Annotated in this window: 35 protein-coding genes and 3 tRNA genes (1 of these 38 running past the window's edge); 32 read left to right on the top strand and 6 right to left on the bottom strand. The window is 46.7% G+C overall.

Features of this window, described 5'->3' with window-relative positions:
* The first annotated feature begins 219 nt into the window (after nt 1–219).
* The 5 genes from DW096_RS15775 to der all read left to right on the top strand — a co-directional run bounded on the left by DW096_RS15775 (nt 220) and on the right by der (nt 4,454).
* Nucleotides 220–798: a DUF177 domain-containing protein gene (locus tag DW096_RS15775; protein WP_005829530.1), complete on the top strand. Its 579-nt coding sequence runs from the start codon at nt 220–222 to the stop codon at nt 796–798.
* 12 nt (nt 799–810) lie between these two features.
* Nucleotides 811–996 (top strand): 50S ribosomal protein L32, encoded by a 186-nt coding sequence (gene rpmF, locus DW096_RS15770; RefSeq protein ID WP_004288267.1) that lies wholly within the window; start codon nt 811–813, stop codon nt 994–996.
* Nucleotides 997–1,119: 123 nt separating this feature from the next.
* The gene (locus DW096_RS15765; RefSeq protein WP_005829534.1) at nt 1,120–2,124 is read left to right on the top strand and encodes a beta-ketoacyl-ACP synthase III; all 1,005 of its coding nucleotides are present in this window, start codon (nt 1,120–1,122) and stop codon (nt 2,122–2,124) included.
* 85 nt (nt 2,125–2,209) lie between these two features.
* Entirely contained in the window at nt 2,210–3,091 is an 882-nt protein-coding gene (era, locus tag DW096_RS15760) for a GTPase Era (RefSeq protein ID WP_016274452.1), read from the top strand.
* Nucleotides 3,092–3,140: 49 nt separating this feature from the next.
* Nucleotides 3,141–4,454: a ribosome biogenesis GTPase Der gene (gene der, locus DW096_RS15755; RefSeq protein WP_005829538.1), complete on the top strand. Its 1,314-nt coding sequence runs from the start codon at nt 3,141–3,143 to the stop codon at nt 4,452–4,454.
* 114 nt (nt 4,455–4,568) lie between these two features.
* Here der and DW096_RS15750 read toward each other — a convergent pair whose 3' ends face one another.
* Nucleotides 4,569–5,339, bottom strand: a complete 771-nt coding sequence (locus tag DW096_RS15750; RefSeq protein ID WP_005829539.1) for an ABC transporter ATP-binding protein — start codon at nt 5,337–5,339, stop codon at nt 4,569–4,571.
* The gene (locus DW096_RS15745; RefSeq protein WP_005829541.1) at nt 5,336–6,079 is read right to left on the bottom strand and encodes an ABC transporter permease; all 744 of its coding nucleotides are present in this window, start codon (nt 6,077–6,079) and stop codon (nt 5,336–5,338) included. The genes DW096_RS15750 and DW096_RS15745 overlap by 4 nt, the downstream gene beginning before the upstream one ends.
* Nucleotides 6,080–6,261: 182 nt before the next feature.
* On the opposite strand from DW096_RS15745, the gene lptB reads away from it, so the two are divergent.
* Nucleotides 6,262–7,002, top strand: a complete 741-nt coding sequence (lptB, locus tag DW096_RS15740) for an LPS export ABC transporter ATP-binding protein (RefSeq protein WP_034523256.1) — start codon at nt 6,262–6,264, stop codon at nt 7,000–7,002.
* Between the two features lie 82 nt (nt 7,003–7,084).
* Here lptB and DW096_RS15735 read toward each other — a convergent pair whose 3' ends face one another.
* Nucleotides 7,085–7,333: an RNA-binding protein gene (locus DW096_RS15735; RefSeq protein WP_005829545.1), complete on the bottom strand. Its 249-nt coding sequence runs from the start codon at nt 7,331–7,333 to the stop codon at nt 7,085–7,087.
* 474 nt (nt 7,334–7,807) lie between these two features.
* Here DW096_RS15735 and tig point away from each other — a divergent pair, with 474 nt between their 5' ends.
* The 12 genes from tig to DW096_RS15675 all read left to right on the top strand — a co-directional run bounded on the left by tig (nt 7,808) and on the right by DW096_RS15675 (nt 24,398).
* Entirely contained in the window at nt 7,808–9,163 is a 1,356-nt protein-coding gene (gene tig, locus DW096_RS15730; RefSeq protein ID WP_005829551.1) for a trigger factor, read from the top strand.
* Nucleotides 9,164–9,294: 131 nt separating this feature from the next.
* Entirely contained in the window at nt 9,295–9,957 is a 663-nt protein-coding gene (clpP, locus tag DW096_RS15725) for an ATP-dependent Clp endopeptidase proteolytic subunit ClpP (protein ID WP_005829555.1), read from the top strand.
* Between the two features lie 2 nt (nt 9,958–9,959).
* Entirely contained in the window at nt 9,960–11,204 is a 1,245-nt protein-coding gene (clpX, locus tag DW096_RS15720) for an ATP-dependent Clp protease ATP-binding subunit ClpX (protein WP_005829557.1), read from the top strand.
* A gap of 174 nt (nt 11,205–11,378) precedes the next feature.
* Complete coding sequence (recQ, locus tag DW096_RS15715) at nt 11,379–13,562, top strand: DNA helicase RecQ (protein ID WP_005829559.1); 2,184 nt, start codon at nt 11,379–11,381, stop codon at nt 13,560–13,562.
* A 103-nt stretch (nt 13,563–13,665) separates the two neighbouring features.
* On the top strand, nt 13,666–15,141 hold the full coding sequence (gene guaB / locus DW096_RS15710; protein ID WP_005829561.1) for an IMP dehydrogenase: 1,476 nt from the start codon (nt 13,666–13,668) through the stop codon (nt 15,139–15,141).
* 89 nt (nt 15,142–15,230) lie between these two features.
* On the top strand, nt 15,231–16,793 hold the full coding sequence (locus tag DW096_RS15705; protein WP_016274451.1) for a peptidylprolyl isomerase: 1,563 nt from the start codon (nt 15,231–15,233) through the stop codon (nt 16,791–16,793).
* Nucleotides 16,794–16,850: 57 nt separating this feature from the next.
* Nucleotides 16,851–17,699, top strand: a complete 849-nt coding sequence (locus DW096_RS15700) for a peptidylprolyl isomerase (protein WP_117703912.1) — start codon at nt 16,851–16,853, stop codon at nt 17,697–17,699.
* 10 nt (nt 17,700–17,709) lie between these two features.
* Nucleotides 17,710–19,077, top strand: a complete 1,368-nt coding sequence (locus DW096_RS15695; protein WP_005829568.1) for a peptidylprolyl isomerase — start codon at nt 17,710–17,712, stop codon at nt 19,075–19,077.
* Nucleotides 19,078–19,102: 25 nt separating this feature from the next.
* Nucleotides 19,103–20,824, top strand: a complete 1,722-nt coding sequence (locus DW096_RS15690) for an OstA-like protein (RefSeq protein ID WP_044468068.1) — start codon at nt 19,103–19,105, stop codon at nt 20,822–20,824.
* Nucleotides 20,825–20,828: 4 nt separating this feature from the next.
* Nucleotides 20,829–21,119 carry a hypothetical protein gene (locus tag DW096_RS15685; RefSeq protein WP_016274449.1) on the top strand — a complete coding sequence of 97 codons (291 nt, stop codon included), beginning with the start codon at nt 20,829–20,831 and terminating at the stop codon, nt 21,117–21,119.
* Between the two features lie 39 nt (nt 21,120–21,158).
* A complete protein-coding gene (gene mutL / locus DW096_RS15680) occupies nt 21,159–23,075 on the top strand; it encodes a DNA mismatch repair endonuclease MutL (protein ID WP_118931035.1) in 1,917 nt (638 codons plus the stop codon).
* Nucleotides 23,076–23,204: 129 nt separating this feature from the next.
* Nucleotides 23,205–24,398, top strand: a complete 1,194-nt coding sequence (locus DW096_RS15675; RefSeq protein WP_035458168.1) for an OmpA family protein — start codon at nt 23,205–23,207, stop codon at nt 24,396–24,398.
* Nucleotides 24,399–24,554: 156 nt separating this feature from the next.
* On the opposite strand, the gene trpS is transcribed toward DW096_RS15675, so the two are convergent.
* Nucleotides 24,555–25,649, bottom strand: a complete 1,095-nt coding sequence (gene trpS, locus DW096_RS15670; protein WP_005829577.1) for a tryptophan--tRNA ligase — start codon at nt 25,647–25,649, stop codon at nt 24,555–24,557.
* A gap of 74 nt (nt 25,650–25,723) precedes the next feature.
* Entirely contained in the window at nt 25,724–26,368 is a 645-nt protein-coding gene (locus DW096_RS15665) for an HU family DNA-binding protein (RefSeq protein ID WP_118931034.1), read from the bottom strand.
* A gap of 641 nt (nt 26,369–27,009) precedes the next feature.
* Between DW096_RS15665 and carB the strand changes: the two genes are divergently transcribed.
* The 13 genes from carB to tsf all read left to right on the top strand — a co-directional run bounded on the left by carB (nt 27,010) and on the right by tsf (nt 39,856).
* The gene (carB, locus tag DW096_RS15650) at nt 27,010–30,237 is read left to right on the top strand and encodes a carbamoyl-phosphate synthase (glutamine-hydrolyzing) large subunit (protein WP_005833447.1); all 3,228 of its coding nucleotides are present in this window, start codon (nt 27,010–27,012) and stop codon (nt 30,235–30,237) included.
* Between the two features lie 128 nt (nt 30,238–30,365).
* Nucleotides 30,366–30,926, top strand: a complete 561-nt coding sequence (locus DW096_RS15645) for a sugar O-acetyltransferase (RefSeq protein WP_016274434.1) — start codon at nt 30,366–30,368, stop codon at nt 30,924–30,926.
* A 130-nt stretch (nt 30,927–31,056) separates the two neighbouring features.
* Nucleotides 31,057–31,131 (top strand) — tRNA-Val (locus DW096_RS15640).
* Nucleotides 31,132–31,162: 31 nt separating this feature from the next.
* A tRNA-Val gene (locus tag DW096_RS15635) sits at nt 31,163–31,237 on the top strand.
* A gap of 31 nt (nt 31,238–31,268) precedes the next feature.
* A tRNA-Val gene (locus DW096_RS15630) sits at nt 31,269–31,343 on the top strand.
* Nucleotides 31,344–31,500: 157 nt separating this feature from the next.
* A complete protein-coding gene (gene purB, locus DW096_RS15625) occupies nt 31,501–32,847 on the top strand; it encodes an adenylosuccinate lyase (RefSeq protein ID WP_005829591.1) in 1,347 nt (448 codons plus the stop codon).
* Between the two features lie 136 nt (nt 32,848–32,983).
* Nucleotides 32,984–34,468: a pseudouridine synthase gene (locus tag DW096_RS15620; RefSeq protein ID WP_120028811.1), complete on the top strand. Its 1,485-nt coding sequence runs from the start codon at nt 32,984–32,986 to the stop codon at nt 34,466–34,468.
* A gap of 27 nt (nt 34,469–34,495) precedes the next feature.
* Nucleotides 34,496–35,899 (top strand): asparagine--tRNA ligase, encoded by a 1,404-nt coding sequence (gene asnS / locus DW096_RS15615; protein WP_005829597.1) that lies wholly within the window; start codon nt 34,496–34,498, stop codon nt 35,897–35,899.
* 151 nt (nt 35,900–36,050) lie between these two features.
* Nucleotides 36,051–36,542, top strand: coding sequence for a DUF4488 domain-containing protein (locus DW096_RS15610; protein WP_005829599.1), 492 nt, complete (start codon nt 36,051–36,053; stop codon nt 36,540–36,542).
* Nucleotides 36,543–36,880: 338 nt separating this feature from the next.
* On the top strand, nt 36,881–37,342 hold the full coding sequence (gene rplM, locus DW096_RS15605; RefSeq protein ID WP_005829602.1) for a 50S ribosomal protein L13: 462 nt from the start codon (nt 36,881–36,883) through the stop codon (nt 37,340–37,342).
* 6 nt (nt 37,343–37,348) lie between these two features.
* A complete protein-coding gene (gene rpsI / locus DW096_RS15600) occupies nt 37,349–37,735 on the top strand; it encodes a 30S ribosomal protein S9 (protein ID WP_005829603.1) in 387 nt (128 codons plus the stop codon).
* A 172-nt stretch (nt 37,736–37,907) separates the two neighbouring features.
* On the top strand, nt 37,908–38,741 hold the full coding sequence (rpsB, locus tag DW096_RS15595; RefSeq protein ID WP_005829604.1) for a 30S ribosomal protein S2: 834 nt from the start codon (nt 37,908–37,910) through the stop codon (nt 38,739–38,741).
* Nucleotides 38,742–38,863: 122 nt separating this feature from the next.
* Nucleotides 38,864–39,856, top strand: coding sequence for a translation elongation factor Ts (tsf, locus tag DW096_RS15590; RefSeq protein WP_005829605.1), 993 nt, complete (start codon nt 38,864–38,866; stop codon nt 39,854–39,856).
* Nucleotides 39,857–39,968: 112 nt separating this feature from the next.
* Here tsf and DW096_RS15585 read toward each other — a convergent pair whose 3' ends face one another.
* Nucleotides 39,969–40,316: a translation initiation factor gene (locus tag DW096_RS15585; RefSeq protein ID WP_057281546.1), complete on the bottom strand. Its 348-nt coding sequence runs from the start codon at nt 40,314–40,316 to the stop codon at nt 39,969–39,971.
* A 150-nt stretch (nt 40,317–40,466) separates the two neighbouring features.
* On the opposite strand from DW096_RS15585, the gene DW096_RS15580 reads away from it, so the two are divergent.
* On the top strand, nt 40,467–40,807 hold the 5' portion of the coding sequence (locus tag DW096_RS15580; RefSeq protein ID WP_057281547.1) for a redox-sensing transcriptional repressor Rex. 316 nt of this gene lie beyond the right edge of the window; 341 of the gene's 657 nt are visible here — the first part of the coding sequence; it begins with the start codon at nt 40,467–40,469; its stop codon lies off the right edge, out of view.

The raw sequence follows: 40,807 nt of genomic DNA, 5'->3' as shown, positions 1-40,807 counted from the left end.
CCGTGTCTGATAAGGATACGGAGGCTTTGTTCGTTTTATATCTTTACATATACTTGGATGCCGGCATGGATTGTTCTTGTGTTTTAGGCCATGAGTTTTCTGCTGATTTGTAGTGATATCAGGGTGAAATGAACATAAAAAAATGAATATTTTACTCTAAATACTACATAATGAGGATAATTATTCGTATCTTTGTCGCCCGAATAAACAAAAGAAGCTTTGGGAAAGTTTGATAAATACAAAATAGACCTGAAAGGTATGCAAGCAGATTCATGCAAATATGAGTTTGTGCTAGACAACCTTTTCTTTGCCAATATTGATGGACCGGAAGTGCAGAAGGGTAAAGTCAATGTGGTGTTAGTTGTAAAGAAAACATCTCGTGCTTTCGAATTGAACTTCCAGACAGACGGAATGGTGTGGGTGCCATGTGACCGTTGTTTGGACGATATGGAACAGCTTGTCAGCTCGACAGATAAGCTGCTGGTTAAGTTCGGTCATGAATATGCCGAAGAAGGTGACAATCTCATTGTAATTCCCGAAGAGGAAGGTGAGATTAATGTAGCATGGTTTATGTACGAGTTTGTAGCTTTGGCCATCCCCATGAAGCATGTGCATGCTCCGGGTAAGTGTAACAAGGCAATGACCAGCAAATTGAGTAAGCATATGCGCACTACTCCGGATGATGATATGGCTGAGGACACATTTGCTCCGGAAGAAGAGGTGGAGCTGATGAATGAAGAAGAAACGCAGGTAGACCCGCGTTGGGACGAATTAAAGAAAATATTAGATAACAATTAAAGATTAAAGAAAATGGCACATCCTAAGAGAAGACAGTCAAAAACAAGAACTGCGAAGAGAAGAACTCATGATAAAGCAGTAGCTCCTACACTGGCTATTTGCCCGAATTGTGGTGAGTGGCATGTATATCACACTGTATGTGGTGCATGTGGTTACTATAGAGGTAAGCTTGCAGTTGAAAAGGAAGCTGCCGTATAATTACGGTCAGTTTGACTAAAACTTATACTTGAATATCGGGCGTCTAAAAAGATTTGTAATTTAATAAGCAAACCTTTTTAGACTACCGTTGTTTCAGTAGTTCTATAAGTAAACAAGATTTTAATGGAAAAAATAAATGCAGTAATTACAGGAGTCGGCGGTTATGTACCTGATTACGTCTTGACAAACGACGAAATCTCAAGAATGGTGGATACCAATGACGAATGGATTATGACTCGTATCGGAGTAAAGGAAAGACGTATCCTGAATGAAGAAGGGTTAGGTAGTTCCTATATGGCGCGTAAAGCTGCCAAACAGCTGATGCAACGTACTGGCGCGGATCCGGATGATATAGATCTGGTGATTGTAGCTACTTCCACTCCGGATTATCATTTCCCTTCTACAGCTTCTATTTTATGTGATAAGCTAAGGCTGAAAAATGCATATGCTTTTGACTTGCAGGCAGCCTGCAGCGGATTTCTCTATCTGATGGAGACGGCGGCCAATTTCATCCGTTCTGGAAGATATAAGAAGGTTATCATTGTGGGAGCCGACAAGATGTCGTCAATGGTTGATTATACAGACCGTGCTACTTGTCCTATCTTTGGAGACGGCGCTGCAGCTTTCATGCTCGAGCCGACAACAGAAGATGTAGGTATTATGGATGCTATTCTGAGAACCGACGGCAAAGGTTTGCCTTTCCTGCATATGAAAGCGGGTGGGTCGGTTTGTCCTCCCTCTTATTTTACTGTAGACAACCACATGCATTACATTTATCAGGAAGGACGTACTGTGTTTAAGTATGCCGTATCCAATATGTCGGATGTTAGCGCGGCCATTGCCGAGAAAAACGGTCTGACAAAGGATAGCATTGACTGGGTGATTCCGCACCAGGCCAATCTTCGTATCATTGATGCTGTGGCACATCGTCTGGAAGTTCCTCGTGAGAAAGTACTGATTAATATCGAACGTTACGGCAATACCAGTGCTGCTACGTTGCCTCTTTGCATCTGGGACTTTGAAGATAAGCTGAAGAAAGGCGACAACCTTATTTTCACTGCATTCGGCGCAGGATTTACCTGGGGAGCCGTGTATGTGAAGTGGGGATACGACGGAAAGAAGCAGTAACATACTATTGCTAAATATAATATGATAAAAACGCATCCTATTTCGATTCGATGCGTTTTTTTGTCTCAATTCAAATACTGAAGTCATGCACAAAGCAGGTTTTGTAAATATCGTGGGAAATCCGAATGTGGGCAAATCCACATTGATGAACGTTTTGGTAGGTGAGCGCATTTCTATCGCCACTTTCAAGGCGCAGACCACCCGTCATCGGATTATGGGCATCTATAATACGGATGACATGCAAATTGTGTTTTCGGACACTCCGGGTGTATTGAAGCCAAACTATAAGTTACAGGAGTCCATGCTTAATTTCTCCACTTCGGCATTGGCGGATGCAGATGTGTTGCTGTATGTGACAGATGTGGTTGAGACTCCCGACAAGCATAATGATTTTGTGGAGAAAGTAGGACACTTGGACGTTCCGGTATTGCTGCTTATCAATAAGATTGATTTAAGCAACCAGGAAAAGCTGGTGGAACTGGTGGAAGCATGGAAGGAATTGCTGCCGAAGGCGGAAATTATTCCTATCTCTGCTACTTCGAAATTTAATGTGGATTATGTCATGAAGCGGGTGAAGGAGCTGTTGCCCGACTCACCTCCTTATTTCGACAAGGACCAGTGGACGGACAAGCCGGCGCGTTTCTTCGTGACCGAAATAATCCGTGAGAAAATTCTGTTGTACTACGATAAGGAAATCCCTTATTCGGTGGAGGTGATGGTAGAACAGTTTAAGGAGGAGGCAAAGAAGATTCATATCAGTGCCGTAATCTATGTGGAGCGTGATTCGCAAAAAGGTATTATCATAGGCAAGCAGGGGAAGGCTTTGAAGAAAGTGGCTACTGAAGCGCGCCGTGATTTGGAGAGGTTTTTCGGGAAAACGATATTCCTGGAGACGTTTGTGAAAGTTGATAAGGATTGGCGGAGTTCGGACAAGGAACTGCGTAATTTTGGTTATCAGCTGGATTAAGAGTTATTCATACGACTGTGACAGTCGCAAAAAACAAAGAGTGTGAACTATGGGAAATTTAGTTGCAATCGTAGGACGTCCCAATGTGGGAAAGTCTACATTATTTAACCGTCTGACCAAGACACGTCAGGCAATTGTGAATGAGGAAGCGGGAACCACCCGTGACCGCCAATATGGAAAGACCGAATGGTTGGGACGTGAGTTCTCCGTGGTAGATACCGGCGGTTGGGTAGTGAACTCTGATGATATTTTCGAAGAAGAGATTCGTAAGCAGGTATTGATGGCGGTGGACGAAGCCGACGTGATACTGTTTGTGGTGGATGTGATGAACGGGGTTACGGACCTCGACGAGCAGGTAGCTGCCATCTTGCGTCGTGCCAAGAAGCCTGTGTTGCTGGTTGCCAATAAGACTGATAATCATGAACTGCAATACAATGCTCCTGAGTTCTATAGCTTGGGTTTGGGTGACCCTTATTGTATTTCTGCTGTAACGGGTAGCGGTACGGGCGATATGATGGACCTTATCGTCAGCAAGTTCAAGAAGGAATCTGATGAAATTCTGGACGAGGATATTCCCCGCTTTGCAGTAGTGGGACGCCCTAATGCCGGAAAGTCTTCCATAGTCAATGCCTTTATTGGAGAAGACCGCAACATCGTGACGGAGATTGCCGGTACCACGCGCGATTCTATCTATACCCGCTACAATAAATTCGGTTTTGATTTCTACCTGGTAGATACGGCGGGTATCCGTAAGAAGAACAAGGTGAATGAGGATTTGGAGTACTACTCCGTAATCCGTTCCATTCGTTCCATTGAGAATGCAGATGTATGTATTTTGATGGTAGACGCTACGCGTGGCATCGAAAGCCAGGATTTGAATATCTTCTCCTTGATACAGAAGAATGCCAAGGGGCTGGTGGTTGTGGTGAACAAGTGGGACTTGGTGAAGGACAAGACTGTGAAGGTGATGAAGACTTTCGAAGATGCTATCCGCAACCGTTTCGCTCCGTTTGTGGATTTTCCTATCATCTTTGCTTCGGCACTGACCAAACAGCGTATTCTGAAGGTATTGGAAGAGGCGCGTGATGTGTACGAAAATCGTATGACGCGTATTCCGACAGCTCGTTTGAACGAGGAAATGCTGCCGCTTATCGAGGCGTATCCACCCCCTTCAATTAAGGGTAAGTATATCAAGATAAAGTATATTACGCAGTTGCCCAATACCCAGGTGCCGTCATTTGTTTATTTTGCAAATCTTCCACAATATGTGAAAGAGCCTTACAGACGATTCCTGGAAAATAAGATGCGTGAGAAATGGAAGTTGACCGGAACTCCGATAAATATCTATATCCGGCAGAAGTAAAATATATCGTGATGATATAGTCGATTCTATTAACTGGTTTTATGAAGAGAAAGCGTCCGGAACATAGCTTCCGGACGCTTTCTTATGTAATAGGTTAGAAAATGAGGTGTGGTTTTATCCTTCAAGGTTCTGTATCTCCACTTCTTTGACTTTCCGGAATAGGTCAGATGCAAATATGAAACTGTTCAACCGCTCGTTGGTGGAAGTGAAGATATCGTCTTTATTGCCTTCCCATTCTTTGTGTCCTTCGTAAATATAGATGATTTTTTCTCCGATACCCATTACAGAGTTCATGTCATGAGTGTTGATGAGAGTAGTCATATTGTATTCTCGGGTTATATCTTGTATCAGTTCGTCGATGACAAGCGAGGTCTTGGGGTCAAGTCCTGAATTCGGCTCGTCACAGAACAAGTATTGCGGGTTTAGGGCAATGGCACGGGCAATGGCTACGCGTTTCTGCATACCGCCGCTGATTTCTCCGGGAAATTTGTCTTTGGCTTCAATCAGGTTTACACGCTCCAAGCAGAACATGGCACGACGAGTCCGATCGCGCAGGGTATCGTTGCTGAACATGTTCAGTGGAAACATCACATTGTCCAGTACCGTCATGGAATCGAACAGCGCGGCACTTTGGAAAATCATTCCCATTTCCCGGCGGAGCGCTTTCTTTTCCTTCTTTCCCATGGCGAGGAAGTTGCGGTGGTCATACAACAATTCTCCTTTGTCCGGTGTCAGCAGACCCACGATACATTTCATGAGTACGGTTTTTCCCGAACCGCTCTGCCCTATGATTAGGTTGGTCTTTCCATTCTCGAAAGTGGCATTGATATCTTTCAGTACCTCTTTTTCTTCAAATGATTTGCAAAGTCCTTTCAGTTCAATCATCCCATTAAAAGTTGAGTTAATATTAGGTCGGCGAATAAGATAAGTACGCTGCTGCATACTACGGAGTCGGTGGACGCCTTGCCCACTTCGATGGAACCGCCTTCGACGGTGTAACCGAAGAATGCCGATACGCTGGCAATGATAAAGGCAAAGAACAGCGACTTGATGATGCCGCACCAAATAAACCATTCGACAAACATGTACTGCAAGCCGTATTCCAAATCTACTGCCGACATGATGCCGCCGAACCAGCAAGTACAGAAGGCACCTATGATACCGGCGAATATACTGAACGTCACCATCAGTGGAATGGTTGTCACCATAGCGGCAATTTTCGGTAGGATGAGATAGTTGGCAGAATTGACACCCATAATTTCAAGGGCGTCTATCTGCTGGGTGACTCGCATGGTGCCCAGCTCCGAGGCGATGTTTGACCCGACCTTTCCTGCCAGAATCAGACACATGATGGAGGAGGAGAATTCCAGCAGCATGATTTCTCGGGTTACATATCCCACTGTCCATCGAGGCATGAAAGGACTCTCGATGTTCAACTTTATCTGTATGGTGATTACAGCTCCGATGAAGAACGATATCAGCAATACGATGCCGATAGAGTTCACGCCGAGCTGTTCCAACTCGTTGACATATTGGCGGAAAAACATACGCATACGTTCGGGACGGGCAAATACGCGTCCCATCAGTATGATATATCGTCCCACTGTCTTAAGTGCTTTAAACATGACATATAAGTATTTGAATGCAAATGTACACTATTTCGGCTTATTTTTGCTACATTTGCGGCGAAAACCTTTAGAGTATGGAAGAAGAAAAAGGCATAAAGGACAATGTAGAGGAAGTTAAGGAAAATCTGCAGGCCGGACCAAGCTTGACTGCCGGGGCAGAGCCACGGGAGGAAGGTAGCATGGTGCTGCGTACGGAGGATTTGGTGAAAAAGTACGGAAAGCGTACGGTAGTGAGCCATGTGTCCATTGATGTGAAGCAAGGGGAGATTGTCGGTTTGCTGGGGCCGAATGGCGCCGGTAAGACAACTTCGTTTTATATGACCGTAGGGCTGATTACTCCCAATGAGGGACGTATCTTCTTGAATGATTTGGATATAACGAAATATCCGGTATACAAGCGTGCGCAGACGGGTATCGGTTATCTGGCTCAGGAGGCTTCTGTGTTCCGTCAAATGAGTGTGGAGGACAATATTGCATCTGTACTGGAAATGACCGACAAGCCTTTGGAGTATCAGAAAGACAAGCTGGAGAGCCTGATTGCAGAGTTCCGCTTGCAGAAGGTAAGGAAGAACAAGGGTAACCAGTTGTCAGGTGGCGAGCGGCGCCGTACAGAAATTGCCCGTTGTCTGGCCATTGACCCCAAATTTATTATGTTGGACGAGCCTTTTGCCGGTGTAGACCCGATTGCAGTGGAGGATATTCAGCAGATTGTGTGGAAGTTGAAAGATAGGAATATCGGCATTTTGATTACTGACCACAATGTGCAGGAGACGCTGAGCATTACCGATCGTGCTTATCTGCTATTTGAAGGAAAAATTTTGTTCCAGGGTACGCCGGAAGAGTTGGCCGAGAATAAGATTGTACGTGAAAAGTATCTGAGTAATAGCTTCGTACTTCGTCGCAAGGATTTTATGAAGTAATCCCGGATACTGTCGATTGATAGAAATAAAAAAAGACCACTCATTCAGTGGCCTTTTTTTATTTCTCCTTAAATCTCTATGATTAATATTTTGGAGGTCTTGCTTCTTTCACTACCATTTGGCGGCCGAAGAATTCAGCACCGTCTAGTTCGGCAATAGCTTTAGCTGCAGCAGCGTCATCTTCCATTTCTACAAAAGCGATGCCTCTGAAACGTCCGGTGGTGCGGTCATTGATAAATTTTACAGAAGATACTGTGCCGTAATCTTCCATTGCCTTCTGCAGGTCACTCTCCTTAACGCGGTAGTTAAGGTTTCCAACATAAATGTTCATAATGAAATTGATAAAATAAATATAATGAATAAAACTCTCTTGGAAGGAAGGCTGAATAATAAATGGATTACAACGACAGAGAGTTTACAAAAGCGTTCTTGAAAACGGAAGTAAAAACCATGTAATGGAAATCGAAAAACTAATGCGCCATCATTCCGCGACAAAGAAACGCATAAAATTCGGATAAACAATGTTTTTCCTTAATTATTTTTGTAGATTGTCGTGCCTTCGGGCAACTCCCATTTCTCTTCATAGAAACTGGACGGTTCGGTTTATCATCGTCTTTTCCCTGAGTATCTTTCCCATAAACGTCCTCCGTTGTCAGTCCGATGGTTGGGCTCTTCTACCGCTCTATCCAAGAATTAAACTGAAATAAATCGGCAATGTTCTTTTGATAATTGAAAGAATAACGCTAATTTTGCACGCCCATTTGAGATATGGAACAAAGTATAAATCAAATAAATAATTGTCAGAATGAACGTTTCATTACAAAACATTGACAAAGTAAGCGCACTGCTTACTGTAAAGCTTGAGAAAGCAGATTATCAGGAAAAAGTAGACAAATCATTGAAGAGCTTCCGTCAGAAGGCACAGATTCCCGGTTTCCGTAAGGGAATGGTTCCTATGAGCTTAGTTAAGAAAATGTATGGTAAGTCTGCATTGGCTGAAGAGGTGAACAAGCTGCTTTCAGAAACAGTATATAAGTATATCCAGGACAATAAGGTAAATATATTGGGCGAGCCTTTGCCCAACGAAGACAAGCAGCAGGAAATTGATTTCGATACTATGGAAGAGTTCGAATTCTTGTTTGATATTGCTTTGGCTCCGGAATTTAAAGCTGAAGTCAGTGCAAAAGATAAGGTAGATTACTATACTATTGAAGTTACAGACGAAATGGTGGATAACCAGGTCAAGGCTTACACTCAACGTAACGGCAAGTATGACAAGGTAGACGTTTACGAGGACAATGACATGCTGAAAGGTTTGCTTGCTGAACTGGATGAAGAAGGTAATACCAAAGAGGGTGGTATTCAGGTGGAAGGTGCTGTAATGATGCCTTCGTACATGAAAAATGATGAACAGAAAGCTATCTTTGCCGGTGCAAAAGTGAACGATGTGCTTGTATTCAATCCGAATACTGCTTGGGACGGAAATGCTGCCGAATTGTCTTCTTTATTGAAGATTGACAAGGAAGCTGCTCCCGAAGTAAAATCCAATTTCAGCTTCCAGGTAGAAGAAATCACACGTTTCGTTCCGGGTGACTTGACTCAGGAAATTTTCGACCAGGTATTTGGCGAAGGTAATGTGAAAACGGAAGAGGAATTCCGTGCCAAAGTGAAGGAAGTTATTGCCAACCAGTTCGTGGCAGACAGTGACTATAAGTTCTTGATTGACGCACGTAAGATGCTGACAGAGAAAGTAGGCAAGCTGGAATTCCCGGATGCATTACTGAAGCGCATTATGCGTCTGAACAATCCTGACAAGGAAGAAAGCTTTGTAGAGGACAACTATGACAAGAGCATCGAAGAGCTGACTTGGCACCTGATTAAAGAACAGCTGGTGAAAGCCAATGATATCAAGGTTGAGCAGGAAGACATCACAAACATGGCTAAGGAAGCTACCCGCGCACAGTTTGCACAATATGGTATGATGAGTGTGCCTGAAGAAATCCTGGAAAACTACTCAAAGGAAATGCTTAAGAAGAAAGAGAGCATAGAAGGCTTGGTTAATCGTGTGGTTGAATCTAAATTGGCTACAGCATTGAAGTCTCAGGTGGAACTGGAGCATAAGAACGTTTCTGCTGAAGAGTTCAATAAGATGTTTGCATAAGAGTAATGTGAGCCTACGGCTAAAATTTATAAAGAAACACAGAGTTTGACAAACTATAACTCTGTGTTTTTTTGTGTCTCTGTGTTCTTTTTTGTTTCTTTGTATCCTTATAAATTAAAAAATAGAAAGAAATGGATGATTTTAGAAAATACGCTACCAAGCATCTTGGTATGAACAGTTTGGTGCTGGACGATGTGATTAAATCACAAGCCGGCTATTTGAATCCCTATATCCTCGAGGAACGCCAGCTCAATGTAACGCAGTTGGACGTGTTTTCCCGTCTGATGATGGACCGCATCATTTTCCTCGGTACGCAGGTTGATGACTATACAGCCAATACTTTGCAGGCTCAGTTGCTTTATCTGGATTCGGTGGATCCGGGCAAGGATATTTCCATCTATATCAATTCGCCGGGCGGTTCGGTATATGCCGGTCTGGGTATTTATGATACCATGCAGTTCATCAGTAGTGATGTGGCTACCATCTGTACTGGAATGGCGGCAAGCATGGCAGCCGTATTGCTGGTTGCCGGTGCCGAAGGCAAACGCTCCGCATTGACCCACTCCCGCGTGATGATACACCAGCCGATGGGAGGTGCCCAGGGGCAGGCCTCAGATATTGAAATCACGGCACGTGAAATCCAGAAGTTGAAGAAAGAACTTTATACCATTATCGCCGACCACTCCCACACTCCCTTTGACAAGGTATGGGCAGATTCTGACCGTGACTACTGGATGACAGCCCAGGAAGCCAAAGAATATGGTATGGTAGATGAGGTTTTGATTAAAAAATAAATATGGCAGATTCAAGAAAGAATAAAAATAGATGCAGTTTTTGCGGTCGCACCGAAGATGAAGTCGGATTTCTCATAACGGGGATGAATGGCTATATCTGCGACAGTTGCGCCACCCAGGCTTATGAGATTACTCAGGAGGCTTTGGGGGCTGGCAAGAAGGCAAGTGCCACGAAGCTGAATCTGAAAGAACTTCCTAAACCCGTAGAAATAAAGAAGTTCCTCGATCAATATGTCATTGGTCAGGACGATGCCAAGCGTTTCTTGTCTGTGTCGGTGTACAACCATTACAAACGTCTGCTCCAGAAGGACGGCGGTGATGATGTGGAGATTGAAAAATCGAACATCATCATGGTAGGCAGTACCGGTACGGGAAAGACGTTATTGGCGCGTACTATCGCAAAGTTGCTGCATGTTCCTTTTACTATTGTAGATGCAACAGTTCTGACAGAGGCAGGTTATGTGGGTGAGGACATTGAAAGCATTTTGACACGTCTGCTCCAGGTGGCGGATTATAACGTGCCCGAGGCAGAGCAAGGTATCGTGTTTATTGATGAGATAGACAAAATAGCGCGCAAGGGTGATAATCCTTCCATAACCCGTGATGTGAGTGGTGAAGGCGTGCAGCAGGGATTGCTGAAACTGCTGGAAGGTTCTGTGGTGAATGTGCCTCCCCAGGGTGGGCGCAAGCATCCCGACCAGAAAATGATTCCGGTCAATACCAAGAATATTCTGTTCATTTGCGGTGGGGCTTTCGATGGCATTGAAAAGAAAATTGCCCAGCGGCTGAATACGCACGTTGTCGGGTATAGCGCTGTACGCAATACGGCAACCATTGATAAGAGCAACATGATGCAGTACATTGCTCCGCAGGATTTGAAGTCGTTCGGACTGATTCCCGAGATTATCGGCCGCCTTCCGGTGCTGACTTATCTGAATCCGTTGGACCGTGCGGCATTGCGCTCCATTCTTACGGAACCGAAGAATTCCATCATCAAGCAATACATCAAACTGTTTGAGATGGACAATGTGAAGCTGACGTTTGAAGATGCTGTATTTGAATATATCGTGGATAAAGCGGTAGAATATAAGTTGGGAGCCCGCGGCTTGCGTTCCATTGTGGAGACAATTATGATGGATGCCATGTTCGAAATTCCGTCAGAACAGAAGGACAATTTTGTTGTGACGTTGGACTACGCCAAGCGCCAGCTTGAAAAGGCAAATATAGCACGACTGCAAAGTGCTTAAGAATCAGATGGTAATACGGGGTAAAACCGACTATTTTACTTTTTATTGAAAAATATTCGATGGATTATGCTTGAAATTTAAGAAGTTGTTTATAACTTTGTTAGGGTTCTTTGTGAAAACAAGGCGGAGTACCACTATTAAAAGTTAACTCAATAAACAACAACCTAATGAATCATGGCAGGGAAGAAGATTAATTTGATAGACCAGCTGAAGAAATACTTCGGGTTCGATACATTTAAAGGAAATCAGGAAGCAATCATAGAGAATCTGTTGGCGGGTAATGATACATTCGTGTTGATGCCTACCGGTGGTGGAAAATCTTTGTGCTACCAACTGCCGTCCTTGTTGATGGAGGGCACGGGTATCGTGATTTCTCCTCTGATTGCCTTGATGAAGAATCAGGTCGATGCGATGCGTAACTTCAGCGAAGAGGATGGGATAGCCCACTTCATCAATTCTTCCCTAAACAAGAGCGCGATAGACCAGGTCCGGTCCGACATACTCAGTGGTAAGACAAAGCTGTTGTATGTAGCTCCGGAATCACTGACGAAGGAAGAGAATGTGGAGTTTCTGAAAACGGTGAAGATTTCGTTCTATGCCGTGGACGAAGCCCATTGTATTTCTGAATGGGGTCATGACTTCCGTCCTGAGTATCGCCGCATCCGTCCCATTATCAATGAAATAGGAAAAGCCCCTCTGATAGCGTTGACTGCGACGGCTACACCGAAAGTGCAGCATGACATCCAGAAGAATCTGGGTATGGTGGATGCGCAGGTGTTCAAGTCATCGTTCAACCGCCCGAATCTCTATTATGAGGTACGCCCCAAGACTGCAAATGTAGACCGGGACATCATCAAGTTCATTAAGAACAATCCCGAAAAGTCAGGCATTATCTATTGCCTGAGCCGGAAGAAAGTGGAGGAACTTGCTGAAATCCTGCAGGCAAACGGAATCAATGCCCGTGCCTATCATGCCGGAATGGATTCGGCTACACGAACACAGAACCAGGATGATTTCCTGATGGAAAAAATTGATGTGATTGTAGCTACCATTGCTTTTGGTATGGGTATTGACAAACCGGATGTGCGTTATGTTATCCATTATGATATTCCCAAAAGTCTGGAAGGATATTACCAGGAGACCGGACGTGCCGGAAGAGATGGAGGAGAAGGGCAGTGTATTACTTTCTATACCAATAAAGACTTGCAGAAGCTCGAGAAGTTTATGCAAGGCAAACCTGTAGCAGAGCAGGAAATTGGCAAGCAGCTTCTGCTGGAGACTGCTGCGTATGCCGAATCTTCCGTATGCCGCCGAAAAGCATTGCTTCATTACTTCGGCGAAGAATATATAGAAGAAAATTGTGGTAATTGTGACAATTGTTTAAATCCGAAAAAACAAGTGGAAGCTCAAGAATTATTGTGTACCGTGATTGAAGCTATTCTCGCGGTGAAAGAAAATTTTAAAGCGGACTATATTATAGACATAATACAAGGTAAGGAAACTTCAGAAGTGCAGGCGCATCTGCATGAAGATCTCGAAGTGTTCGGCTCTGGTATGGGCGAAGAAGACAAAACGTGGAATGCTGTGATCCGTCAGGCACTTATTGCCGGTTACCTGAGTAAGGATGTCGAAAACTATGGCTTGCTGAAAGTGACAGATGACGGTAAGAAGTTCCTTAAACATCCCAAATCATTCAAAATAGTGGAAGACAATGACTTTGAGGATGTGGAAGAGGAAGCACCTGCACGTGGAGGCGGTGCGTGTGCGGTAGACCCGGCATTGTACTCCATGTTGAAGGACTTACGAAAGAAGTTGTCCAAGAAGTTGGAAGTGCCTCCTTATGTCATTTTCCAAGACCCGTCTTTGGAAGCGATGGCGACCATATATCCGGTGACTTTGGACGAGTTGCAGAACATACCGGGTGTAGGAGCCGGAAAGGCAAAACGCTACGGCGAGGAATTCTGTAAACTCATTAAGCGGCACTGTGAGGAGAATGAGATTGAACGTCCCGAGGACTTGCGTGTGCGTACTGTGGCCAATAAGTCAAAAATGAAGGTGGCCATCATTCAGGCCATTGACCGTAAGGTGGCATTGGATGACATTGCCATGTCAAAGGGCATTGAGTTTGAAGAGCTGCTGGATGAGATAGAAGCTATCGTCTACTCCGGAACGAAATTGAATATCGACTATTTCTTGGAGGATATTATGGATGAAGACCACTTGCTGGATATCTATGATTATTTCAAGGAATCTACCACTGATAAGATTGACGATGCTCTGGATGAGTTGGGTGATGACTTTACGGAAGAAGAGGTACGTTTGGTACGCATCAAGTTTATTTCAGAGATGGCAAACTGATTGGTTTTAGTTGATAAAAAAGAAAAAAAATGTTGCGTGCAAGTATACGGAATGGAATAAAAACCGTATATTTGCACGCAATAAATTTTAAACGCATAGCCCTATGTCATTTATTGCTGATAAGATTGTAATGGATGGATTAACTTATGACGACGTACTGTTAATCCCCGCTTATTCTGAAGTCTTGCCCAAAACAGTCGAACTCTCGACTAAGTTTTCACGAAACATTGAGTTAAAAATCCCGTTTGTAACTGCTGCCATGGATACGGTTACCGAAGCGAAGATGGCTATTGCCATTGCCCGCGAAGGTGGTATCGGAGTTATTCATAAGAATATGTCCATTGAGGAGCAGGCACGTCAGGTAGCTATTGTGAAGCGTGCCGAAAACGGTATGATTTATGACCCGGTGACTATCAAGAGAGGTTCTACGGTAGCTGATGCGCTGGCTTTGATGGCTGAATACAAGATTGGTGGTATTCCGGTGGTAGATGATGAAAGATATTTGGTAGGCATTGTTACCAATCGTGACCTTCGTTTTGAGAAAGATATGAATAAGCGTATCGATGAGGTAATGACTAAGGAGAACATCATTACTACCAATCCTACGACGGATATGGAGGCTGTTTCTCAAATTCTGCAAGAACATAGAATCGAGAAGTTGCCGGTAGTAGATAAAGACAACAAATTGGTAGGTCTGATTACCTATAAGGATATTACCAAGGCAAAGGATAAACCTATGGCGTGCAAGGATAGCAAAGGTCGTCTGCGCGTTGCTGCCGGAGTGGGAGTGACGAATGACACTTTGGAGCGCATGCGGGCTTTGGTGGATGCAGGGGCGGATGCCATTGTCATTGATACGGCTCACGGACATTCCAAGGGGGTTATTGAAAAATTGAAAGAAGCCAAGGCTAACTTCCCTCATATTGATATTGTTGTTGGTAATATTGCTACCGGTGAAGCTGCGAAGGCATTGGTCGAGGCTGGTGCTGATGGAGTAAAGGTGGGCATCGGTCCGGGTTCCATCTGCACTACCCGTGTAGTTGCCGGTGTGGGTGTTCCTCAGTTGTCTGCGGTTTATGATGTGGCAAAGGCACTGAAGGGCACGGGTATTCCTTTGATTGCCGATGGCGGTTTGCGTTACTCGGGTGACGTAGTGAAGGCGTTGGCTGCCGGTGGTTACAGCGTGATGATCGGTTCGCTGGTTGCCGGAACGGAAGAGTCTCCGGGCGATACGATTATTTTCAACGGTCGTAAGTTCAAGTCCTATCGGGGTATGGGGTCGCTGGAAGCTATGGAAAATGGTTCCAAGGACCGCTACTTCCAAAGCGGTACCAGTGACGTGAAGAAATTGGTTCCAGAGGGCATTGCTGCCCGCGTTCCTTATAAAGGTACTTTGTATGAAGTTATTTATCAGTTGGTTGGCGGTCTGCGTGCCGGTATGGGCTATTGCGGTGCAGCCAATATAGAGAAACTGCACGATGCTAAGTTTACCCGCATTACTAATGCAGGTGTACTCGAAAGCCATCCGCATGATGTATCTATAACCAGTGAGGCACCGAACTATAGCCGTCCAGAGTAAGATAATAACAAAATAATAGTGAATGCCCGGAGAGAGATTGCCGCTTTCCGGGCATTTTGTTTATATTTGCAGCCGTATAAAAAGAACGGATGGTGCTTATGGTTAGATTGTTTTGGGTGTTTTTCTTCCTCGGGTTCGGATTGGCTGTTTCGGCCCAGGACGATCCGGTACTGATGCGTATCAATGGAAAGGAGGTCCTCCGTTCTGAATTCGAACGTAGCTATAATAAGGGCGGTACCTCTGTCGGTGCAGGCCGGAAGGCATTGGATGCATATGTGAATAAGTTTATAGACTTCAGGCTGAAAATAGAGGCTGCCGAAGTTGCGGGATTGGATACTTCCCGTGTCTTCCAGAAGGAGCAGGATGAGTATCGCCGCTGTCTGATTAAATCATACTTGACAGATGAGGAGACGGCAGAGCAGGAGGCACGGCAGTATTATGACAAGATGAAATCCGGCCGGCGTGCGGGCCGGGTATATGTGAAGCATATTTTTAAATATCTCCCCCAGAATATTTCCGGTCATACCTTACGTGAGATGGAGTCCAGGATGGATTCTATCTACAGGGCTCTTGCAAAGGAAGGGGGAGCTGTGCCGTCTTTCGATGCTTGCGTCGAGCAATTTTCCGATGAGAAGAAAGCATTTTGGGTGGGTTGGCTGCAGATGCCGGTGGAGTTTGAGGATATTGTATTCGGGTTGAATGCCGGAGAGATTTCCCGTCCGTTCCTCACTCCTCAAGGCATTCATATCGTGAAAGTACTCGAACAGCAGGAAATCCTTCCTTTTGAGAGGATGAAGGACAAGATAATCCGTTGTCAAACCCGTCGTCATGGAATGGATAAAGGAACGCGGGCTTTTGTGGATAAACTGAAGAAAGAATATCACTATATGCCGGATAAAGCCGGTATCGACGAACTGCTGGCCAAAGGAAGCACTTCTCGTGTATTGTTTACACTGGATGGCAAGGCATACGGTGGAAAAGAGTTTGCCGGATTTGCCGCTGTTTATCCGGCAGGGACGCGCAGACAGTTGGAGGCTTTTACAGTAAAAACGATTCTGGACTATGAAAACTCCCGTCTGGAATTGAAGCATCCCGAATTCTGTGCGTTGGTGCAGGGGCATCGTGACAGCATGTTGCTTGCCGAAATCACTGACCGTGAAGTGGGAAAGAGGAGTGTGGTGGATGAAGCGGGATTGAAAGCATATTTTGAGGCGCACCGTTCGGACTTCCATTGGGACGAACCGCGTTATAAGGGTATTGTGCTGCATTGTACTACCAAGCGGGTGGCGAAGCAAGTACGGAAATTTCTGAAACAGATTCCGGAAGAGGAGTGGATGGATGCCATCCGTCTCACCTTCAATGCCGGCGATACTCCCAAGGTGCAGGCAGAGCAAGGATTATTTGCCCCCGGTGATAATGCATATGTGGATGATTTGGTGTTCAAAGGGAAGGATGCAACCCCGGTTTTGTCATTTCCCTTTACTGCTGTACAAGGTCGTAAGCAGAAGGGACCGGATAGTTGGCAAGAGGTGCGAGAGCCGCTCGTAACCGCTTATCGGAACTATTTGGAAACGCATTGGGTGGCAAAGTTGCGTGCTGCCGGTAAGGTTGAAATTGACCAAGAGGTTTTAAAAACCGTTAATAATCACTGATGCAACCGATTAAAACACTATCTTCGTACCTCAAAACGAAGTAAATATCAGTTGGTGATGCGAACAACCTGCTTTGGGCTTTTAATTTTCCTTCTCTGTGCGGCGTGCAGCGAGCAGCACGACCATAAAGGGCGGACACCGTTAGTGGAGTTGGACGGCAATTTCCTTTACCGGGAAGATTTGCAATCGGTACTTCCTGCCGGTTTGTCCAAAGACGACAGTCTGTTGTTTGCAGAACATTATATCCGTAATTGGGTGGAAGATATTTTGCTGTACGATAAAGCGCAGAGCAATATTCCCAATAACGGTGAGATTGATAAACTTGTGGAGAATTATCGCAAAGCATTGATAATGCATACCTATCAGCAGGCTTTAATACATCAGCGGCTATCAGAGGAGATTTCAGAACAAGACTTGACGGAGTATTACGAGAAGAACCAGGCGCTCTTCAAGGTGGAACGTCCGTTGATGAAAGGCTTGTTCATCAAAGTTCCTTTGACAGCCCCGCAGCTGGGCAATGTCCGTCGCTGGTACAAGACGGAAACCCGTGAGGCGGTGGAACATCTGGAAAAGTACAGTCTGCAGAATGCTGTGAAGTATGAGTATTTTTATGATAAATGGGTGCCGGTATCGGAAGTGCTGGATATGCTGCCCTTGAAGGTTCCTAATGTGGACGAGTATCTGGACAAGAATCGCCATGTAGAGCTGAAGGATACGGCTTTCCATTATTTCCTGAATGTGAGCGATTATCGCCCGGTGGGAGAGCAGGAACCCTATGAGTTTGCCCGTAGGCAAGTGAAGGATATGCTGCTGAACGTGAAGCAGGTGGAATTCATGAAGCAAGTGAAGGATGATTTGTACCAACGGGCGGTGAAAAGAGACAAGATTAAATATTATTTAGAATAAGACACCAAGAATGAAACAGTGTATGAACTTTAAGTTTGTAATTTTATTTGCCTTGACGCTATTAGTCGGTTCTACCGTTTATGGACAAGACAACGTAATTGACGAGGTAGTGTGGGTAGTAGGTGACGAGGCTATACTGAAGTCCGAAGTGGAAGAAGCACGCATGAGTGCATTGTATGAAGGACGCAAATTTGACCGTGACCCTTATTGCGTGATACCGGAGGAGATAGCCGTGCAGAAGCTGTATCTTCACCAGGCTGCCCTCGACAGTATCGAAGTATCCGAGAGTGAGGTTATCCAGCGTGTGGACTATATGACGAACATGTACATCGCCAACATCGGTTCGCGCGAGAAAATGGAGGAATACTTCAACAAGACTTCCAGTCAGATTCGTGAAACGCTGCGCGAGAATGCCCGTGAAGGATTGAAGGTTCAGAAGATGCAGCAGAAACTGGTGGGTGAGATTAAGATAACTCCGGCTGAGGTGCGCCGTTACTTCAAGGATTTGCCGCAGGACAGCATTCCTTATATCCCTACCCAGGTGGAGGTGCAGATTATCACTCAGCAGCCTAAGGTTCCTTTGGAGGAAATAGAAGATGTAAAGAGGCGTCTGCGTGAGTATACCGACCGTGTCAATAAGGGCGAAAGCTTTTCCATGTTGGCTCGTCTGTACTCCGAGGACCGTGGCTCGGCCATGCGTGGCGGTGAAATAGAGTTTTCGGGACGCGGTATGCTGGACCCCGCTTATGCCAATGTAGCTTTCAACTTACAAGACCCCAGCAAGGTTTCCAAGATTGTAGAGTCTGAATATGGTTTCCATATCATTCAGTTGATAGAGAAGCGCGGTGACCGTATTAAAACGCGCCACATTCTGTTGAAACCGCATATTCCGGAAGAAGCTCTGGCTGCCGGTTGTGCCCGTTTGGATTCTATTGCCGATGATATCCGCAATAACAAGTTCTCTTTTGAAGAGGCTGCCTCAGTGCTTTCGCAGGATAAGGATACGCGTAACAATCATGGTTTGTTGCCGAATCCCAATACGAATACTTCCCGTTTTGAGATGCAGGAACTTCCCCCTGAAATAGCCAAGGTGGTGGATAAGATGAAAGTGGGCGAAATCTCCGAAGCCTTCACCATGATTCCGCAAAAGACCGGAAAAGAAGAGTGTGTGATTGTGAAACTGAAGAGCCGTACGACGGGACACAAGGCTACCATTGCCGATGACTATCAGAACTTGAAAGAGATTGTGTTGGAGAAACGCCGCGACGAAGTGCTGGACAAGTGGATTCGTGAGAAGCAGAAGCACACGTATGTCCGTATCAAGGATAATTGGAAGAATAACTGTACGTTCAAGTATCCGGGCTGGATCAAAGAATAATCCGGAAGGATTTACATGGATTTGTATGCAAAAGAAGAATACAAAAAATCATTTCCTGAACAAGCATAGATACCTCCTGGTAGGCATTCTATGCTTGTTTGGCATCTGTCTGCTGAGTGCGCAGGACAAAAAGAAGAGTACTGGTGCACCGGAGAAGAGGAAAGTGGACTCGATTGAACAGAAAAAGACGGAGACGTCGGAAAAGAAGAAGACGCGCGTCGATTTGTTGTACGCAGATGAGGCGCAGGCAGACAAACAGTTGCGTCCTGATGTGCAGGTACTCATCGGTTCGGTGAGGATGAAGCATGACAGTATGTACATGTTCTGTGATAGTGCGCTGATATTCGAAAAGATAAATTCTGTGGAGGCATTCGGCAATGTGCGTATGGAGCAGGGCGACACCTTGTTCATCTATGGAGACTATCTGTATTATGACGGCATGTCGCAGCTGGCCATGCTGCGTGAGAATGTACGTATGATAAATCGTAATACGGTGCTGACAACCGACAGTTTGAACTATGACCGTCTGTACGATTTGGGTTATTACTTCGAAGGCGGTACGCTGACCGACGAGGATAATGTGCTGACTTCCGAGTGGGGAGAATATAGCCCTGCCACCAAGTTGGCTGTCTTCAACCACGACGTGAAGCTGGTCAACCCGAAGTTTGTCTTGACTTCGGATACCTTGAAGTATAGTACAGCTACCAAGATTGCTACCATTCTAGGTCCCTCCGATATTGTGAGTGACCAGAATCATATCTATTCCGAACGTGGCGTGTACAATACGACTACTGAGCAGGCAGAGCTGCTCGACCGTTCCGTACTGACCAACGACGGCAAGAAACTGACCGGTGACAGCCTTTTCTACGACCGCATCTTGGGATACGGCGAGGCTTTTGACAATGTACAGATGAATGATACGGTCAACCGGAACATGTTGACCGGCGATTACTGTTTCTACAACGAACTGACCGGAAGCGCCGTTGCCACCAAACGTGCCGTAGCTATCGACTATTCGCAGGGCGACAGTCTGTTTATGCACGGTGATACTTTGCGGCTGATTACCTACCATATGAATACCGATTCCATGTACCGGGAGATGCGTGCCTATCATAAGGTGCGTGCTTATCGCACGGATGTGCAGGCCGTATGCGATTCGTTGGTGTATAATTCCAAGGACTCTTGCATGACGATGTATACCGACCCTATCTTGTGGCACGGGGAACAGCAGTTGCTGGGTGAGGAAATTAAAATTTACATGAACGACAGTACCATCGACTGGGCACATATCATCAACCAGGCCTTGACGGTAGAGAAGAAGGACAGTATTCATTATAACCAAGTTTCCGGTAAGGAGATGAAAGCTTTCTTTATAGATGGAGACATGCGTCTGGTGGAGGTGAACGGCAATGTACTGGTGGTGTATTATCCGGTAGAGGAGAAGGACAGTTCGCTGATTATGATGAACTATTCGGAAGGCGGACTTTTGAAAATGTACTTGAAGGAGAGAAGGATGGAGCGCGGAGTCTTTGTTGGAAAGACTACCGGTACAGCCTATCCTCTGGACCAGATTCCACCAGATAAGAGCAAGCTGCCTTCTTTTGTCTGGTTCGACTACATCCGTCCGCTCAACAAGGAGGACATCTTCGAGTGGAGGGCTAAAAAAGCAGGTGAAGTATTGAAGAAAAGTGACCGGAAACCTGTAACTTCGCCAAGGAATATGCATATTAAACGAAATAATAAGTAGCGTCATGGGAATGTTTGCAATGCGGAAGCCTCGTGGCTTCAATCATAGCTATATCTATGTGGATGAGCGGAAAGAGAAGTTGGCGAAGATGGAAGAAAACGCCAAGCGTGACCTGGGTATGCTGCCGGAAAAGGAATTCTCGCCCGAGGATATACGGGGCAAATTCATAGAAGGAACAACTCACCTGAAGCGGCGTAAGGAGAGCGGACGTAAGCCGATGCATTTGGGCATAATCCTTGTTGTCATGGCTGTGTTGATTTATCTGTGGTATGCCATCAGTAACGGAATCATTTAATAATGATTAATCATTAATCCCTAATCATTAAACATTATCATGAGCGATATCATTCATTTGCTGCCCGATTCGGTTGCCAATCAGATTGCTGCCGGAGAGGTGATTCAGCGTCCGGCATCTGTTGTGAAAGAATTGGTGGAAAATGCAATTGATGCCGAAGCAGGGGAAATACATGTGCTGATTACCGATGCGGGCAAGACCTGCATTCAGGTGATTGATGACGGGAAGGGTATGTCCGAAACGGATGCGCGCCTTTCTTTTGAACGTCATGCGACTTCAAAGATACGCGAGGCTGCCGATTTGTTTGCCCTACGCACCATGGGCTTCCGTGGAGAGGCGTTGGCTTCTATAGCAGCGGTAGCTGAAGTGGAGTTGAAAACACGTCCGGTCAGCGAGGAGCTGGGGACGCGGCTGCTGATTGCCGGCTCTAAAGTCGAGAGCCAGGAAGCCGTTTCCTGCCCTAAGGGAAGCAATTTTTCCATCAAGAACCTATTCTTCAATATTCCTGCCCGGCGCAAATTCCTGAAAGCGAACTCTACGGAGTTGAGCAACATCCTTACGGAATTCGAGCGTATAGCGTTGGTGCATCCTGAGGTAGCCTTCTATCTGTATAGTAATGATACGGAATTGTTCAATCTTCCGGTAATGCCTTTGCGGCAACGCATCATGGCAGTCTTCGGAAAGAAGCTGAATCAGCAGTTGCTGTCCGTCGACGTCAATACGACCATGATAAAGATTTCCGGTTTTGTAGCCAAGCCGGAAACGTCGCGCAAGAAAGGAGCGCACCAATACTTTTTTGTGAACGGGCGCTATATGCGTCACCCCTATTTCCACAAAGCGGTGATGGATGCTTATGAACAGCTGATTCCTGCCGGTGAGCAAATCTCCTACTTTATTTATTTCGAGGTAGACCCTGCCAATATCGATGTGAACATCCATCCGACGAAGACGGAGATTAAGTTCGAGAATGAGCAGGCTATCTGGCAGATTCTGTCGGCTGCGGTCAAGGAATCCTTAGGTAAGTTTAGCGCTATACCTACTATCGATTTTGATACCGAGGACATGCCGGATATTCCTGCATTCGAGCAGGCTCGTCCGATAGAGCCTCCGAAGGTACACTATAACACGGATTTCAATCCCTTCAAGACGTCTTCCGCTTCTTCCTATGGAGGTGGTGGCAATTATTCGCGTCCCAAAGTGGAGTGGGAGGGGCTTTATTCCGGTTTGGAAAAAGCCAGCAGGATGAACGAGCCGATGGAGGAAGAACCTTTTGCAGAGGATGCGGTTACCGGTACGGCTCCAAGAGAGGAGGAGAGGGTTCCTTATTTCCAGGAAACGGTTCCTTCCGGGGCAAGCGCCTCTTTCTATGGCAATGAGGCAACGGTAGAGAAAGGAGCGCAACACTTCCAGTTCAAGGGGCGTTTTATTCTGACTTCCGTTAAATCGGGTCTGATGCTGATAGACCAGCATCGGGCGCATGTCCGGGTATTGTTCGACCGCTATATGAGTCAGATTCGACAGAAACAAGGGGTATCGCAGGGGGTATTGTTTCCGGAGATTATCCAGTTGCCGGCTTCGGAAGCTGCCGTGCTGGACGGTATATTGGAAGATTTGTCGGCAGTAGGCTTCGATTTGAGCCCGCTGGGTGGCGGTAGCTATGCCATCAACGGCATACCTTCGGGCATAGAGGGGTTGAACCCGGTGGAATTGGTCCGGAATATGGTACATACTGCTATGGAAAAAGGGAATGACGTTAAGGAAGAGGTGCAGACAATTCTTGCATCGACCTTGGCACGTGCTGCGGCCATCGTCTATGGACAAGTGCTGAGCAACGAGGAAATGTCCAATCTCGTGGACAATCTGTTTGCATGCCCATCCCCGAATTATACTCCGGACGGAAAGACGGTGCTGGCGACCATTAAAGAAGACGACATAGAAAAGCTTTTCTCCAAATAAGGAAGAGTACTTTCTTTTGCATCAAGGCAAAAAAAGTACAAATATTCAGAACCTTTTAGTTCTGTTGGCGTTAATTAGACAGTTTGAATGATAAAGAGTTTAATTAACCACTTAACTATTTTAAGGTATATGAAAAAGATTCTAATGTTACTGGCTTTAGCTGGTGTGTCTTCTGTTGCCATGGCGCAGCAAAAGACTGAAGTTGTGGAAGAATTTGGTGTTATCCAGGTTCAGGATAAATATCAGGTAATCACTAATCCGTTCTGGAGTAATTGGTTTTTCTCTATAGGCGGTGGTGCCGAAGCAACTTTTGGAGATAATGATAAGGCAGGAAGTTTTGGCAAGCGTATCAGTCCGACGCTGAATTTTGCCATCGGCAAATGGTTCACCCCGGGACTGGGAGTACGTCTGCAATATAGCGGCCTTCAGGCAAGAGGATATACGTATGATGCAGGTGCTGACTACGTGAAAGGCACTCAGATGGATGACGGCTACTACAAACAGCGTTTCGACTATATGAATCTGCACGGAGATGTGATGTTCAATCTGAATGCGCTGTTTGGAGGATACAACCAGCACCGTGTGTATGAAATCATTCCTTATGTAGGTGCGGGGTTCACTCACAACTACACAAAGCCTCATCGCGAAGCTTTGTCCGTAAACGCAGGTATCATCAACCGCTTCCGTATTTCGAATGCGATAGATATTAACCTGGAGCTGAGCGCAATGGGCGTTGAAGACAAGTTCGATGGCGAAGTTGGCGGCGATCATGGATATGATGGCGTGCTGAGTGCAACGGTGGGGTTGACATACCGTTTCCCCGCCCGTGGATTCCGTCGCCCGATGCCCCAGTTGATTTCTCAGGTAGAGCTGGCTGCCATGCAGGCGCAGCTTGCAGAGATGGGAGCTGCCAACCAACAGTTGCAGAATGCACTGGTTGCCGCACAGAACCAGCCGGTGGCCGAAGTTACAGAAACGGAAGTGATTGTTCCCGATCCGGACATTGCACCGCGTACTGTATTCTTCAAGATTGGCTCTGCAGAAGTTTCTCCGCGTGAAGCAATGAACTTGTCTTATCTGGCAGATCAGATGAAGCAATTCCCGAACGCCACTTACACTGTAAACGGATATGCAGACTCTGCAACCGGTACGCCGGCATTCAACAAAGAGTTGAGTTTGAAGCGTGCACAAGCCGTGGTTGATGTATTGGTAAAACAATACGGAATCCCTGCTGACCGCCTGAAGGTAGATGCCGGTGGTGGTGTCGATAAGTTCGGACAGCCGATTCTGAACCGTGTGGTATTGGTGAAATCTGCCAATTAGAAAGCTACGAGCTACAAGCTACAAGGAGTTACGAGTTATAGAAATGAGAAGGGGCATGCGTTATTATGACGCATGCCCCTCATTTTTTGTAACCAGTAACTTGTAACAGGTAGCTCCTTGTAACTCGTAACTTCTGTAACTCGTATCTCCTATCCCTTATTCTCCGCCGAATTTCTTTACTTGCTCTGCAATCAGTTCCGCATCATCAAAGTAGTTTATCTTCATAGCCTTGCGTACATCGTCCAAGGTTGCGGCAGCGGTTTCCCTGGCAGTTTCGCAACCTTTCTTCAGCATGTCGTAGATGGCGGGGATGTCTTTTTCAAACTCCTTGCGGCGGTTGCGGATAGGCTCCAGTGTCTCCTGCATAATTTCGTTGAGGAACTTCTTCACTTTCATGTCGCCCAGACCGCCACGTTGGTAGTGGGCTTTCAGTTCGTCCAGATTCGGATATTCGGGCAGATAAAGGCCGAAGTGTTCCGGACGGCAAAAGGCATCCAGGTAAGTGAATACGGTGTTGCCTTCCAATTTTCCGGGGTCTTGCACACGCAGGTGGTCGGGGTCGGTATACATGCTCTTCACCTTCTTCTGCACCTCGTCGGCAGAGTCCGAAAGATAGATACAGTTGCCGAGGCTCTTGCTCATCTTGGCTTTGCCGTCCGTTCCCGGCAGGCGCAGGCAGGCTGCATTGTCGGGCAACAGGATTTCCGGTTCCACGAGGGTTTCACCATATATATAGTTGAAACGGCGTACGATTTCACGAGCTTGTTCAATCATCGGCTCCTGGTCTTCGCCCACGGGCACGGTAGTGGCGCGGAAGGCGGTAATGTCCGCTGCCTGGCTGATGGGGTAGGTGAAGAAACCTACGGGGATGCTTGTCTCGAAATTACGCATCTGGATTTCGGTCTTTACCGTCGGGTTGCGTTGCAGGCGGCTCACGGTCACCAGGTCCATGTAGTAGAAGGTCAGCTCGCAGAGTTCCGGTATCTGGGATTGGATGAAGATGGTGCTCTTCGTCGGGTCCAGTCCGCACGCCAGGTAGTCCAGTGCCACCTCGATGACGTTCTGGCGCACCTTTTCCGGATTCTCCATATTGTCCGTCAGCGCTTGTGCGTCGGCGATGAAGATGAAAATCTTGTCGTACAAGCCGGAGTTTTGCAATTCCACTCTTCTTCTCAATGAGCCTACATAGTGTCCTATGTGCAGGCGTCCTGTGGGGCGGTCGCCCGTAAGGATGATTTTTTCTTTTGCCATATTATGTATTTTTTAGTTTCTTCATTGTATAAAAGCCATTAGGACCGGCAAAGATACCTATAATTATCGAAACCTCAAGGGATGACGCTTTCTTTCCTTTTCACGTATACCTTATGGCTTCCGATGCCGCTTGTATCGATTCCGCTGCCGGGAGTATGTGCCCATTTGCGCAGTTCCACGGTGGCGGTGGAGCGGACGAGTCCGGTCAGTTGCCGGTAGATGCTGACAGTAAGGAAGGCATGCTTGTCCAGATACTGATGCGCCAGAGCCAGACGTTGTTCGGGAGTGTATTTCTTCGATGAGCGTGCGGGTTTCCAGGAGGCACGTTCCAGTTCGCACCAATGGTTGGTTTCTCTAATCAAGGCCTTGTCTGTGCGGAAGTTCACGCCACTTACGTAGATGCTCCGCGCGTTTCGCTTCGTGGTGCTTTCTTGGGGCTGTTCGCGTTCCTTGTCGGGGTAGATGGACAGTGCGGGGGTGAATACGCCCAATCCTTCTATCTTCACCGAGCGTCCCATTCCCATTTCGTGGGCCAGGGCTTCGCCCAACTCGCAGATGATTCCTTCGGTTACGCCTTTCGAGAATCCCGAGGTCATGGCGATGTATTCCGCCAGTTCGCGCGTGCTGGTCTGTCCGGTCATCACCATCTTGGGGTAGGTGATCGGTTCGCCCGTGCCTTGCAAGTCGGGCATTTCTTTCATTTGGTAGCGTGTGGTCATTGTTGCGTTCTCCTTTCTTTTCTTTCCTTCGTTGCAAAGTCCTTTTCCCTGCGGAGCAAAGTTCTTTTGGTGGCGGAGAAATCTTAGAATAAAGCCTTTATTCCAAGGAATAGAAATTTTATTTTTAAGAATAAAGGCTTTGTTTGTAGAAACAGAATCCTTGTTCTATTTTTGTATAGGCACAAAGGTAAGTTTCCGTGGCGAGAAAAGCAAGTTTTGGTGGGGAGAATCTTCATATTTATCTGCAAATGCCTTTACTGAGATATAGTCTTTCTTTTTTATATGGAATCGCATTTTTCGGAAAAAGATTTCGGTTGTGGGCGACGGCCGCTCTTCTATTATGGAGGATGACGTTTCTTTTATGCAAAAAAATATGCCACAATTTGCTCTTTTCGTAAATAAGTCGTTACTTTGCACAAATTTTAAAGAGACTATGCAATCGCAGGAAATGAGAAGCAAATATAACCTCCGTTCGAATGAATTTCATTCGGGAGCCGTCAGTTTCTCTTTTTTCGAGAAAGATATTTTTAGTTCTTTGGTAATGCGTTAATCCTTTATTGGGTGACGCATTTTTTTTGTGAAATAGCTACAACTCGTAGTTCGTAGCTTGTAACTCGTAACTTAATAGACAACAAGAGAATATGGAAAAGAATTTAAAGAAAGTGCTTGTCTTGGGTTCTGGTGCGCTCAAGATTGGTCAGGCCGGAGAGTTTGACTATTCCGGTTCGCAGGCGCTGAAGGCGTTGCGCGAAGAAGGTATCGGTTCTGTTTTGGTAAACCCGAACATTGCTACTATCCAGACATCGGAAGGTATCGCCGATCAAGTTTATTTCTTGCCGGTAACTCCTTATTTCGTGGAAGAAATCATCAAGAAAGAACGTCCCGACGGCATTTTGCTGGCATTCGGCGGACAGACGGCGCTGAACTGCGGTACGGAACTCTACCAGAACGGAATTCTTCAGAAATATGGCGTGCGCGTGCTGGGTACTTCCGTTGAGGCGATTATGTACACCGAAGACCGTGACCTCTTTGTGAAGAAGCTGGACGAGATTCCGATGAAGACTCCGAAGAGCCACGCTGTGGAGAGCATGGAAGACGCACTGAAGGCAGCCCGCGAGATTGGCTACCCCGTGATGGTGCGCTCGGCTTATGCTCTGGGTGGACTGGGAAGCGGTATTTGTCCGGACGAGGAAGCCTTCATTAAATTGGCCGAAAGCTCTTTCACTTTCTCCAAGCAGATTCTGGTAGAAGAGTCTCTGAAGGGTTGGAAGGAAATTGAATTCGAGGTAATCCGCGATGCCAACGACCACTGCTTCACGGTGGCAAGCATGGAAAACTTCGACCCGCTGGGCATCCATACGGGTGAGTCCATCGTAGTGGCTCCCACTTGCTCATTGACCGACGAGCAGGTGAAAATGTTGCAGGAGCTTTCCACCAAATGTATCCGCCACCTGGGCATCGTGGGCGAATGTAACATCCAGTATGCGTTCAACGCCGAGACAAACGACTATCGTGTCATCGAGGTGAACGCCCGTCTGTCCCGTTCTTCCGCATTGGCTTCCAAGGCTACCGGTTATCCGCTGGCATTCGTGGCTGCCAAGATTGCGTTGGGCTATACGCTCGACCAAATCGGCGAGATGGGAACTCCCAACTCGGCATATGCAGCTCCGCAGCTTGACTACCTGATTTGCAAGATTCCGCGTTGGGACTTGACAAAGTTCGTAGGTGTCAGCCGCGAAATTGGCTCCAGCATGAAGTCGGTAGGCGAAATCATGTCTATCGGACGTTCCTTTGAAGAAATTATCCAGAAGGGCTTGCGTATGATTGGTCAGGGAATGCACGGATTCGTGGGCAATGAGGGAGTGGAGTTCGATGACTTGGATTACGAACTGTCACATCCCACCGACCTGCGCGTCTTTGCCATTGCCGAGGCTCTGGAAAAGGGATATGCCATCGACCGCATCTTTGAGCTGACCAAGATTGACCCCTGGTTCTTGGGCAAGCTGAAGAACATCGTAGACTACAAGCAGAAACTTTCCCAATATAATAAGGTGGAAGACATCCCCGCCGACGTGCTGCGCGAAGCCAAAGTGCTTGGCTTCTCCGACTTCCAGATTGCCCGCTTCGTGCTGAATCCGCAAGGCAATATGGAGAAGGAAAACCTCGCCGTACGTGCCCGTCGTAAGGAGCTGGGCATCCTGCCTGCCGTGAAGCGCATTAATACGGTGGCTTCCGAACATCCGGAACTGACGAACTACCTCTACATGACGTACGCCGTTCAAGGTTACGATGTGAACTATTACAAGAATGAAAAATCAGTGGTTGTACTTGGTTCGGGCGCTTACCGCATCGGTTCGTCCGTAGAGTTTGACTGGTGCTCGGTGAACGCCATCCAGACGGCTCGCAAGCTGGGCTACAAGTCCATCATGATTAACTATAATCCCGAAACTGTTTCTACGGACTACGACATGTGCGACCGTCTGTACTTCGACGAACTCTCTTTCGAGCGCGTACTCGACGTTATCGACTTGGAGCAGCCGCGCGGTGTCATCGTCTCAGTGGGTGGACAGATACCGAACAACCTGGCAATGAAGCTTCACCGCCAGTCAGTTCCCGTGTTGGGTACTTCCCCCATCTCCATCGACCGTGCCGAAAACCGTAACAAGTTCTCTGCCATGCTCGACCAGCTGGGCATCGACCAACCGGCTTGGCAGGAACTCACTAGCCTGGAAGATGTGAAAGGCTTTGTAGAGAAGGTGGGTTATCCGGTACTGGTGCGTCCGTCTTACGTACTCTCCGGTGCTGCGATGAATGTATGCTACGATGAAGAAGAACTGGAAAACTTCTTGAAGATGGCTGCTGAGGTATCTAAGGAATATCCGGTGGTGGTATCCCAGTTCTTGCAGAACACCAAGGAAATCGAGTTCGACGCTGTTGCCCAAAACGGTGAAGTGGTGGAATACGCCATCTCCGAGCACGTAGAGTTTGCCGGTGTACACTCCGGTGACGCTACGCTGGTATTCCCTGCACAGAAGATTTACTTTGCAACGGCACGCCGCATCAAGAAAATCAGCCGCCAGATTGCGAAGGAACTCAATATTTCCGGTCCTTTCAATATCCAGTTCCTGGCACGCAACAACGAGGTGAAGGTTATCGAGTGTAACCTCCGTGCATCGCGCAGCTTCCCGTTCGTATCCAAGGTGCTGAAGCGTAACTTCATCGAGACTGCTACCCGTATCATGCTGGACGCTCCCTATACACAACCGGACAAGTCGGCATTCGACATCGACCGTATCGGTGTGAAGGCAAGCCAGTTCTCCTTCTCCCGTCTGCACAAGGCAGACCCGGTATTGGGTGTGGACATGTCGTCTACGGGCGAGGTAGGCTGTATTGGCGACGACTTCTCCGAAGCATTGCTGAATGCCATGATTGCTACCGGATTCAGAATCCCCCGTCCCGAGAAGGGCGTGATGTTCTCCTCCGGAGCCATGAAGTCCAAGGTGGATTTGCTGGATGCCAGCCGCATGCTCTTTGCCAAAGGCTATAAGATTTATGCTACGGCAGGTACAGCCGCTTTCCTCAACGCCCATGGCGTGACGACGGAAGCCGTTTACTGGCCGGATGAACGCCCGGATGCGGAAAACAACGTGATGACGATGATTGCCGACCATGCCTTCGACCTGATTGTCAACATTCCGAAGAACCATACGAAACGCGAGCTGACCAATGGCTACAAGATTCGTCGCGGTGCCATCGACCACAACATTCCGTTGATTACCAATGCCCGCCTGGCAAGTGCCTTTATCGAGGCATTCTGCGAAATGAAGCTGGAAGATATCCAGATTAAGAGCTGGCAGGAGTACAAATAAATTGTTTGCTCTATAAACGATTGCAGGAGCGGAAAGCCGAAAGGTTTTCCGCTCTTTTGGTATACTGCGTTTATTTCCGTATTTTTGTTCGGGACTGAGTCTCTGTATGAATCAAAAGAAGAAATAATATGAATGAAGTGGAAAAAATGCGTAGCTCCCAGTTGGCGGATATGTCCGTTCCGGAGATACAGGTGAAGTTCGAGCATGCCAAGCGCTTGCTGGCAAAAATGCGTGTGATGAGTACTTACGATGAGGATTACCGGAGCTTGCTGGAGGAGCTGGTACCGGGCATTCCCGCCACGTCCGTCATCTGTCCACCGTTCCATTGCGACCATGGGGATGGTATCCGGCTGGGTGAACATGTCTTTGTCAATGCCAATTGCACTTTCCTGGACGGGGGATATATCACGATTGGTGCCCATACGTTGGTCGGTCCATGCGTACAGATATACACTCCCCATCATCCGATGGATTATATCGAGCGTCGTACGGAAAAGGAATATGCCTATCCGGTGACGATAGGAGAGGATTGCTGGATTGGCGGCGGTGCCATTCTGTGCCCGGGCGTCACCATCGGCGACCGTTGTATCATCGGTGCGGGTAGTGTGGTGACGAAAGATATTCCATCCGATAGCATAGCCGTTGGCAATCCGGCAAAGGTTATCCGGAAAAATGAGGCAAAAAAGTGAACGTACTAAATGCTTGAGAAACAGAGCGTGTCGCTAAATGACTAAAAAAATATCGAAAAATATTATGCAAAAGTTTTGGTAATGTCAAAATAAGCTGTACCTTTGCATCGCTTTTGAAACGGAAGTGTACGGGCGTTTAGCTCAGCTGGTTCAGAGCATCTGCCTTACAAGCAGAGGGTCGGCGGTTCGAATCCGTCAACGCCCACACAAAATCCAAGCACTTTCGTTCATCAAAAGGGCGTTTAGCTCAGCTGGTTCAGAGCATCTGCCTTACAAGCAGAGGGTCGGCGGTTCGAATCCGTCAACGCCCACACAAAATCCAAGCACTTTCGTTCATCAAAAGGGCGTTTAGCTCAGCTGGTTCAGAGCATCTGCCTTACAAGCAGAGGGTCGGCGGTTCGAATCCGTCAACGCCCACTGGAAATTTTCATTCGAAGGTGGTCTTGCAAGTGATTGTAAGGCCATTTTTTTATCCGTTAACTTCCTTTTCTTAAAATCTTTATCCTTTATGTCTTGTTACTCAGAAAAAAGCAGTAATTTTGCAGTCCGATAATTATCATCATAAATACGACGTATGAAACTTGATTTACTTACCGCAATCTCTCCGATTGACGGTCGATACAGAGGCAAAACGGATGTTTTGGCTGCCTATTTTTCAGAATTTGCACTGATTAAATACCGTGTACAAGTTGAAATAGAATACTTTATCACGCTGTGTGAGCTGCCTTTGCCGCAACTGAAAGGGGTGGATAAGGGCGTTTTCGAAACCTTGAGAAACATTTACCGTAACTTCTCCGAAGCCGACGCGCAACGCATCAAGGATATTGAGAGCGTGACGAACCATGATGTGAAGGCTGTGGAGTATTTCTTAAAAGAAGAGTTTGACAAGTTGGGTGGTATGGACGACTATAAGGAGTTCATCCATTTTGGCCTGACTTCACAAGATATCAACAATACGTCTGTTCCTTTGTCTGTAAAGGAGGCGTTGGAGCAGGTGTACTATCCTCAAATAGAGGAACTGATAGCGCAGCTCCGTGCTTATGCGGAAGAGTGGGCCGCTATCCCCATGCTTGCCAAGACACACGGACAACCGGCTTCGCCTACCCGTTTGGGCAAGGAGGTAATGGTGTTTGTCTACCGTCTGGAACGCCAGTTGGCAACGCTGAAGGCTTGTCCGGTGACAGCAAAGTTCGGTGGCGCTACGGGTAATTACAATGCCCATCATGTGGCTTATCCGGAATATGACTGGAAGGCATTCGGCAATAAGTTCGTTTCCGAAAAGCTTGGCTTGGAACGCGAGGAGTATACTACCCAGATATCCAATTACGATAATCTGTCTGCCATCTTTGATGCCATGAAGCGCATCAATACGGTGATGATTGATATGAACCGTGACTTCTGGCAATATATCTCTATGGAATATTTCAAGCAGAAGATTAAAGCCGGTGAGGTGGGCTCCAGCGCGATGCCGCACAAGGTGAACCCGATTGACTTTGAAAATGCGGAAGGAAACCTGGGCATGGCGAATGCTATTCTTGAGCACTTGGCGGTAAAACTGCCGGTTTCCCGTTTGCAGCGTGACTTGACGGACTCTACCGTGCTCCGCAATGTGGGTATGCCGTTCGGGCATATCATTATTGCCATACAAAGTTCTTTGAAGGGTTTGCGTAAGTTGCTGTTGAACGAACCGGCCATCTACCGTGACCTGGACAATTGCTGGAGCGTGGTGGCCGAGGCTATCCAGACCATTCTGCGCCGCGAGGCCTATCCGCATCCTTATGAAGCGTTGAAAGCGTTGACCCGTACCAATCAGGCCATTACGGAAGCGTCTATCAAGGAATTTATAGAGGGACTGAATGTAAGTGAAGAGATAAAGAAAGAATTGCGGGTGATTACCCCCCATACTTATACGGGAATTTAAGCAACCACAGAAGTGTACCGGAGGAATTTCAACTTTTTACTCCGGCAATTGTTATAGAAACATATAAAATTCAAGGTATAATAGAGACAATGAATGGCCGTGAGGCCAAGGTTTAATTTTATTCGAATAAAAAACAATGAGTACAGAAAACGAAACTTGGCGTGATGCTTCTTCCGCAGAGGAGAACTCAGGTGCCGGCCGCGATGGTAACCAATTTAACAAGGAAGGTGGCTACAGCCGTCCGTCTTACAACCGTGATAATGGCGACCGTCCTTATCGCCCCAGATTTAACAGTGAAAACGGGGACCGCCCGCAGCGTCCTTATAACAGTGACCGCCCTTATCGCCCGCGCTTTAATCCTGGTGCGGACAATGGTGACCGTCCGCAGCGTCCTCGTTACAATAACGATAATGGCGACCGTCCCTATCGTCCGCGCTATAACAGCGAAGGCGGCGACCGTCCGCAACCCTCTTATGGAAACAATTCGGGTGACCGTCCTTACCGTCCGCGCTATAACAGCGAAGGTGGCGACCGTCCGCAACGCCCTTATAATAGTGACCGTCCGCAGCGCCCGCGTTATGGCAATGAGGGTGGTGACCGTCCGCAACGTCCTTATAACGGCGACCGCTCCTACAACAGCGACCGTTCTTATAATACGGACCGTCCCTATCGTCCGCGCTACAACAGCGAAGATGGCGACCGTCCGCAGCGTCCTCGCTACAATAATGAGGGTGGTGACCGTCCTTATCGTCCACGCTTCAATTCGGGTGGTGGAAGACCTGGCGGATACGGCAACAGAGACAGCTATAGCCGTCCTATCCGTCGTTCGGCCGATTATGACCCCAATGCTAAGTACAGCAAGAAGAAACAGATAGAGTATAAGGAACAGTTTGTAGACCCGAACGAGCCTATCCGTCTGAACAAATTCTTGGCCAACGCCGGTGTTTGCTCCCGTCGCGAGGCTGATGAATTCATCACTGCCGGAGTCGTTTCTGTAAACGGAGAGGTGGTAACGGAATTGGGAACCAAGATTAAGCGTGGCGATGAAGTGAAGTTCCACGACCAGACGGTCAGCATCGAACGTAAGATTTACGTCCTGCTGAACAAGCCGAAAGATACAGTGACTACTTCGGATGATCCCCAGGCACGTCGCACGGTGATGGATTTGGTGAAGGGCGCATGCGACGAACGTATTTATCCGGTAGGTCGTCTGGACCGCAATACTACAGGTGTATTGCTGCTGACAAACGATGGTGACCTGGCTTCCAAGCTGACGCATCCCAAGTATCTGAAGAAGAAGATATATCATGTGCATTTGGACAAGAACCTGACAAAAGCCGATATGGAGCAGATTGCAGCCGGTATTCAACTGGATGACGGGGAAATCCATGCAGATGCCATCAGCTATACGGATGACTTCAAGAAAGATGATGTCGGTATTGAAATCCACTCCGGCAAGAACCGTATCGTGCGTCGTATCTTCGAATCGCTGGGATACAAGGTGATGAAACTGGACCGTGTGTATTTTGCCGGTTTAACCAAGAAAGGCCTGCGCCGCGGCGAATGGCGTTACCTCACGGAACAAGAGGTGAACTTCCTGCGCATGGGTTCTTTTGAGTAATATATAATAAGGTATAATAACTGTTTTATGGAAAAGATTAGTAGAACAAAGATTGTTGACCTGCTGAAGCGTGAAGATTTTGGCGCTATGGTCAACGTGAAGGGCTGGGTTCGTACCCGCAGAGGTAGTAAGCAAGTAAACTTTATCGCGCTGAATGACGGTTCTACAATAAATAATGTGCAGATTGTAGTAGACTTGGGTAACTTCGATGAGGAGATGCTGAAAGAGATTACTACCGGTGCTTGTTTGAGCGTAAACGGTGTGCTGACGGAATCTGTCGGTTCCGGTCAGAAGGCCGAAGTGCAGGCCCGCGAAATCGAAGTGCTGGGAACTTGCGATAACACGTATCCGTTGCAGAAGAAAGGTCATTCCATGGAGTTCCTCCGTGAGATAGCCCATCTGCGTCCCCGTACCAATACGTTCGGGGCTGTGTTCCGTATTCGTCATAATATGGCGATTGCCATCCACAAGTTCTTCCATGACAGAGGATTCTTCTATTTTCATACTCCGATTATCACGGCTTCCGACTGCGAAGGCGCAGGCCAGATGTTCCAGGTGACTACGAAGAACCTTTACGACTTGAAGAAAGATGAGAACGGTTCCATTATTTACGATGATGACTTCTTCGGAAAGCAGGCCAGCCTGACTGTTTCCGGACAGTTGGAAGGCGAACTTGCCGCTACTGCATTGGGAGCCATCTATACATTCGGTCCTACGTTCCGTGCCGAGAATTCCAATACTCCCCGCCACTTGGCAGAGTTCTGGATGATTGAGCCGGAAGTGGCGTTCAATGATATTACGGACAATATGGACCTGGCGGAAGATTTCATCAAATATTGTGTACAGTGGGCTTTGGACAACTGTGCCGACGATGTGAAGTTCCTCAATGACATGTTTGATAAGGGCTTGATTGAACGTCTGCAAGGTGTCTTGAAAGAAAGCTTCGTGCGCCTGCCTTATACGGAAGGTATCAAGATATTGGAAGAGGCTGTTGCCAAAGGGCATAAGTTTGAATTCCCGGTGTACTGGGGAGTTGACTTGGCTTCCGAACACGAGCGCTATCTGGTGGAAGACCACTTCAAGCGTCCGGTTATCCTGACTGACTATCCGAAGGAAATCAAAGCGTTCTATATGAAGCAGAACGAAGACGGCAAGACCGTGCGTGCCATGGATGTACTCTTCCCGAAGATTGGAGAAATCATTGGCGGTTCCGAACGTGAATCGGATTACAACAAGCTGATGACGCGCATTGACGAACTTCACATCCCGATGAAGGATATGTGGTGGTATCTCGATACCCGTAAGTTCGGTACATGTCCCCACTCCGGGTTCGGTTTAGGCTTTGAGCGCTTGCTGCTGTTCGTTACGGGCATGACGAATATTCGTGATGTCATACCGTTCCCGCGTACGCCGCGCAACGCCGAGTTCTAGGTTTCGGAATATACAAACTGGATAAAATCATCCGCACAAACATTCTGTTGTTTGTGCGGTTTTTTTATACCCAAAAATGTTATAATCTCAAAATAAATCTTTATATTTGTGTCTAGCGGAACGACATAACGTTAACCAACATCATACGAATATGAAACGGAACTATTTCTTTACCATGCTGGCAGCGGTGCTGCTTGCGGTAGCGGGAGCCAATGCGCAGGAGAGCGCAGAGTTTAGGCCTGCGGAACTGGCAGGAATTTGGCAGTTATGTCATTATGTGTCCGAAATCCCGGATGTTCCCGGGATATTGAAACCGAGTAATACCTTTAAAGTGCTGAGTGATGACGGCCGCATTGTCAACTTTACAATGATTCCTGGCAAGGATGCCATCATCACGGGGTATGGGACTTATCAGCAGCTGACGGATAATTCCTATAAGGAAAGTATTGAGAAAAACATCCATCTGCCCATGTTGGACCACAAAGACAATATATTGGAGTTTGAAATAGGGGACGACGGGGTAATGTACCTGAAGTATTTTATAGCTAAGGACTTGAATGGGAATGAACTGAATACATGGTTCCATGAAACATGGAAGCGGGTGGGCATGCCCGCGAAATTCCCCGAGGACCTTGTCCGTTGATATTTCTTTCTCTTTCCCGTTTCTTTCTCAATGCAGCTTTGAAGGCCGTCTATGACGGCATTGGCCGATGAAGGCCGCATCATAAAGAGTTGTTCTAGCGGAGATTCTTTCGTTTCTCCGCAGGATAACTTTGTCTGTTGTATATCAGCCAAGTGGCTCTCTAAAAAAAAGTGGAAAACTTTTGCCAGTTCTAAGAAAAACCGTACCTTTGCAAGCCGATTATTATCTCAAAAGGATAAGCATTTAATTCATAGCGAGTTAATCTTCCATTGTCCGGGATGACTGGCTTGCGGTGAAGAAAAACATTTTAGTAGTAACATTTTAAAAAACAATTAAGAGTGGATACTTTAAGTTACAAGACCATTTCTGCAAACAAAGCTACAGTGACTAAAGAATGGGTCATTGTTGACGCTACAGACCAGGTATTGGGTCGTCTGGGCGCAAAAGTTGCGAAACTGTTGAGAGGAAAGTATAAACCTAACTTTACCCCTCACGTAGATTGTGGCGATAATGTGATCATTATCAACGCCGACAAAGTAAAATTAACCGGTAACAAGTGGAATGACAAGGTATATCTGTCATATACAGGTTATCCCGGCGGCCAGAGAGAAATCACTCCTGCCCGTTTGCAGGCAAAACCGAACGGTGATGACAAGTTACTGAGAAAAGTAGTAAAGGGTATGTTGCCTAAGAACAAGTTGGGCGCAAAATTGCTGGGCAATATGTATGTATATGCCGGCAGCGAGCACAAACACGATGCTCAGAACCCGAAAATGATTGATATTAACGTACTTAAATAAGAGATAATGGAAGTAGTAAATGCATTAGGCAGACGTAAAAGTGCAATTGCACGTATTTTCGTAAGCGAAGGTACTGGAAAGATTACTATTAATAAGAGAGACCTCGCAGAGTACTTTCCATCAAGCATTCTTCAGTATGTAGTTAAACAGCCGTTGAATAAGCTGGGTGTTGCTGAAAAGTACGACATCAAAGTTAATCTCTGCGGTGGCGGTTTCACCGGCCAGTCTCAGGCTTTGCGTTTGGCAATTGCCCGCGCACTGGTGAAAATCAATGCTGAGGACAAGGCTGCTCTCCGTTCTGAAGGTTTCATGACTCGTGATCCTCGTTCTGTTGAACGTAAGAAACCGGGACAACCGAAAGCACGTCGTAGATTCCAGTTCAGTAAACGTTAAGAGTTGGAGAACGGTTGGGGCGGACAAGTTGCTTAATTCTCGACTTTCACCTCTCAACTCTCAACTGAAAAAGCGTTTAGTATCTAAACTACCGGGACTCTTCAGATTCAGACTACCCGGCGGTTGGTTTAGAAGAAACAAAAAAGAAAGTAAACGATTAATTTAAAAGAAAATGTCTAGAACAAATTTTGATACATTATTAGAAGCCGGTTGCCACTTCGGTCACTTGAAAAGAAAGTGGAACCCTGCAATGGCTCCTTACATCTTCATGGAGCGCAATGGTATTCACATCATTGACCTCAACAAGACGGTTGCTAAAATTGACGAAGCTGCTGAAGCTTTGAAGCAAATCGCTAAATCAGGAAAGAAAGTCCTGTTTGTTGCTACTAAAAAACAAGCTAAGCAGGTGGTTGCCGATAAGGCTGCATCTGTAAATATGCCTTATGTAATCGAGCGTTGGCCGGGTGGTATGTTGACTAACTTCCCGACTATCCGTAAGGCTGTCAAGAAGATGGCTACCATCGACAAGTTGACAAGCGACGGTACCTATTCAAACCTCTCCAAGAGAGAAATTCTTCAGATTTCACGTCAACGTGCAAAGTTGGACAAGACTTTGGGCTCTATCGCTGACCTGACTCGTCTGCCGTCTGCTCTGTTCGTTATCGACGTAATGAAGGAAAACATCGCAGTTCGTGAAGCTAACCGTCTGGGGATTCCCGTATTCGGTATCGTTGATACAAACTCCGATCCTACGAATATCGATTTCGTAATCCCGGCAAATGATGACGCTACTAAGTCAGTAGAAGTTATTCTTGATGCTTGCTGCGCTGCTATGCAGGAAGGTCTGGAAGAACGTAAGGCCGAAAAGGTAGACATGGAAGCTGCCGGTGAAGCTCCTGCCAACAAAGGTAAGAAGAAAGCTACAAAAGCAAGACTCGACAAGTCCGACGAGGAAGCAATCAATGCCGCTAAGGCTGCTGCTTTCATGAAGGAAGAAGAGGCTTAATCATACTGTTGAGAGTTGAGAATTGAAAGTTGAGAGTTACTTTACGGCAATTCTCAATTCTCTATTCTCAACTCTCAATTACTTTATAAGGATATTATTAACAATTAAAATAAAAAGATATTATGGCTGTAAGTATGGCTGATATAACCAAGCTCCGCAAGATGACCGGTGCTGGTATGATGGATTGCAAAAATGCTTTGACTGAAGCTGAAGGCGATTTCGACAAGGCAATGGAAATTATCCGTAAGAAGGGACAAGCTGTTGCAGCTAAGCGTTCAGATCGCGAGGCTTCTGAAGGCTGTGTGCTGGCTAAGACTACGGGTGACTTTGCCGTTATCATCGCTCTGAAGTGCGAAACTGACTTCGTGGCTCAGAATGCTGATTTCGTGAAATTGACTCAGGACATTCTGGACCTTGCCGTGGCTAACAAGTGCAAGACTCTGGACGAAGTAAAAGCTCTGCCGATGGGCAACGGTACTGTACAGGATGCTGTAACAGACCGTAGCGGTATCACTGGCGAGAAGATGGAGTTGGATGGTTACATGACTGTAGAAGGTGCAAGCACTGTGGTTTATAACCACATGAACAGAAATGGCCTCTGCACTATTGTTGCTTTCAACAAGGCTGTTGAAGAAGGACTGGCTAAGCAGATTGCCATGCAGATTGCTGCCATGAACCCGATTGCAGTAGACGAAGATGGCGTATCTGAAGAAATCAAGCAGAAGGAAATAGATGTTGCTATCGAGAAGACAAAAGCTGAACAGGTACAGAAGGCTGTTGAGGCCGCTTTGAAGAAGGCTGGTATCAACCCGGCTCACGTGGACAGCGAAGACCACATGGAAAGCAACATGGCCAAAGGCTGGATTACTGCTGAAGACGTGGCAAAGGCAAAGGAAATCATTGCTACTGTTTCTGCCGAGAAAGCTGCACATCTGCCTGAACAAATGATTCAGAATATTGCTAAGGGCCGTCTTGGCAAGTTCTTGAAAGAAGTTTGCTTGCTGAACCAGGAAGACATCATGGACGGCAAGAAGACAGTTAGAGAAGTCTTGAAAGAAGCTGATCCTGAATTGAAGGTTGTTGACTTCAAACGTTTTACTTTGCGCGCTGAATAATTCCGCTTAGAAACGATTCTATAAAAAGAAGTGGCCGTATATGGAGGTGAATTCCTAAACGGTCACTTTTTTTATGTCTCTACAATTGCAGTGAGACGGATGATGGTTTAGTTTATCCCACGGGCTTAGTTTGCGTGTATCCTTCGGCTTTCAGCAGGTCGATGACACGCTGTTTGAAGTCGCCCTGCACAATGATTTCTCCATCTTTGGCACTTCCACCCACTCCGCATTTGCTTTTCAGCAATTTGCCCAGTTCTTTTAGGTCATTGTCGGTGCCCACGAAACCGGTGACAAGAGTGACGACTTTGCCACCCCGGTTCTTGCGGTCCAGCTGTACACGCAGGCGTTGTTGTGCAGGGGGGAGGGTAGCTTGCTCCTCATCGTCATTCATCTCATAGTTGTAGTCCGGGTTGGTGGAATAGACTATATTCAACCGTTCTTTCCAATCATTATTCTTCATACTTCTTTCTTTTAGACTTCCCAAAAGTACGATATTATGTGGAATTATGCAATTAGAAATTATGTTAAGCTTTTGTTGCATCCGTATTATTGATTAGAAAAAAAGCACTACTTTTGTCAATCGCAATATTGAGAACTTAAATAAGAAACTATGAGCAGTCCGTTACAGAAAAAAGAAACCATGAAGGTGCCAGAGCCTACCTTGCGCCGACTTCCGTGGTACCTTTCTAATGTAAAGTTGCTGAAACAACAGGGTGAACGATTCGTATCATCTACTCAGATTTCCAAGGAAATCAATATTGATGCTTCACAAATTGCCAAAGACCTTTCGTATGTCAACATCTCCGGACGTACGCGTGTGGGCTATGAGGTGGACACACTAATAGCTGTACTGGAGGATTTCTTGGGATTTACCAATATACACAAAGCCTTTCTGTTCGGTGTTGGAAGCTTGGGAGGTGCCTTGTTGCGCGACTCGGGCCTAAGCCATTT

The sequence above is a fragment of the Bacteroides sp. AM07-18 genome, from assembly GCF_003602695.1.
GTDB classification, from domain to species: Bacteria; Bacteroidota; Bacteroidia; order Bacteroidales; family Bacteroidaceae; genus Bacteroides; species Bacteroides uniformis.
This window is presented reverse-complemented; position numbering and strand designations above follow the sequence as displayed.

Coding starts and splice junctions, on each gene's coding strand:
- rpsB (WP_005829604.1), top strand. CDS start 37,908: ATGTCTAGAACAAATTTTGATACATTATTAGAAGCCGGTTGCCACTTC.
- guaB (WP_005829561.1), top strand. CDS start 13,666: ATGTCATTTATTGCTGATAAGATTGTAATGGATGGATTAACTTATGAC.
- carB (WP_005833447.1), top strand. CDS start 27,010: ATGGAAAAGAATTTAAAGAAAGTGCTTGTCTTGGGTTCTGGTGCGCTC.
- tig (WP_005829551.1), top strand. CDS start 7,808: ATGAACGTTTCATTACAAAACATTGACAAAGTAAGCGCACTGCTTACT.
- rpmF (WP_004288267.1), top strand. CDS start 811: ATGGCACATCCTAAGAGAAGACAGTCAAAAACAAGAACTGCGAAGAGA.
- tsf (WP_005829605.1), top strand. CDS start 38,864: ATGGCTGTAAGTATGGCTGATATAACCAAGCTCCGCAAGATGACCGGT.
- purB (WP_005829591.1), top strand. CDS start 31,501: ATGAAACTTGATTTACTTACCGCAATCTCTCCGATTGACGGTCGATAC.
- DW096_RS15620 (WP_120028811.1), top strand. CDS start 32,984: ATGAGTACAGAAAACGAAACTTGGCGTGATGCTTCTTCCGCAGAGGAG.
- DW096_RS15765 (WP_005829534.1), top strand. CDS start 1,120: ATGGAAAAAATAAATGCAGTAATTACAGGAGTCGGCGGTTATGTACCT.
- DW096_RS15705 (WP_016274451.1), top strand. CDS start 15,231: ATGGTGCTTATGGTTAGATTGTTTTGGGTGTTTTTCTTCCTCGGGTTC.
- asnS (WP_005829597.1), top strand. CDS start 34,496: ATGGAAAAGATTAGTAGAACAAAGATTGTTGACCTGCTGAAGCGTGAA.
- DW096_RS15685 (WP_016274449.1), top strand. CDS start 20,829: ATGGGAATGTTTGCAATGCGGAAGCCTCGTGGCTTCAATCATAGCTAT.
- clpP (WP_005829555.1), top strand. CDS start 9,295: ATGGATGATTTTAGAAAATACGCTACCAAGCATCTTGGTATGAACAGT.
- DW096_RS15665 (WP_118931034.1), bottom strand. CDS start 26,368: ATGACCACACGCTACCAAATGAAAGAAATGCCCGACTTGCAAGGCACG.
- clpX (WP_005829557.1), top strand. CDS start 9,960: ATGGCAGATTCAAGAAAGAATAAAAATAGATGCAGTTTTTGCGGTCGC.
- trpS (WP_005829577.1), bottom strand. CDS start 25,649: ATGGCAAAAGAAAAAATCATCCTTACGGGCGACCGCCCCACAGGACGC.
- recQ (WP_005829559.1), top strand. CDS start 11,379: ATGGCAGGGAAGAAGATTAATTTGATAGACCAGCTGAAGAAATACTTC.
- der (WP_005829538.1), top strand. CDS start 3,141: ATGGGAAATTTAGTTGCAATCGTAGGACGTCCCAATGTGGGAAAGTCT.
- DW096_RS15735 (WP_005829545.1), bottom strand. CDS start 7,333: ATGAACATTTATGTTGGAAACCTTAACTACCGCGTTAAGGAGAGTGAC.
- era (WP_016274452.1), top strand. CDS start 2,210: ATGCACAAAGCAGGTTTTGTAAATATCGTGGGAAATCCGAATGTGGGC.
- DW096_RS15700 (WP_117703912.1), top strand. CDS start 16,851: ATGCGAACAACCTGCTTTGGGCTTTTAATTTTCCTTCTCTGTGCGGCG.
- DW096_RS15745 (WP_005829541.1), bottom strand. CDS start 6,079: ATGTTTAAAGCACTTAAGACAGTGGGACGATATATCATACTGATGGGA.
- DW096_RS15645 (WP_016274434.1), top strand. CDS start 30,366: ATGAATGAAGTGGAAAAAATGCGTAGCTCCCAGTTGGCGGATATGTCC.
- DW096_RS15695 (WP_005829568.1), top strand. CDS start 17,710: ATGAAACAGTGTATGAACTTTAAGTTTGTAATTTTATTTGCCTTGACG.
- rpsI (WP_005829603.1), top strand. CDS start 37,349: ATGGAAGTAGTAAATGCATTAGGCAGACGTAAAAGTGCAATTGCACGT.
- lptB (WP_034523256.1), top strand. CDS start 6,262: ATGGTGCTGCGTACGGAGGATTTGGTGAAAAAGTACGGAAAGCGTACG.
- DW096_RS15610 (WP_005829599.1), top strand. CDS start 36,051: ATGAAACGGAACTATTTCTTTACCATGCTGGCAGCGGTGCTGCTTGCG.
- DW096_RS15585 (WP_057281546.1), bottom strand. CDS start 40,316: ATGAAGAATAATGATTGGAAAGAACGGTTGAATATAGTCTATTCCACC.
- DW096_RS15690 (WP_044468068.1), top strand. CDS start 19,103: ATGCAAAAGAAGAATACAAAAAATCATTTCCTGAACAAGCATAGATAC.
- DW096_RS15675 (WP_035458168.1), top strand. CDS start 23,205: ATGAAAAAGATTCTAATGTTACTGGCTTTAGCTGGTGTGTCTTCTGTT.
- mutL (WP_118931035.1), top strand. CDS start 21,159: ATGAGCGATATCATTCATTTGCTGCCCGATTCGGTTGCCAATCAGATT.
- DW096_RS15750 (WP_005829539.1), bottom strand. CDS start 5,339: ATGATTGAACTGAAAGGACTTTGCAAATCATTTGAAGAAAAAGAGGTA.